Origin of the sequence: Halorubrum alkaliphilum (assembly GCF_017873815.1) — an archaeon.
Lineage (GTDB): Archaea > Halobacteriota > Halobacteria > Halobacteriales > Haloferacaceae > Halorubrum > Halorubrum alkaliphilum.
This window is the reverse complement of record NZ_JAGGKQ010000021.1, coordinates 1-47,362: the sequence shown is the minus strand read 5'-3', so window position 1 is coordinate 47,362 and position 47,362 is coordinate 1. Positions and strand designations below refer to the sequence as shown.

45 protein-coding genes and 3 pseudogenes are annotated in these 47,362 nt (G+C 57.6%); 24 read left to right on the top strand and 24 right to left on the bottom strand.

Annotation, left to right across the window (positions count from 1 at the left end; genetic code table 11):
- Positions 1–285: pseudogene (locus J2751_RS12115) on the top strand (ISH3 family transposase); the annotation flags it as partial.
- Positions 286–442: 157 nt separating this feature from the next.
- Here the strand turns inward: J2751_RS12115 and J2751_RS12110 are convergent.
- From J2751_RS12110 to J2751_RS12095, 4 genes are all read right to left on the bottom strand, one after another.
- Positions 443–598, bottom strand: coding sequence for a hypothetical protein (locus J2751_RS12110; RefSeq protein WP_209486351.1), 156 nt, complete (start codon positions 596–598; stop codon positions 443–445).
- A 169-nt stretch (positions 599–767) separates the two neighbouring features.
- Positions 768–2,069, bottom strand: a complete 1,302-nt coding sequence (gene gdhB, locus J2751_RS12105) for a glutamate dehydrogenase GdhB (protein ID WP_394357396.1) — start codon at positions 2,067–2,069, stop codon at positions 768–770.
- A 2-nt stretch (positions 2,070–2,071) separates the two neighbouring features.
- Positions 2,072–2,215, bottom strand: coding sequence for a rubrerythrin-like domain-containing protein (locus J2751_RS12100; RefSeq protein WP_143420708.1), 144 nt, complete (start codon positions 2,213–2,215; stop codon positions 2,072–2,074).
- Between the two features lie 113 nt (positions 2,216–2,328).
- The gene (locus tag J2751_RS12095) at positions 2,329–5,211 is read right to left on the bottom strand and encodes a bacterio-opsin activator domain-containing protein (RefSeq protein WP_209486344.1); all 2,883 of its coding nucleotides are present in this window, start codon (positions 5,209–5,211) and stop codon (positions 2,329–2,331) included.
- Positions 5,212–5,906: 695 nt separating this feature from the next.
- Here J2751_RS12095 and J2751_RS15590 point away from each other — a divergent pair.
- The 3 genes from J2751_RS15590 (at position 5,907) to J2751_RS12085 (ending at position 9,623) form a co-directional block, all read left to right on the top strand.
- Positions 5,907–6,656, top strand: a complete 750-nt coding sequence (locus J2751_RS15590; RefSeq protein WP_245202766.1) for a restriction endonuclease — start codon at positions 5,907–5,909, stop codon at positions 6,654–6,656.
- 29 nt (positions 6,657–6,685) lie between these two features.
- Complete coding sequence (locus tag J2751_RS15585) at positions 6,686–6,880, top strand: hypothetical protein (protein ID WP_245202765.1); 195 nt, start codon at positions 6,686–6,688, stop codon at positions 6,878–6,880.
- 1,417 nt (positions 6,881–8,297) lie between these two features.
- Positions 8,298–9,623 carry a Cdc6/Cdc18 family protein gene (locus tag J2751_RS12085; protein WP_209486343.1) on the top strand — a complete coding sequence of 442 codons (1,326 nt, stop codon included), beginning with the start codon at positions 8,298–8,300 and terminating at the stop codon, positions 9,621–9,623.
- A gap of 478 nt (positions 9,624–10,101) precedes the next feature.
- On the opposite strand, the gene J2751_RS12080 is transcribed toward J2751_RS12085, so the two are convergent.
- Positions 10,102–12,078: an SWIM zinc finger family protein gene (locus tag J2751_RS12080; protein WP_209486342.1), complete on the bottom strand. Its 1,977-nt coding sequence runs from the start codon at positions 12,076–12,078 to the stop codon at positions 10,102–10,104.
- A gap of 132 nt (positions 12,079–12,210) precedes the next feature.
- Between J2751_RS12080 and J2751_RS12075 the strand changes: the two genes are divergently transcribed.
- The 3 genes and pseudogenes from J2751_RS12075 to J2751_RS12065 all read left to right on the top strand — a co-directional run.
- On the top strand, positions 12,211–13,623 hold the full coding sequence (locus J2751_RS12075; protein WP_209486341.1) for a DEAD/DEAH box helicase: 1,413 nt from the start codon (positions 12,211–12,213) through the stop codon (positions 13,621–13,623).
- A pseudogene (locus J2751_RS12070) lies at positions 13,610–14,280 on the top strand (DUF790 family protein); the annotation flags it as partial. The gene J2751_RS12075 and the pseudogene J2751_RS12070, both read left to right, overlap by 14 nt.
- Before the next feature lie 369 nt (positions 14,281–14,649).
- Positions 14,650–15,333, top strand: a pseudogene (locus J2751_RS12065) (DUF790 family protein); the annotation flags it as partial.
- Positions 15,334–15,339: 6 nt separating this feature from the next.
- Here the strand turns inward: J2751_RS12065 and J2751_RS12060 are convergent.
- Genes J2751_RS12060 through J2751_RS12045 form a run of 4 tightly spaced genes read right to left on the bottom strand, consistent with a single transcriptional unit; the run spans position 15,340 to position 17,982 of the window.
- Entirely contained in the window at positions 15,340–15,708 is a 369-nt protein-coding gene (locus J2751_RS12060) for a calcium-binding protein (RefSeq protein ID WP_209486340.1), read from the bottom strand.
- Complete coding sequence (locus J2751_RS12055; protein WP_007997468.1) at positions 15,705–16,484, bottom strand: hypothetical protein; 780 nt, start codon at positions 16,482–16,484, stop codon at positions 15,705–15,707. The genes J2751_RS12060 and J2751_RS12055 overlap by 4 nt, the downstream gene beginning before the upstream one ends.
- Before the next feature lie 6 nt (positions 16,485–16,490).
- Entirely contained in the window at positions 16,491–17,123 is a 633-nt protein-coding gene (locus J2751_RS12050; RefSeq protein ID WP_007997466.1) for a hypothetical protein, read from the bottom strand.
- A 58-nt stretch (positions 17,124–17,181) separates the two neighbouring features.
- Positions 17,182–17,982 (bottom strand): SWIM zinc finger family protein, encoded by an 801-nt coding sequence (locus tag J2751_RS12045; RefSeq protein WP_209486339.1) that lies wholly within the window; start codon positions 17,980–17,982, stop codon positions 17,182–17,184.
- 399 nt (positions 17,983–18,381) lie between these two features.
- On the opposite strand from J2751_RS12045, the gene J2751_RS12040 reads away from it, so the two are divergent.
- The 4 genes from J2751_RS12040 to J2751_RS12025 all read left to right on the top strand — a co-directional run bounded on the left by J2751_RS12040 (position 18,382) and on the right by J2751_RS12025 (position 21,725).
- The gene (locus tag J2751_RS12040) at positions 18,382–19,479 is read left to right on the top strand and encodes a tetratricopeptide repeat protein (RefSeq protein ID WP_209486338.1); all 1,098 of its coding nucleotides are present in this window, start codon (positions 18,382–18,384) and stop codon (positions 19,477–19,479) included.
- 269 nt (positions 19,480–19,748) lie between these two features.
- Positions 19,749–20,732, top strand: coding sequence for a PD-(D/E)XK nuclease family protein (locus tag J2751_RS12035; RefSeq protein WP_209486337.1), 984 nt, complete (start codon positions 19,749–19,751; stop codon positions 20,730–20,732).
- Between the two features lie 158 nt (positions 20,733–20,890).
- Entirely contained in the window at positions 20,891–21,184 is a 294-nt protein-coding gene (locus tag J2751_RS12030; protein ID WP_127341344.1) for a hypothetical protein, read from the top strand.
- Between the two features lie 103 nt (positions 21,185–21,287).
- Positions 21,288–21,725: a TRAM domain-containing protein gene (locus J2751_RS12025; RefSeq protein ID WP_209486336.1), complete on the top strand. Its 438-nt coding sequence runs from the start codon at positions 21,288–21,290 to the stop codon at positions 21,723–21,725.
- 48 nt (positions 21,726–21,773) lie between these two features.
- Here J2751_RS12025 and J2751_RS12020 read toward each other — a convergent pair whose 3' ends face one another.
- The 5 genes from J2751_RS12020 to arsN2 all read right to left on the bottom strand — a co-directional run bounded on the left by J2751_RS12020 (position 21,774) and on the right by arsN2 (position 24,589).
- Entirely contained in the window at positions 21,774–22,121 is a 348-nt protein-coding gene (locus J2751_RS12020) for a DUF6788 family protein (protein ID WP_209486335.1), read from the bottom strand.
- 232 nt (positions 22,122–22,353) lie between these two features.
- On the bottom strand, positions 22,354–22,521 hold the full coding sequence (locus J2751_RS15930; RefSeq protein ID WP_449405240.1) for a DUF7837 family putative zinc-binding protein: 168 nt from the start codon (positions 22,519–22,521) through the stop codon (positions 22,354–22,356).
- A 221-nt stretch (positions 22,522–22,742) separates the two neighbouring features.
- Entirely contained in the window at positions 22,743–23,159 is a 417-nt protein-coding gene (locus J2751_RS12015; protein WP_008846835.1) for an HVO_A0114 family putative DNA-binding protein, read from the bottom strand.
- A gap of 27 nt (positions 23,160–23,186) precedes the next feature.
- On the bottom strand, positions 23,187–23,504 hold the full coding sequence (locus J2751_RS12010) for a toxin-antitoxin system TumE family protein (protein WP_209486334.1): 318 nt from the start codon (positions 23,502–23,504) through the stop codon (positions 23,187–23,189).
- A 650-nt stretch (positions 23,505–24,154) separates the two neighbouring features.
- On the bottom strand, positions 24,155–24,589 hold the full coding sequence (arsN2, locus tag J2751_RS12005) for an arsenic resistance N-acetyltransferase ArsN2 (RefSeq protein WP_209486332.1): 435 nt from the start codon (positions 24,587–24,589) through the stop codon (positions 24,155–24,157).
- A gap of 207 nt (positions 24,590–24,796) precedes the next feature.
- Between arsN2 and J2751_RS12000 the strand changes: the two genes are divergently transcribed.
- From J2751_RS12000 to J2751_RS11970, 7 genes are all read left to right on the top strand, one after another.
- A complete protein-coding gene (locus J2751_RS12000) occupies positions 24,797–26,191 on the top strand; it encodes a M28 family peptidase (protein WP_209486329.1) in 1,395 nt (464 codons plus the stop codon).
- Positions 26,192–26,402: 211 nt separating this feature from the next.
- Positions 26,403–26,636, top strand: coding sequence for a hypothetical protein (locus J2751_RS11995; RefSeq protein ID WP_209486327.1), 234 nt, complete (start codon positions 26,403–26,405; stop codon positions 26,634–26,636).
- A gap of 259 nt (positions 26,637–26,895) precedes the next feature.
- Complete coding sequence (locus J2751_RS11990) at positions 26,896–28,506, top strand: ABC transporter substrate-binding protein (protein ID WP_245202764.1); 1,611 nt, start codon at positions 26,896–26,898, stop codon at positions 28,504–28,506.
- A 62-nt stretch (positions 28,507–28,568) separates the two neighbouring features.
- Positions 28,569–29,543: an ABC transporter permease gene (locus tag J2751_RS11985; RefSeq protein WP_209486323.1), complete on the top strand. Its 975-nt coding sequence runs from the start codon at positions 28,569–28,571 to the stop codon at positions 29,541–29,543.
- A gap of 6 nt (positions 29,544–29,549) precedes the next feature.
- Positions 29,550–30,533, top strand: coding sequence for an ABC transporter permease (locus J2751_RS11980; protein ID WP_209486321.1), 984 nt, complete (start codon positions 29,550–29,552; stop codon positions 30,531–30,533).
- Positions 30,534–31,601: an ABC transporter ATP-binding protein gene (locus tag J2751_RS11975; RefSeq protein ID WP_209486319.1), complete on the top strand. Its 1,068-nt coding sequence runs from the start codon at positions 30,534–30,536 to the stop codon at positions 31,599–31,601.
- Position 31,602: 1 nt separating this feature from the next.
- Positions 31,603–32,709, top strand: coding sequence for an ABC transporter ATP-binding protein (locus J2751_RS11970; protein ID WP_209486317.1), 1,107 nt, complete (start codon positions 31,603–31,605; stop codon positions 32,707–32,709).
- Positions 32,710–32,742: 33 nt separating this feature from the next.
- Here the strand turns inward: J2751_RS11970 and J2751_RS11965 are convergent, their stop codons facing one another.
- Positions 32,743–34,197 carry a metallopeptidase TldD-related protein gene (locus J2751_RS11965; protein WP_209486316.1) on the bottom strand — a complete coding sequence of 485 codons (1,455 nt, stop codon included), beginning with the start codon at positions 34,195–34,197 and terminating at the stop codon, positions 32,743–32,745.
- A 149-nt stretch (positions 34,198–34,346) separates the two neighbouring features.
- Here J2751_RS11965 and J2751_RS11960 point away from each other — a divergent pair, with 149 nt between their 5' ends.
- Positions 34,347–35,615, top strand: a complete 1,269-nt coding sequence (locus J2751_RS11960) for an amidohydrolase (RefSeq protein WP_209486314.1) — start codon at positions 34,347–34,349, stop codon at positions 35,613–35,615.
- A 224-nt stretch (positions 35,616–35,839) separates the two neighbouring features.
- Positions 35,840–36,382, top strand: coding sequence for a hypothetical protein (locus tag J2751_RS11955; protein ID WP_209486312.1), 543 nt, complete (start codon positions 35,840–35,842; stop codon positions 36,380–36,382).
- Positions 36,383–36,415: 33 nt separating this feature from the next.
- On the opposite strand, the gene J2751_RS11950 is transcribed toward J2751_RS11955, so the two are convergent.
- From J2751_RS11950 to J2751_RS11935, 4 genes are all read right to left on the bottom strand, one after another.
- Positions 36,416–36,850: a hypothetical protein gene (locus J2751_RS11950; RefSeq protein WP_209486310.1), complete on the bottom strand. Its 435-nt coding sequence runs from the start codon at positions 36,848–36,850 to the stop codon at positions 36,416–36,418.
- Positions 36,843–37,649: a ParA family protein gene (locus J2751_RS11945; protein WP_209486308.1), complete on the bottom strand. Its 807-nt coding sequence runs from the start codon at positions 37,647–37,649 to the stop codon at positions 36,843–36,845. The genes J2751_RS11950 and J2751_RS11945 overlap by 8 nt, the downstream gene beginning before the upstream one ends.
- 274 nt (positions 37,650–37,923) lie before the next feature.
- Entirely contained in the window at positions 37,924–38,172 is a 249-nt protein-coding gene (locus J2751_RS11940) for a type II toxin-antitoxin system HicA family toxin (protein WP_007992740.1), read from the bottom strand.
- A gap of 5 nt (positions 38,173–38,177) precedes the next feature.
- Positions 38,178–38,480: a type II toxin-antitoxin system HicB family antitoxin gene (locus tag J2751_RS11935; protein WP_209486306.1), complete on the bottom strand. Its 303-nt coding sequence runs from the start codon at positions 38,478–38,480 to the stop codon at positions 38,178–38,180.
- Between the two features lie 288 nt (positions 38,481–38,768).
- Here J2751_RS11935 and J2751_RS11930 point away from each other — a divergent pair, with 288 nt between their 5' ends.
- The 3 genes from J2751_RS11930 to J2751_RS15575 all read left to right on the top strand — a co-directional run bounded on the left by J2751_RS11930 (position 38,769) and on the right by J2751_RS15575 (position 39,649).
- A complete protein-coding gene (locus tag J2751_RS11930; RefSeq protein ID WP_209486304.1) occupies positions 38,769–38,930 on the top strand; it encodes a hypothetical protein in 162 nt (53 codons plus the stop codon).
- Positions 38,931–39,022: 92 nt separating this feature from the next.
- Positions 39,023–39,184, top strand: coding sequence for a hypothetical protein (locus J2751_RS15580; protein WP_245202763.1), 162 nt, complete (start codon positions 39,023–39,025; stop codon positions 39,182–39,184).
- 303 nt (positions 39,185–39,487) lie between these two features.
- On the top strand, positions 39,488–39,649 hold the full coding sequence (locus J2751_RS15575; RefSeq protein ID WP_245202762.1) for a hypothetical protein: 162 nt from the start codon (positions 39,488–39,490) through the stop codon (positions 39,647–39,649).
- A gap of 206 nt (positions 39,650–39,855) precedes the next feature.
- Here the strand turns inward: J2751_RS15575 and J2751_RS11920 are convergent, their stop codons facing one another.
- The 5 genes from J2751_RS11920 to J2751_RS11900 form a co-directional block, all read right to left on the bottom strand.
- A complete protein-coding gene (locus tag J2751_RS11920; RefSeq protein ID WP_209486303.1) occupies positions 39,856–40,899 on the bottom strand; it encodes a restriction endonuclease in 1,044 nt (347 codons plus the stop codon).
- Entirely contained in the window at positions 40,896–41,582 is a 687-nt protein-coding gene (locus J2751_RS15570; RefSeq protein WP_245202761.1) for a hypothetical protein, read from the bottom strand. Before J2751_RS15570 ends, J2751_RS11920 begins: the two co-directional genes overlap by 4 nt.
- Positions 41,582–41,923: a DUF7344 domain-containing protein gene (locus J2751_RS11910; RefSeq protein WP_209486348.1), complete on the bottom strand. Its 342-nt coding sequence runs from the start codon at positions 41,921–41,923 to the stop codon at positions 41,582–41,584. The genes J2751_RS15570 and J2751_RS11910 overlap by 1 nt, the downstream gene beginning before the upstream one ends.
- 530 nt (positions 41,924–42,453) lie before the next feature.
- Complete coding sequence (locus J2751_RS11905) at positions 42,454–44,184, bottom strand: hypothetical protein (protein ID WP_209486302.1); 1,731 nt, start codon at positions 44,182–44,184, stop codon at positions 42,454–42,456.
- 676 nt (positions 44,185–44,860) lie between these two features.
- Entirely contained in the window at positions 44,861–45,745 is an 885-nt protein-coding gene (locus J2751_RS11900) for a hypothetical protein (protein ID WP_209486301.1), read from the bottom strand.
- 263 nt (positions 45,746–46,008) lie between these two features.
- Between J2751_RS11900 and J2751_RS11895 the strand changes: the two genes are divergently transcribed.
- Positions 46,009–47,362, top strand: a 1,354-nt coding sequence (locus tag J2751_RS11895) for a hypothetical protein (protein ID WP_209486300.1), incomplete at its 3' end; no start/stop codon positions are given.

Genomic DNA, 47,362 nt, shown 5'->3' with positions numbered 1-47,362 from the left:
GGCATCGAGTCGAGCTACCGATTAGCCAAGCAGAGCCTCGCATTCACCAGTTCTCAGGACGCTGGGCTACGGCTGGTGATGTTTGTGGTGAGCCTGCTGCTCCAGAATAGCTGGCGGTATCTACACTGGCGGTACGTGGCGGCGCCCCGCCGCGGGGGGCGCCGCCTCTGGAGATGGCCGTTCACGGAGTTCTGTGAGATGGTGCTGCGGGCCGCTTGGACAGCGCTTGGTGTGCGCAGGGCTGTTCCAGCGAATCAACCATTAGACGACCGGTTCTTCCGGTAGCTGTCCACCGATCCGGACAGGGATCGTGAGTGGCGACGCTGTCGCGTCGGCGGCGGTCCGCCGCCGACAGCGACGGTCCATCCCGGAGACCGGGCTCACCAGCGCTTCGGAGACGCTCCACGACCAGTTCGATCTGGTTCACCGCCATCAGACAAGATCACGCGCCTGTCGATGTGATCGACTGTTCCTTGTGCTCGGCTAGCACTTCAGCGTACGTGGCCACCTCTCGAAGATGGTCTGGAGTCGACTCGTTGAGCGCGTTGACGACCTCCGTCGGGAGGTTCGCCGGTGGGATCGGGGGTTCGTAGGACATCGGCTGCTCTTACGTTAACCAACACAGACCGCCTATCTATAGTTTTGTTGGTTAATTAGATATTGGCTCTGTCTGATTCTGAAGAGCATGAATAGTGAACTATTCATAAATAGGATGGGTGATTACGCGTTATCGGGCCTGGTTGTCTCACCGTCATGTCTAACTTGAGTTAGGGCCAGAGGCCTCGTGCCTCGTGGGCCTCAGCAATACGTGTGAGTGCCACGATGTAGGCTGCATCTCGCCAGGTGACGTCTCGGTGTTCGAACTCTGTCTGGACGGCCTGCCAGGCGGCCTGCATCTCCGTTTCGAGTTCGTTGTTCACCCGTTCGAGCGACCAGGACCGCCGATTGATGTCCTGGAGCCATTCGAAATAGCTCACTGTAACGCCGCCCGCATTGGCGAGAATATCGGGAATCACCGCGATATCTCGCTCTGCGAGGATCGAATCGGCCGTCGAGGTCGTCGGGCCATTAGCGCCTTCGACGACGATGTCTGTAGCGATCGCCTCCGCATTCTCTTCGGTGATCACATTCCCCAGTGCCGCTGGAATGAGTACGTCGACGTCGAGTGTGAGCAATTCGTCGTTCGAGATTACGGTGTCCGCATACGTGGTGACGGCTTCCGGTTCCTCATCGTGTGACGGGACAGAAGCTGTATCGATCCCCTCAGGATCGTACATCGCCCCATTCACGTCGCTGATCGCGACGACGGTCGCGCCCCACTCGTCCAGCAATCGTGCGGCATTCGCCCCGACGCTCCCGTAGCCCTGGACTGCGACAGTTGTGTCTGTGAGTTCCCGGTCGTAGTACTCGCAGACTAACTGCGTGATGATCGCGACACTTCGACCAGGGGCTTCTTCACGCCCTTTACTGCCGCCAACGATCGGCGGTTTGCCGGTGACAACACCCGGTGTTGTCTCACCTTCTTGCATCGAGTACGCGTCCATCAACCACGCCATAGTTTGTGGATCCGTTCCCATATCAGGCGCGGGAATATCCTGATTGGGGCCGATGGCATCACGAAGTTCCTGCGCGAACCGACGAGTGAGCCGCTCCTTTTCGTCCGAACTCAGGTCCTTTGGATTGACAGCGACGCCGCCTTTGGCCCCGCCGAAGGGCAGGTCCATAACGGCACACTTCCAGGTCATCCACATACCGAGTCCGACACACTCGTCTCGGGTGACGTGCGGGTGGTACCGAAGCCCACCCTTGTACGGACCTCTGACGCTGTCATGTTGGGCTCGATAGCCCGTGAACACTTCGACAGTTCCGTCGTCCCGCTCGATGGGGATCGTCACCTCGTGAACCTTTTTAGGGTGTTTAAGACGCTCGACGACGTTCGGATCAATGTCGAGGTGATCGGCAGCTTGGTACAGCTGGCGACGGGCCGTTTCGAGCGCAGATTCCGACTCGATCGATGATTCCGCCTCGTCGCCTGACTCGTCGCGGGTAGTATCGGCTTTGGAGGCCATAGTCATTCGAGCGGCATTTGACGGTTTCGCATCGATCCACTACAGTCGGGACACTGGCTGGGGCTGGTCTCTGCGATGATGATTTTTCCACACTCGAAGCACTCGTATGTGGTTTCTTCGTCTGTTTCAGGGTCGATATCTTTCATAGTGAGTTCACGAGTGCCAGCACACGGACCAGGGCACTCTACATATAGATAATAAGTGTATAAGGGAATATTGGGCTGTTGATTAACAAACCATCTTAATGATCCATAGTTTGTTATTCAACCGTCTTAACAGAAGCAGCGATAGGGAGGTTGTTCTCTTCAAAAATCGTCGCAAAAAGTTTGCGCTGGACGGTCCGAGCGTGTGTATAGAATGCGGGCGGAGAAATTCCTAACGTCGCTGCAACGTCTTCCCCGGTGCTCTCGCGTGGCGATTCGAAATACCCACTGTAGTATGCGGTTTGGATCACCTCGAGTTGTCGCTCGGTTAGCTTGTCGAGGAATTTCGAATAGAGATCGTGTGCAGCGGTCTGGTCGTGTGTCTGTTTGGAACGGAGTTCGACAGTGGAAAACGTCTCGCGAACGAGTTGCGTGATCGTTCGGACGTCGATACTGTCCGGGATATCGATGACGAGTGTCGTCGTGATCGGATCAGCCGTCGCTTCACGAAACACGGCGCCATGATCGGCCAGTTCTAAGGCGAGAAACGGCTGTGTAAGCCGGAGTCGTAGAACGCCGCCTTCATCCTCGGTGCTGATCGTCTGGACATCACCGATAGCAACCAACTGCGAGGCAGCTTCTACGACGTCTTCCAGCGATGCGTCTTCAACGGTGACGAACACATAACTCCCCTCTCTGGATTGCTGGACTCCCCCCTGGTACGAGAGAGTACACCCAGCGTCCTTCGCAAGTCGTGAGAGGACGAAGACCGGATCATCGATGGTGAACTCGACACGCGTCATCGATGTCGTAAGTAGCGCATTTTTCCGCTCGATCGCACTGAGAGCAGACGCAATTGTTTCGCCGAGTTCGGCTAGGACGGTCTTCGTCGTGTCGTCGAACGCATCTTGGGTCGGCGCGTAGACCGTCAGGACGCCGTGCGTGAGGTCGTTGTATACGAGGGGAATGCTCAATACAGATAGGTAGTCACGAGCGAGCGCGTCTTTACGCCATAGTTCATCACGGAGCCCGGCAGCGACGTTCGACACCATAGTCACGTCGCCAGTGGCCGCGGTTTGTCCAGCTGGCTCTGTATTTTCTATGTCGACGGCAAATGACTGACTATCCAGATATCCCTGTTCGGAGCCAGCCCAGGCCCGTGGCTCGATAGTGTCGGTCGTCGGGTCAACCGTACCTATCCAGGCGAATCTGAACCGATCATCGGCAGTCAACAGTTCACAGACGGTATGATCGATCTCATCCCGCGTTTCGGCTTGTACGACTGCTTGATCGATCTCACGAATCGTCTCGTTGATGCGGTTCAGAGCGGTGAGCTGTTCGTTTTGCTGCTGGAGTGTGCGATCCTGTTCACGGAGTCGGGACTCTCGTGTAATGCGGTCGAGGGCTGCCTCAGCGGTTGCGGCGAGTAGATCGGCCAGTTCCCGGGTTACGTCGTCGAAGACGCCAACGTGGTCTGAACCAGCGATGAATACCCCGTGATCGCCAAGTGGAATGTAGGCTACACTGCGAAGGTCAGTCGCCCGGTTTTCGAGTCGGTCAGTCTCGTGTACATCGTCGAAAAACAATGCTTCGTCCTCGACAAAACTGTAACTTGGAAGTGTTTCTCCGTCGGCATGAACAGTGGGGAGCGGTCCGTTGAGTTTTTTTATTGTGGCCGAGTGCGCTGCGGGTCGGAGATTGTTGGTATCGGCATCAAAGAGATAGACCGCACTCGCATTCAGGTTTAGTACACTAGGACTATCGTCGACGATATGCTGGGCAATCTCTTGGTGAGTCTCGGCGTAGAGGAAATCCCGGGCCGTCTCATGGAGCGTTGCGAGTGCTTCCTCACGCTGCTTGCGTTTCGTGATATCCCGACAGCTGAAGAGGAGGCTTCCGTCCTGAATTGAGACTTCGCGAACGTTGACCAAGAGCGTGTGTTCGCGACCAGCCTTGTCCGTGGCCGTGGTTTCGATGTTCTTGAGAACACCGTCTTTCGCGAGTTCGGCACGGTCGAAGAGATCCTCACCCAGGAGGTCGTCGATCGTTCCTTGCTCGTGAATCTCATCGGCCGTGTAGCCGAAGATGAAGTGGACGTTGGGACAGACATAGGTGTACCCGCCGTCTTCGTTCGTGATGAGAACCGTGTCGGTCATGTTGTTCAGCGTAACACGGTGGAGTTCCTCTGACTGACGGAGGCTACGTTCGAGGTCGACACGCTCGGTGATGTCGACGCCTTCAACGACAATTGAAACGACCTCGCCACGTTCGTTTTCGACTGGGCGCACAGAGAGATCGATCACGCGCGGGTCCTCGATATGTAGCGGCTGTGTGACGACCGCGTTGCCAAATTTGTTACCTAGTGCGTCCTCCACGATCTGTTGGATATCTGTGTTCGTTGTATCGGTCTGTGACCACCACGGAAGTGTCTCGAAGGGTTCGCCAACGACCGATTCGACGTCTGTATCGATCATCTCCCGTGCGGTTTCGTTCACACGGGTGAGTGCACCATCCTGGTCAAGCACCCACGTTGCGGTCCGCAAATCGTTAAATATCGCGTCAAACTGTCTGGCTCGCTCCCGTTGTGTGGCCGACCGCTGAGCAGATCGGAGGACACACTCAGTTCGCTCGATGAGTTCGTCGGCCATCTCCTCAACTGGTTCCACGAGTGCGATGTAATCGCTGACACCGGCTCCGATCGCCTCGCTGGCAATGGCCTCGTTCCCGGCAGTAGTACCCAGTAGTACTGGTAGCGCAGTCGTTTCCTCGCGGATCTCTCTAAGGAGATCGAGTCCGGTCATCTCTTTGAGTGCGTACTCACTAATGAGACAGTCAGCGGTCCCCTTTTCCACGATGTCAAGCGCCTCCGTTTTGCCCTCGGCTGTATGCACAGTCGCGTTAGTCCGTGCCTCGAGCGTCGTGGCGAATCGCGTGAGCCAGTCGTCTGTTCCGACGAGCAACACCGTCGACGAATCGATGACTGGGGAAGAAGCGATCATTATTCGACCACAGAGATACAGCAATTGGTCCTGTCGGTGCCGATTCGAACTCGCCACCAGTTCTGCTGCTGGCCCAAGCCGGAATAACGGTACATAGCTTATTTACTATCAAACAGTCCTAGAACAAAGATATTTGGTACCTAACCCTCAGAAGTATGCGGAGCGGTATGTAAGGTTGAAGTACCGAGCGGCTGATTCATCAATAGGAACGTGAAATAATTGGGGAAAATACTGGGCTCACCCTCTGTATCTCGCACACCAATTCTATCAGCTCCTTAGGATATTAACAGAGTCAATGAAGTTGTAGCCAATTACTTGTTTCCCACCAATGATTTTCACTCAAGCATGACCGGAATCGTGATCCTCCCCGCTGGTCGCGACGACGCGTTTGAGGACTACAAACAGTTCATCCGAGATGGGCACCCAATTGCGGATATTGAGTCTTATCTCAATAACGAGGACCTCGAACTATTTCGGACGACATCTGACGACATCTCGTCCACGTCTGGGGTACCTCAGTAGACGGGACGTGGCGAAACGTCGAACGCAACGATATCGCGCTCGTCTACCACGATGGCGCGTTCGTCGCGAGGGCACAAGTCCTCCAACTCCGACACGACCCCGACCTTGCGGAGTATCTCTGGAGAGAGAACGTTGAACACGGTCGCTGGAACGAGGAAAGCCCCTGGGAGTACATGACTTTCCTCACCGATATTGAGGAGGTTGACGTCGACATTGAGGAATTCAACGAACTCGTTGGCTACGACGAGACCTACCGCCCGCAGGGATTCACCCGGGTCGCTGACAAGCGCCTCAACCAACTCTCTGGCGAGGAATCAGTCGAGACTGCCATTGCCGACCTGACCGATGCCGGCGAACGTGTTCACCCCGTCGACGATGAAGACGACGGACCAACTCCCGACCTCGCCGACCAGCTCCGGGCGGCCAGCACGGACGGGAACGCCCACGAGGAGTTCGAGAAACTCGTTGCGAAGGCTTTCTCTCGGCTGGGCTGTGCCGCCGACTGGATCGAAGGAGGGGGTGATACCGACGTGGAGATCCGATCCCCCGAACACGTCGTTGTCGAAGTGAAGGCCCGAGGGAACGGGCGAGTCAACTTTCTAGAGGTCACCAACGTGGACAAACACCGGCGCCAGCGTGGGGCTGATCACGCCATCGTGGTCGCCCCAGGCTTTGCTCCGAAGGTGATCGATAACGCCGAAACGACCGAGCTAACGACCATCGCCGTTGACGACATCGTCGAGCTGCTCGATCGCCGGGACGAGTATGCCGTCCCACACGAGGAGATATTGGCCCTCTTGACACGCTCAGGAGCCTTCCAGGACGACAGACTCGACCTCCTCAGTACATCCAGGACCGGATCGATGCTGGAGAAACCCTGCTTGCGGTCATCCGAGCTCTCGAGCGTGCCGACGGAGCCGTAGAGACAGCGGAGGACGTCCGGTGGATCGTCGTGGGCATGGAGGACTCGAACGATATCCCAACCACCGAAGAGATTCGATCCGCCCTCCAACTGCTCGCGCATCCCAGCGTAGGGGCCGTTGAGCAGGATGAAGAAGGGTATCGGGTGACGACTAACTACGAGAACGGGATAGAGTTGGTTCGATCTCTTGGAGATATCGTCCAACCACCGGGAAGGGAGGAGTAGATTGGGGCGATCCGGCCTCATCCTGATTACGTCGCCTCTTTCGTAGTCCCCTTGTTCTCTCGTGAATAGCTTCGGAAATGGTGGTGTGCGGATTCCCGCGATCACTCGTCAACAAAAGCTGCGGAAACGGTGGAGAGTTAGACGCGATCTATACCAGTTATTGAGCCCACACACCACTGCTTCAAGTGAAACAACAGACTCCATTAGCGATGGGTCTTTCCAGCAGTTTTCCATGAGAGTGAGCGATCTTAACCAACATACTTCGGGTTTTGCTATCTTTGTTGGTTAATCACAGCATCCTGCTGTCTAACTACCGAACGTCGGATATTACCTCGATCATACACTTGTCGGGTACACGTTTCTCTTGGGCGGCGATCTGGTTTCACACTACAGAGTCGGTGCTGCCAGTCGCTGTGATTGGCAAGAGGAGTGCGGGTCGTAGTGGGTGTGCTGGAAGAGGTTGATCGCCTACGTCCCCACACCGGCACTTCGAGTATTTCAAACTGTACACCAGTAGATCGACGCTGAGATCCAGCCGCTCTCTCACACTATCCGTTCGAGTGTAACCACCGACGCGGTCGCGAACAAAACTGCTCTCAGCGTTTGGTAAGAGTCTGAGCAACCGCTATCGGAGACACACCCACCACTGTTTCACGAATTTAGCGAGAGTATCGGAGAATGAGAGTCATAAACATATCTGGAGAGAGTAGATTCACGAATTCGGTTCCGGGGCAAGAGATACGCTAACTCATATAAATCCGCCTGACACCCACCAGTGTTTCAGGAATTAATTCAGCTGGACGAACACTATTCCCTAGAGTTCGAGTGAGTGCGTTACTCAAAACAGTAAAGTAGTTAACACTCGATTTTGGAGACCTGAGAAACACTACCTCGGAAGAATAGAGACCACACACGTCTCTTAAGAACTCGTCGGAGGAAGTAAACATGACATTCCCGGATGAACAGTTAAATCGAAGTAACGGATGCCGTTGGGACCCCCACCACTGTTTCATCAATTCACCCGAATTAGATATCGGGTCGAATACGAAGACGAGTCCCGCCAGAGTTATTTCTCTTATAAACCCTTCAAATGTAGGTTGTTATACTTGTTGTAACTGCTCTATCTACTCTCTTACTACTACACTTACTACTACTAAAGGAAAAGAATATATAATATAATAAGAGTCGCTGTGTCTTTAATCCGACTAAAATAGAGGTAACAGTGGTTGAGAACCGTGTCTTCGTAGTATAACGTGTGTTTCCGTCAGGATTGATCGTTCCTACTCTTTCGCACGAGAATTGCTGAAACGGTGGTGGGGGTGTGGTCTGTCTATTTCGTTTAGAGCCTCTAGTTGACGACATTCTAGACATTGCTGTAACCGGGGTTTTATTATCTCTTGCTCAGATGATTCCGCATATGACCCAGTTCTCGAATACCTCGCCTATTTTCCAACGAGAAGAGGTCCTTCGTGAGGAATACCATCCCGACAATCTCCCCGAACGAACTGACGAGATGGAAGATCTTCATATGTCACTAGCTCCCGCGGCTCGCGGAGTCGGTGCCAACAACGTGTTCCTCCACGGGAAGGCCGGTCAAGGAAAAACTGCCGCTGCGAAAGCCAAACTCTCCGAACTGCAGGCTCATGCCGAGGAAGAATCCGATCATCTGGACCTCACGACGGCATATGTCTCCTGTGAATCACATGATCTCTCAACGTCATACAAGGCCGCTTCCCGTATCTACCAGGAACTCACCGGCAACAGCCGGCCGACTGGTTACGCAACCGACGTCGTGATGGACATGATGTTCGAGGCGATGAACGAGATCGGTGGCACGATCATCATCGTCCTCGACGAAATCGATACGCTCGGAGACGACGACCGGATTCTCTACAGTCTCCCCCGAGCTCGAGCGCAGGATTACGTTGAGGACCACGTCTTCCCCAGCATCATCGGCATCAGTAACGACCTCCAGTGGCGGGATAATCTCAGTCCGAAAGTGAAGAGTTCGCTCTACGACGATTCCGTCCTATTCTCACCGTATGATGCGACGCAGCTCCAGCAGATCCTCCGCCGGCGCGCAGCGAAGGCGTTCCGCGATACCGAACTGACTCCGATCAACGAAGTCGACGCCGATGGAGTTTCGGAGGGAACTGTCGTCGAAATCGACCAATCCGGGCAGGAGTATCTGTTTCGGAGTGGTGTACTGACGGATGATGTGATCCCACTCGTCGCTGCACTTTCGGCACAAGATACGGGCGACGCTCGCCAAGCAATCAAATATCTCCGCAAAGCCGGCGAATTGGCGGATAAACACGGTGACAACCAAGTTAGTGCAGAGCACGCTCGTGAAGCTCAGGCGCTCGTTGAACGAGAAGCCGTCGTCGAGGCTATGCGTGAAATGACGACACAAGCTCATCTTGCCCTTGCCGCGCTCACTGCCCTGGAAATTTCCGGGGATGCTCCTGTCCGAGCTCAACCGATCTACGGCGTGTACAAGAGTGTCGCCTCACGAATTGATGCCGACAAACTCGGTCAGCGACGCTTCAAAGACCATCTCCGTGAACTCGACATGCAAGGTATCGCCGAAGGCGAAAAGGTGACCGCGGGTTCGATCGGTGGTCCTGCTTGGGAGTACCAGCTCCAGGTCGATACCGAGATCGCTGTCGAAGTTCTCAAGGATACGGCTCGGTTCGCAGATATCGATTTCGAACATATCAGTGCTGATCGACCGAACGCGTAGTCTTGTTGTTGGGGTGATTTTCGACTCCGTGTTCATCTCTCTACAACACCCCCCACCGTTTCAGCAATTTCAGGATACCCAGCGACCTCCTCTGCTCTTCTGAGGACACCCCACCATTTCGTGAATTCTTCCTGATAACACGTGTGGCGTGGGACTGTCTGCCTCGCGTGAAATCTCCGAAAGTGCTGAGCGTATTTCCATCTCAATCGTGCGGTGAGGAAGTCCTGCCCGGACTTGCATTCGACCGCGAACTGTGGCTGATGGGTGTTTACCATTATGTGTATAATCGGCCGGGATGGCGTAGTCTCCGGTCGAGAGTGTCACGTCCCGCGTCTCGACCGAGAGGGTATCGTCCACGGGCGCTGTTCGCGCGTATCCCGAAAGATCGTTGTTGGAATCCTGTCTCTCTGATTTTGACTATCGATCAGGGCTGGGCTCAGTATCACGGGTGAACGTTCAGCGAACAGCACGGAATTGCTCAAAACCCGGCCTTCTTCAGTTCGTCGAGAAACGCTGGCCGGTTCGAGTGCTTGTCTTTCAGGAAACCGACGAACTCCTCGAACCGCGCTTTGGGGACCAACCCCTGCATCTCCTCTAAGTGGTCGGCGATGTCTCGGTAGTGTCGTCGACCGGTGTCGCCGGCGGCAAACGGGACGAGCAGTTCCCGGTAGAGCTCGAAATACTCGGCCGGCGCAGTGGTCGCGACTGGATCACGGTACTGGCGAACTGACGAGAGGTCTGCGTTCTCTTTCAGTTCGACGAACGCCTTTTCGAGGTCGTCGTCGTGGACGTACAGTGCGACGAGGTCCTTCCTATCGTCCCGTTCGAAATGCCGTTCGAATTCCTCGTAGATCGACTGCCACTCCTGATCGTCACAGACCGAGTTCAGGTCATCGTACGCTGCCCACTCCATATGATCGAGAAACAACTGTTTCAGCGTGGTACGGTACTCGTCCATATCCCGGTCCTCGTAGAGGTCGGCAGCGAGCCAGCGAAGGTTACGAGGCGATCGGAACGTATGGATACCACCTTCGACGACTTCGATCGCACGGTCTTCGTTGCCCTCGTCGATCAGTCGTCGGGCGTACTCTTTGCAGAATCGTTTGCTCTCAAGGTGGATTTCCTCGTAGAGTTGCGAGAGGGCGTCTTCGTCGCCGAGTTCTTCGAGGATGTAAACGTAGGTCGAAAATATCCGACGCTTCTGGAGTGACGACGACATCTTCGTGTCGGTCGTTCCTGATTCGGTCGGTTCAACGCTAGCGGTGTGTCTCTCGACGGTCGTCGGTTCATCGATGCGTAACTTCTCGAACGCGTCACCGACGAAGTACTCGAGTTCCAGTGTCCCGACGGCCAAGTGTTCGACATCTATTGCTCCACCGGTGAACTCGTCGGTACTGAGCGGTCCGTCAGTAAAATCGGATACGTAGAGAACGTCGTCCGTCCGCTCGGGATTGTCTGTGAAATCGTCGTCTCTCGCTGATCCGTCGGATGTATCGACGCTGTCTTCAGTTTCATCTCGTCGGTCGTCCGCTTTCGAGAGTGACTTTCCCGACAGTACTGCGTCGAGCGTGACACCGGACACGTGTGCATCGAGTTGCTCCAGCCAGTATTCGAGATCGTCGTCCGTCGTGCAGAGCGTTCGGAGTGCGTCGTCGTAGTAGTCGCTGGCGAACCCGTGGTCTGCCCCGATGAACTCCGCACAGATATACTGGATATACGGCTGCTTTCGCTCGTGGTCGAACTCCTGTTCCGCGAGCGTCTCTGTATATGACTCGATAGCGCGTTCCAACTCGCGGCCGTAGTACCCGCTGCTGTCGTCGACCCGGTCCAGATTCTCCCGTATTGCCTCGGCAATCGCTCGGTAGACATCTGTCGCCGTATCGACGTGGCCTCGCTCTCTATGTGTCTCCGCGAGGTCGGTGTATTGCGAGAAGTCGATGTGCGTGTCGTGTTCGACCATTCCCCGGCGGCTGACAGCGTCGTCGAACAGACGATCGATCTCCTGTTTGTAGTCGTAGACAGTCTTGTCCGGGTCTTCGCCGACGAACGCGACGAATCGATCGCGGATATCTTGATCCTCCCCAACGATGTCACGCAGAAACGCTCGGAGGTCCTCGACGGTCGTCTGTTCGATCAGCGATTCGACATCGACCGTCTCGTCCCATTCGGGATCGCTCACCGTCTCGGTGTCTCGGTCGTCTACGGTGAGCAAGACCGCGACGACGTGTTTGCAGTCGCCCGCGTAGTTGTACGGACAACTGCAACGAGACCGGACCGCATCGTCCACGAGATCGATAGTGACATCGTAGTAGTTGGATCCCCGAACAGTTGCTCTGATCTCGTCGCCATCGATATCCAGCTCCTGCACCCGATCTTGGTGGTGATAATTGACACCGCGCTCGAAGGACTGTTCGGTACAGAGCGATCGTATTTCATCCCGAGTCGGGTAGTCCATGTTTTGTGTCTGTATACTATGGTACGTCCCCAAAACGTGACGCTGTGCTATCACTGACGTGAGTTGGTGCTTTGTCACTCAGCTAGCGCCCGACAGATTGAATCGTCCGACAGTCGTGCGTTCACGTACCAAATGCGGATCGAATTCGACGAGGGAACGCTCTTGCTCTACGACGCGCCTGAGGGGGTTCCACACGCAGAGTGGGACGATCGCGTCGATACGTATCGCGCCCAGGCGTATCGGTACCGGGCACTCCTCGAGTGGGCCGGACAGTGGAACGATGGCGGTGGACAGGCTACCATCAATAGTGGATTCAGTCACGATGTCGAAGACGCTGCCAGAGCGTACCCGGACCTCGCACTGACACCTGCACTCCAGATCGAACCGCGTGAGTATCAGCAGGCCGCACTCGACTCGTGGCGTACACACGACCGGAAGGGGACGGTCGTCCTCCCGACCGGCAGCGGGAAGACGTTCCTCGGATTGCAGGCCATCGCCGACGCCGGTGTCAGCGCACTCGTCGTTACCCCGACCATCGATCTGATGAACCAGTGGCACGCCACGCTCACCAACGCGTTCGGTGAGCAACTCACCGATGAGGTCGGCGTCCTCGGTGGAGGGAGTCACGATATCGGCGCGCTCACAGTCACTACCTACGACAGCGCCTATCGCTATATCGACGAGTACGGCGACCGGTTCGGCTTGCTCATCACCGACGAAACCCACCATTTGGCGGCCGAGACGTACCTCCAGATTCCCGAAATGACGCTTGCACCCTATCGCCTCGGGTTGACTGCGACCTACGAACGCGCCGACGGACGAGAGACGCTACTCGAAGACCGTATGGGGCCGGTCGTCCACGAGGAAGATGTCGACGCCCTCGCCGGTGAGTTCCTCAGCGAGTACGAAACCATCCAGATGTCTGTCGACCTCACACCTGAGGACCGGACTGAATACGACGATGAGTACCAGATCTACCGAGATTATGTCGACAGTCACGACTTCGATCTCTGGAAAGAACAGGGGTACGCCGAGTTTCTTAAACGCACGTCCTACGACCCACAGGGACGACGCGCGCTCGTCGCAAAGCAGCGGGCAGAGCGTATCGCGCGGACAGCGACAAAGAAACTCGATACACTCGATAATCTTCTCAAACGCCACCATGACGACCGCGTCATCATCTTCACTGCGAACAACGACTTCGCCTATGATATCTCCCAAGAGTTCATCCTCCCGTGTATCACACACCAGACCGGCACCGACGAACGCACCGAGATTCTCGAACGATTCCGGAGCGGCGAGTACTCGATGCTGGCCACCTCACAGGTGCTCGACGAGGGGATCGACGTGCCAGCGGCCAACGTGGGCATCATCCTTTCCGGGAGCGCATCGAAACGACAGTACGCCCAACGACTCGGCCGCATCCTCCGCCCGACCGACGACCGCCAGCCAGCACGGCTCTACGAGATTATCGCGACCAATACGATGGAGACGTACGTCTCACAGCGACGACGTGAGGGAGTGAGTAGTAGTGCTGACAGCTGACCTCGCCCGGTCGCGAACACGCGATGGCGAAGTCCGCCCGCTGTTTATCGATATCTCCGACGAGCGGTATCGAGAGACAGCAGCCACGTTGATCGCGCTGTTTGAGGACCATCTCGGTGAACCAAAAGGCGAACTCGACGATGCGATCGACGAACTGACCGTGGCCGATACCGACTACAAGATCGTCCAGGGGTTGGCGAAACTCCTCAGAGACGAGTGTGAGTTCGAGCAACAGGCGGCTGCCAATCCGCGTGAGATCCGGAAGCGACTGTTCGAGCGAGCCAACGATCGCTACCCGATCGTTCGCCAGCCAACGCTCGGCGAAGACACACAGAAGCTGGAGATCTACAGTACGGTCGCCGACGAGTTTGGAATCTCACTCGAGGAGTGTTACCGGGGTATGTACGCGGATCTGGAGGACAACAAGCGGCTGGTTCGGTTCGGCGACCAGTCGATAGTCGAAGACGCCGACGAGAGCGAGAGTACAGCGACCACGAAACTAACGGGGAATAGCAAGCAGACGTCGACCAGCACGAGCAGACAGTCGATTGGCTGCTAGCTCGCTACAATCTGGCACTGGCACAGGCCGTGCTCTACGACGCCCCAAAGATGTACATCCGGGTGTGGGACAACTTCGGAACGGTGTTCAGCTATCTTTCTACGAGGAGAGAATCCCGGCGTTTACGCCGGGAGTGAATCCGACAAGTCTTCCACAGACCACGTTCTGACGCTGATGGGGATATTTATTTAGCGTCACATCGTAACATAACATACACCGAGGCGGTTTCACCGCCCACCCAACTGCGCAATATCGGGACTCCGAGATCCAGAACGTTCGAGACACCCTCTCGAACCGCTGTGGTGTCTCGGTCAAGATAACTCTGAGTCCCCCTGTCGGGGGATAGGAGTAACGGCGGTGTGGCCCCGCCATCGGCTCGTCACGCCGACGAGTCGTCAACCAGCAAATATCCCAACCCAGCGGTGCGGTGCCGTGGGAAGCCTCGCCGTTTACGGCGAGGAGGAGGTCACATGAAGCTGTTCGGGTTGATGCACCGGATCTATCCCATCGACCAGGACGGGACCCGCGTCGCGAGCACTGATCTGGCAGCGGGCTACGAGGTGGAACTCGACGGGCCAGTCTCGCTGTTTCGCAAATCACAGAAGTACGGCATCCGGATGGCGAACTTCCTGCCCGCGCTCCCTCTGTGCGACCGCTGGGAGATGCGCGCAGAGATTCTCGACGAGGGGTCGGCCGGTGACACCAAACAGTTCACACTCGATCACACTGATGGTCTCGTCTCTCATTACAGCACCGGTCAGCGGTTCGACAGCGACGTCGAGCGAACGCTTACACGGAAGTGGGAACGGGCGACTACCGAATGGGACCTCCAGCGCGAAGACGATGTCTTCGACCTCGGTTCCGAAGTGATGATCCCCGATTTCGCCATCGAACATCCCGATGGGCGGCGAGCAATCATGGAGATCATCGGATTCTGGACGCCGGAGTATCTGACATCCAAACTGGCGAAGATTCGGCAGATTGAGGCCGATAACTTCGTGTTAGCCGTCTCGGAGCGACTAGACTGTTCCGACGAGGACTTCGGAGACTCCGCGGATCGCGTGCTATGGTTCAAAACCGGAATGCACGTCTACGACGTGGTCGAACTGGCCGAGGAGTACGCCTCGCCCGTCGAAACAGGGCGCGACTGATCGCACTCAGCCCAATCGGTCGCCGTCGCCGTTCCAGTAGTGCCAGTCGTCGACTGCGTCCCGAGTGTCCTGATCGACGTCGAGCACTTCGAGTTGTGATAACAGGACACCGAACTCTCTGTCCATCCACTCAACGAGGACGAACATCTCACGACTACTGACGACTTCGTCCGTCATCCCAACGACAGGCACTTTTTCGACCTCGCGTAGCGGTGAGATCCCTCTCTCTTCGACACACCGCGCCTGGAAGGGGAACGTCATCTCGCATTCGAGGTAGTAGCACCAGCTAATCGCCCGCTCACTCGCGGTGTAGGCGTCGGTCAGTATCTCCCTCCGAATGCGTTTGTTCCGCTCTTTGTTTGTCTCCTGTGTCACGGTCGCTTCTCCGTGACGATCGCAGCCGTACCGGTCGACGTGATCGCGTTGTCGCCGTCGAGCACCTCGTCAAGTCTGTCTGGTTCGTAGACCTCCTTGACGATGCAGTAGTAGTGCGAGGGCGTCCCGAAGTCATAGACCAGACTGAGTCTGTCGCCCTCACCGAGTCGGGCCCGTTCGGCGACGTCCGTAATCGTCATTTCGCTCGCTCTCGTATACGTCCGGTCACCCGCTTCCTCGTACTGGTGGTTGGGAAGCACTCTGAGGCTGGAGTCTAGGTACTCGCCTTCGAGCCCGTACATCCGGAGGTGGAAGTCATCGAGCGTGGTGAACCGACACACGAGTCTGTCCAGGTCTGCCATCGTCGTCTCGGGTCTGACGACGATATCGTACCACTCGTCTCGCGCTCGACCCTTCTGCTTCCACCGGAGCCGATACCCGACAGATCCGATCTTCTCGGAGACGTTGTTGTCAGCCCGCTCCTGTTTGTCCGCCAGTGCGCCGCGTGTATTCGACCAGCAATACGAGCAGATTTCGTCCGGTGCGTCGCCCTCGAAGTCCGTTTTATTGATATCGTGGTGGGAGGCAAACTCCGCAAATGTGACTCGTTTGTCTCCTGGATAGCGGTTCCCTCGACTACACATCTTCTCGCCGGGACCACTGACCCCGAGTGAGAAGCGAGAGTCCGTTCCGTCTTGGCCGGCGTCCATATCGATGATATGCGCGACCGTTCCGATTCCGATCTCGATGACGAATCGGTCTGCTGGCTCGCTCATTGTTGATCACCGGTACTGAATGTGGATGCCGTGGTCACGATACAAGTCGTGGAACGTGACGAACCGCTGCCGGGAAACCGATTTCGACGCGTCAGGATCTATCTTGCGGCCGTGCTCGTCCAGCAGTTGGCCCTTCTCCTCGCCGGGGAACGGAAACGAGACACCCGAGGTCGTTGTGAACTCGTCGTAGCGAACGGGTCTGAAAAACAGCACGACCCCCGGCTCTGCGGTTCGGCTGAGGTTGACGTCCAAAAGCGTGAGTTCTTCGCGGTCGTTCAACAAGTCGGTTACCGTCAAACGGGGCTCTGACTCCCTGATGGATTCGACCTCGAACAGGGAGAGGTCAGCGTCGACTGTGGCTTCGAGAATGTCCCGTTCGGTTTCACTCTCCCAGCGCTCCGCTTCGAGGTAGCGTTCCGCCGTGGTGGTCTTGTCCCGGCGGTATTCGTACAGTGCGAACTCGAAGTGAGCCACCATCTGGGACTCGAACTCGTAGGCCAGGTTCAGTCCGTCAAATCCGATGTCCAGTTCCGATGCGGATTCGACGATCAGCTCGCGGTCGGAGTACGCCTCCATGATGTCGCTGTTCAATTGCGTCCCGACTTCCCGATAGGTCTTGTACTGGTCGATGTCAGTCATTACGAGACGGTATATCAGGGCGATATCAATATTTTCCGATGCCGAGAGTTCGACGCCATCACTGTTCGTATCGTTCCTCCAGATCGTCGAGTGCACGCCAGAACTGCTCGTCGTTGATCGGTGGCTCTGTCGTCGCTCGCCTCTCCAGCACGCCAGCGTACGTGTCGAACTCTTCGGGAGTCGGATCGGTCGCGAGGACGCAGTCGGCGTATCCGTCGAGTGCGGTCTGGATGGTTTTCGCGTAGTGGTTGTAGGCCCCGTCGATCCAGTTCGATTTCTCATCGACTTCCTCGAATATGGCCTGATACACCGTCGCAGCGGCCAGATTCCGGTCCCGATCGCGGTACTGCTCGGCGATATCGAAAAACCGGGAGAAATCGATTGCCTCGAACACGACCGGGTCAGCATGTTGTTCGAACAGTTGTGCTATCTCCTCACGATACTTCTCAACTGACTTATGGTCGTCGCCGAACTGTGCGAGAAACCGCTCGCGCAACTCTGCGTGTTCGGCGAGTACGTCACGGACGAACCCACGTAAGTCGTCGGCCGACACATCGTCGAGAACTTCCTCGACGCCTTTGCTCTCGTCTTCCGGCGGACCAGCAGCGATATCCAGCAACACGGCGACAACGTGTTTGCAGTCGCCGCTCCCGTCGTACGGACAGGTGCACTTCGTATCGAGACTGCGCCCACCGAACTTTATCGTCACGTCGTACAGTTTCGACCCGCTGACAGCCGCGGTAACGAGGTTTTCGAACCGGTCAAGCTGTTGGATACGTCCCTCCTTGCGGTACGTTTCACCCCGATCGAACACGGCGTCCGTGCTCCGATTTCGGATGGTTTCCTCGTCGACCCTCATGTTCCATCGTTCGCAGACGAGTCTAATCTAATTTCGGCTAGGTAAACAGCACATCAGCCAAACGTGTATCTGACTCTCGGTGACCCTTTAGGGCCGACTTTGCTCAATAGAGGTGCGATATGACATAACCGAAAGCGAATATCGTTGAGAATGCGGCGCACAAGATCGTCTACCCCCAAGACTAGCGCCGGCGTCCTCCTTCGAGATACACGACGAATTCTGTGTTGCGATCTTGTACTATGTTCCTTGGCTTACCAAGCGATTAGCGCGAAAGTGTTCGAATCACTTGGTAAGGTCGGCCCTTTGATGGAGCCGACAGCTCAAGTTATCTGGTTGTTCGTCACGAATATCCTGTTGAGACCTGGTACTTTTTCCACCCGTATGTATAGCTCTCGATTAATGAGCGACTGTCACTACTGCGAACAAACCTTCGAGGAAGAGGCTGCGCTCCGTGAACATCTCTATGAGGCCCACGAACGTGACGAACTGAGCCGGATTGACCGGAAACGTGTCGAGCAATACGGTGAGGAACACGGCGTAGATGAGAGTGGCAACGACACAGACGCGGATGCCAGCCAACCCATCCAACGTGAGCAACAAACAGACGATACATCAAACGGTATCTATCCTGCTGATGCGTGGGAACTCAGCGACGTCAAAGCCCTCTCTACGGACGAGATCACCGTGAAACTCGCAGACCACGGTATCGAAACGAACGAGACTGCGTTTCAGAAGCGGGTGGAAAACCACAATTCGGCGACTGCGCTCTCTGAGCAGTGGGAAGCCGAATACGAGGTTGATGCCACAGGCTACGATCAAGACTTTATTTGGATGGCGGCACAGGTACTCTGGAAGCGCTGGATACCGGATATCCCAAACACAGAACGGATCTACGACTTCATAGAGGAGGGACGCGACCTCCGAGAGAAGGGAAACGATGTTGAGGCCTGTGACCGATGGCTTACTGCTTGGGAGTACACAGTCGCTGTAACGCCAGACGATCTCACAACTATCGAAGCAGCAGATCAACGCCTCCCGGCATTTCTCTCTCTTGAGGCCTTCATTCGCTCGCTTGATAGCGATCTTGCCAGCGTGGCTGAGGATAATTCGGCGTATCATGAGAAACGCCTCGAATTCTGTCAGGAGGTCTGCGAGCAGTTCCCGGACGCTGATGACGAGTTCCTGCTTGACTTTCACCACTTTGTCGCCGATTCATTCGTGGAACTGGATAGAATAGCCGACAGCAGGGCCGAGCTCGAAGCACTCATCGAAGCGTACCCGGAGGATCCCTATGCGTACAAGAAACTCGCAGATAGCTACTGGCTTGATGACACGGCACAGCTAACGACTGAAGAGCTAGAACTGACTGTAGAATTATACCGAACGGCGCTTGAAGTTGATACTCCTCTCGAAGGAGCGCCGATGGTGACTGAACGCCTCAAGGAAGTCGAGAGCCGACTCGCTGACTGGGGCGCAGTCGATAAGCAGGAGGACTGAAGCGTCATGAAACTCACATACTACGCCGATATTCCAAACTTCTACGATCATGAGCAGATCGTCGATCTCCTATACACCATTTCAGAAAAGTACGTTGTGAGAGATCATAGTGGCGGGCTGCCCACTCCGTACTTATCGTCGGCTGTGACACTAGGCTCGAAAGATCTTAACCAACAGACTGGCGCTTCTGTTGCTTTCTGTTGGTTAATCACGGTGAGCTCCATCACGTACGCCCGTATGCTTTTGTCTCGCAGTACTGAATCGCCAGTATGTCGTTTCGAGTGACGTGGGACAACCTCCTCGACAACGTGGAGGAACTTTCAGCAGACGCCACACTCCTCACCCCGGTCTCTCAGAAGCCGTTTCACATCACCGACGTCCAGCAACACCGAGTACTGATCGAGTATCAGGCCGACAGTGAGACCGTCCCGCTCCAGCGAGAGCAGTTTGAGACGCTGTTTGAGCGTGTCGCCGATGCGACTGGGTCGTTCGATCTCGATCGCCTCCCACCCGGAGCTGAACCGTATGCCACCGTCATGAGTCTCCATCCGCGATTCACTATCGATGACCGGGACGGCACCCTCTCTGAAAGCGAGACGCCAACAGCGTCGCCACTTGTCGATGCGCACACGGTCGAACACGACGATGGCCCACGAGAAGAGCCCGATATCCCGGTGTACGCAGACGCGCTCCTGTTGATCGATGCGCTCGAGCAGCACGACATGACGTCACTCACCGAATTAGACGTGCCGACGCTTGTGAACCTCTATACGCTGCTGTCAGATGTCCAGCGCAATGCCAACGACCTTCGGCAAGAGGTTCGTGGCGTCTTGCTTGACCGCCTCCATCACGATCAACCCGTGAGTGGTCAATACGGCTCCGTTCAGCGGACTGTCCGCCAAAATCGAACACTCAAAGATGACGACACGGTCGTTGAGCTACTGGAGGCGGAGGGGATCGACCCCGAGCGGGTGATGAGCGTCGATACGAGCAAACTCGACGATGCGTTGGAGGTAACGTCACTCTCTGAATCCGATGTGTACGATATCGAGGAAAGCGAGTATGTTCGGAAAGCAGACGTCGACGAAGAGATGAAAGAAACACGTCTCCAAGGGCTCAAAGACCAGTTGGCTGGTGCCGACGAAGACACAACCGAGCTCCAAGCTGAAATCGAAGAACTGGAGCAGCGTATTACCGAGCTCACTAGCTTTGACTCCGGGACATCCTTCCATACTCGTTCAACTGGTGGGTAGCCGGCGTCTGGGCGGATACTGTCACGGCCGAGACTGCGGGAGGACTGTTCTATCGTACTCGTTGGGAGACGACAGACCGGCCACGGCAACTGGCCAGATGGTGTATCCGGATCGTACTCAAGTTGGGTTTTATCAGTAGAATAGACCTAGGACCTGGTATGACCGACTCGCCGTCTCCAAGCGTCTCTGTCTCGTTATCTGAGCCTACTAATGTTTCAACAGTCCTGGACCGGGCCGGAATCGATTACGTCACCGTTCATGAGCAGCGACTGCTGGCGATCTATCATACCGGGATTTTCAATGTGACAACCGAACCGGAGTCGGTGTCGAATGCGCGCACGCTCGAGATCGAATGCTGGGAAGCTCCACTCCCGTCTCGTAGTGATGAGCGATCGCCACAGGAGCTCCTCGAAGACTTTGCGGCCGTGTTTGATGCTGGCGATGAGTCCTGAAGTGGTCTCTCGGGAACCTTGATCAGACCGACGGTATTCAGTTGAGAGCACTAGAAACGCTAGAAACAAGTCAGCTGGCACGAATCAACACAATACGCGATTTATGGACATTTCTGAGACGCTCCAAACACTGTATACTGCGACTGTTGAGGAGGACGATGGCACCTACCAGATACCTGTGCCAGACCGTGAGATAGCCACCGGGACACTCTCTGAGGATAAAACATACCGTGTTGCGCTCATATCGACATCGACGTCCGATACCGAAGCCACCGACACGACTGAGGTCACTCAGTCAGCTGACCACGCTGCTCAGCAACACGAATACGACGGCCCGCCTGTCGAGGAAGGTGAACAGCGAGACGTTGAAATCGAGAATCTCGGTGACCAAGGTGACGGGATCGCGAAAGTTGAGCACGGTTACGTCGTGATCGTTCCCGAAACGAGTGTCGGAGACCGCGTCACCGTCGAGATGCAACAGGTGCGTGAGAACGTTGCGTTCGCTGATGTCGTTGATGACACCCTTCGCGGGAAAGTCTAGGACCGCAGGTTGGCACGAACGGGTGGTTATGGCAAACTTCTCACACCACTACTCGCTTCCCGGCTTCCCGATGTACTCCGATTTCATCGTCCCGTTTTCACGATAGTAGCGATAGAGATACGGACCGTGCATATCCGCAGGATTCCCACTTGCGCATTTACAGCTGTCGTCGCCACAGGTGACTTTCTCTTTGACGACGGTCCCGCTTTCTGCGCTCTCGGACTCGTCGACGGGCTCGGCAGCCTCGGGAAGCTCGTCAGTGTCGACCGACTGGTCGCGATACTCAATGAGCACCTCGACGTAGTTCTGTATCTCATGGAGTGTCTCCGCATCCTGTTTCGGGAGCCCCTCTGCGAGATACTTCGGGAGCGAGGCGGGTGGTGACGGCTGCTTCATACCTTATGTAACAATCGGAGCCATATTAGCGTTCGGGTGATACATAAGGTATAGAACCTTCTCTACCAACCGTGAACACCTCAGCGATTACTCAAGATCGTAGGCCGCAATCTCGTGAGAGCCACACTGTGGACATTCATCGACTTCTTTCTCCACGCTGTACCCACACTGACGGCACTCGTGGTGCGTTGTCGATGACGGCTTGAGCCTAACAATCTGCTGGATGAACTGTTTACTGAGCATGGGTGGGGTCAACGATCTCACCACAGCTTGGACATTCGGCCCACACGCCAGGGCCACCGCCAGCGGTCTCATAGTGGATGATTGCGTGCCGACCGGTGACTGTCTCGCCACAGAACGAGCAGTCGCCACGGACCGTCTCTGGGTCATTAGGACTCATTCTCACGAGTTCACGGGCTACTTCGAGGGGAGAGGGAGCGTGTGACACTGTTTTAGAGCTGATCTGGTTGTTAAAACCGACTCAGCGGTGCTCCCTCTCCTCAAAATTTGAGACTCTGTGACTTATAGTTCGGGCGAGCGGAGTGAAAGTACTGTTCGAGGACAGCAGCGTGATTGTGAATCGTGAGTAACCATCACACGAGGACACTCCGAGAGTGGTGACTACGCGCTTGCGGGAGTCCCATCGGCGTCGCCGCTATCGATGAGCGGGTAGTCGATGTGGACCTCGATGCGGTCGAACGGGACGACGGGTTGAATTGCACCGCTGGGCCCGCCCTCCTCGAGCGTGAGGATGCCCAGTACTTCCAGCTGCTTCAGGTCCGAGTGGACGTCGGACACGTCACGCTCGACGAGACGCGCTGCCTCGCGCATGCTCTCAGGCGCCTCTTCTGCGATCGCCCGGATGAGCTCAAGGCGCAGCGGCGTGAGACTGTCGACGAAGTCGTCGTAGGTGCCGAACTGGAGCGTTGCCTTTCCATCCTGATCGTCGAGATCGTCGGCCTCGACGTCTTGGACGAACTGGAGCGCGTCCTCACGGAGCTGTTCTCGGTCGCCGACGGTGATGTGGAGTGTAGTCATGGTTGGGTATCGTGTGTCGGTATTCGATCAGTGCGGCCGGGGCGGGTCGCCGCCGACAGCGTCCCAGTACTCGTCCGCGCTCGCCCAGAACTCGACAAGCCGGTCCTCCATTCCAGGGAACTCGACGTCGTCAAGATCGCCGGCTGCGGTGTGGTGTTCGTGGCCTTTCGTGTCCTCGTGGGAGTTGTCGTATCGAACGAGCGTGAGGTCGTCGAGAGTGCCCAGATGGAGCGTGTACTTCCAGCCCGAGGGGTACGTCTCGGTGTCGTCGGTCGGCCGAAGCACGACGTTCTCGACGAGACCGGCCTCGACGTTTGTGTACTGGAACAGCGGTTCCTGGGCCATCTCTCACCTGTTGAGACATCGGCCAACAGTATAAGCGTTGGGTAGAAGTCCAACACTGAACACAAAACCGCCTGCCGTTCGCCAGCAGCGGTCCGATCGACGCTACGAGCCATCTCATTAATGAGCAGGGAGCGGCGAGCCTTCAACTGCTCCCGAAACCCAACCTTCTCAGAGGGGCTCCCATAGTGTCATTCGTTGCCAAGATATAGTAATGCTACTTCGACTGCGTGAAACCAGCTGTTCGGGCGTAAGCCAGACTCGGGCTTGCCTGCTTTGAGCTTCCGAATTCGGTGACTCGCTCATCTTTTTAAGTAGCTTGTAGCCCTAATTGTGCCGCTTAGCCGTTTGAGTTTCCGATTTTCTTAACAAAATCGGAAACTCAATTCAGCACGGGCAGATCTATCTTCTCCCTCAAAAGAAGAGAGTGCGAACTGTTCGGTGATAAAACTGCTAGCTAAGAATAATATCTGTACTGGCTTATTCAGCCGCGATGTCGGGTTAACGGTCGACCGGCGAGAACCGCGAACCGCTAGCTCGGATTCCTACCAACCCTATGTGGTGTTCTGCGTATCCTGTAATATGTAGTGCGTATCTCGTCTATCGGTCAGACCGGCCCGTCTGACTCAATCGAAACAGCGACGCGGTGAGAGTCACAGTGTTTTTCGCATACACACTGCCGTCGACGGACAGAGTTCACCGAACTCGGTCGTGTTTTGAACGGCGTCCGGAGCGATCGATCGCTCAACTGTCGTGTACCCCTCTGAAGCAAAGAAATCCGATGCAGTTGTCGTGAGGAGGTACAGTGTTTCGACGCCACGGTCTCGTGCGATGGTCTCTAACGACTCACAGAGCATCGATCCGTACCCCTGACCTCGTTTTGAGGGCTCAACGACGACCGATCGCAGCAGTCCGACATCGCCGTACTCCTCGAGGCCGCCGATCCCGATCCGTTCGGCTGCGGCCGTCGCGTAGTACATCTCCACGGGGGACGCCGTGATGTCCTCGACAGGCAAATCACTCCGACTGAGGAGCCTCTCGGCGTAGTCGAGGTCTCCTTCAGCGAGGTGTAGCGTCACCGATCCCATACTACCCGTACATTAGTTACGGTATTTAGTGTGTGGATTTTCAGTTTTACCGAGACGTTAGACCATCATTGAAAATTCACAGGGTGAAATGCACTGCGAGGGGACGATCTCCCCCGTTGTGTCGAGTGTTCCGTAGCGGAACCGAACGGTGTCACGTCGAACGCCGGCTCCCAAACGCTCATGTTCCCGTCGTTTATTTGTGGTGACATGACATCGCTCCATCCGACGGTGATCGGTGACGCGTACACGGACGCGACGGCATGGAACCTCCTCGCTGATCTCTCAGATCTCGGTGACCGAATGCCCGGCCACGAGGGGGAAGCCATCGGTGCGGGGCTGGTCGCCGACGCCTTCGAAAAAATCGGTCTTGACAACATCACGGAGGAGCCGTTCCCGATCCCCGGATGGTGGCGCGGAGACGCGTCGTTGACGGTTCATCACGGGGAGCGAGATGTCGTTTTCGACGGCTCACACGAGCTCGTCGAGCTTCCGGGGACGCCGTCCGGGACGGTCAGCGGCGAGGTCGTCGACATGGGGTACGGCCTTCCAGCGGACTTCGAGGGGGTCGATCTCTCTGGATCGATCGCGATGGCGTCGAGTCTCACGCCGGACGACTACGGCCGATGGGTACATCGGAGCGAAAAGTACGGCTACGCGGCCGAGTCCGGTGCAGAAGGGTTTCTTTTTTATAATCATATCGAGGGTGCGCTACCGCCGACAGGCGACGTTGGACACACGAATGAACCGGGACCGATCCCGGCGGTAGGGCTCAGCAAGGAGGTCGGCGCACGCCTCGCCCGCCACTGTAAAGACGCCGGAAGCGACGACGGGATTGCGGCGACACTGTCCGTAGAAGCCCGAAACGAACCGGCGACATCCGCGAACGTCGAGGCGGTCGTCGGCCCCGACACCGACGAAGAGGTGCTGTTCACCGCTCACGTCGACGCACATGACGTCGGGACCGGAGCGAACGACAACGGGTTCGGCTCCGCGCTCGTCGTCGGCGTGGCCCGGATCCTCGCCGCGATGGAAGCGGAGCTCGAGACCCGTGTCCGATTCGTCGTCTTCGGCGCGGAGGAGACCGGACTGTACGGGTCCTACTACTGGACGCATTCTCACGATCTCGATCGCGTCAAGTGCGTGGTCAACGCCGATGGCGCGGGATACTCGCGGGACCTCGAAATCCACACGCACGGGATCGAGGCGATCGGAGAGGCGTTCGAGGAGGTGAGCGAAGCGTTCGACGCGCCGATCGAAATTGAAGACGGGCTCCGGCCTCACAGCGATCACTGGCCGTTCGTGCAGCGCGGTGTCGCCGCCTCTCAGGCCCGTTCGAGTTCTCACGGGAGCGGTCGGGGGTGGGGCCACACGCACGGTGACACGCTCGACAAGCTCGACTCCCGTGACCTGCGTGACCTATCGGTGTTGTGTGCCGCAGGGGTCGCGAAGCTCGCGGAAGCGGATCGGTCGATCGACGGGCGGGCGGCCGAGGATATTAAATCCGAGGCGATAACCGAAGGGTTCGATGTCGGAATGAAAGCAACGGGTACGTGGCCGTGGGGTGAGCCGCGTCCGTGGCCGTGGAGCGATCGGTCCGCGTGAGTCCGCCACGACCGGGATAACAGCCCCACTGGAGCTGCGAGGGTGTCGAAGTCCGTGTGGATTTATTGAGGCTCGTTCAGTACGGGCAATCAATGGAGCGGACCAGAATCGCATCGGATCGGCGGTCAAGGGATACCGGGAACCGTCTGAAAAAAGGCGAATCGGGGAGGGAAGAAGCGAAGACTGAGTCAGGGAGAGGCGCACCGAAAGGATGGTAGACGTTGCACGGAGCAGAGGGCGTGCACGGATCGCGCTCGGTCTCTCGGCGTTGGCCGCGGCGGTCGGAATCGCTTGGTTCTGGTATCGTGGCGATCCCGTTACCGGCATTGGACTGGGAGCGCTGCTGGTCGGGAGCGGCTACTGGGAGTACCGCCGGCGGCTCGCGGACGCGAGACGCGCAGCACGGGCGGAAAGCGACGTTGAGAACAGTCACGATCGCAAGTAATCAACTATCGGTCTGGAGAGTATCGGCAACATATGCTGTTACGCATGAAAGCGACATTCACCAATAAAACAAACTAAATCAGACCTTTTTCGATTTGCGTTGTCCAGATCCAGTCGATCGTGTTCGAACTATCTATAATACCAATAGATTTATCACTTTCATTTTGTTACTCAGTGGTATGTCATCCGAACACACAGCAAATCGGAGAGCGTTTCTGAACAAAGCGGGTTCGACAGCGGGTCTTGTTGGACTCACCGCAATGGCGGGTTGCGCCGATGACGAGGATGATCCCGGAGGCGACGATGACGGTGGTGCTGACGTCGACGCAACCGACCCGGACGACCTCGGCGAGCAGCTACCGACCTACACATACCTCAATAACGCACAGAGCTACAACCCGCCGCGCCACGACGCGGTCAACCTCATTTCGGATCGATTAGAGAATATCGGGCTCGACATGGAGGTCGAGGTGCTGGAGTGGGGGACGCTGTTCAACCGCGTCGACGTGGAGTACGACTACGACTTCTCGACGTGGCACACGTTCTTTACGATCGACCCGGTGCTGGAGTTCAGTTCCACGATGTACTCCGAGAACACGTCGCCCGGCGACGGGAACTTCGCGGGCTACGAGAACCCCGACGCCGACGACCTGATGGATCAGTACCTCGTCGAACCCGACGCGGATAGGCGGATCGAGCTGGTCCACGACCTGCAGCAGACCCTGATGGAGGATCTGCCGCAGATGCCGATCGTCGACATGCCGTTCCTGGCCGTCTTCAACAACGAGAAGGTCACCAACTGGGAGCCAGACCTGCCGCTCGGGTTCAACTCCTACTGGACGATGATCAACCTGGAGATGCTGGACGGCGAGGAGACGTTGGTCGGATACTGGCCGGAGGCGCTCGACACGATGAACCCCCTCGGCCACAACGACGAGAACAAGCACACGTACAACTTCGACATCATGTACGACAGCGTCGTCCGGCTCGACAACGAGGGCGAGATCAACACCGACGTCAGCCTCGCCACCGACTTCGAACGGGTCGACGAGGACACGATGGAGTACACGATCCGCGACCACACCTTCCACGACGGCGAGCCCCTCACCGTCGATGACGTCGTCTTCTCGTACAACTACATCGCCGATAACGAGGTCCCGCTGTACTCGGTGCAGGCGAACTTCATCGACGAGGCAGAGGCCGTCGACGATGAAACGGTCCGGATCCACATGGAAGAGCCGCTCGGACCGTTCAACCTGCTGGTCGGCACGCAGATCCCGATCCTGCCGGAGCATCGCTGGGCGGACCGCGACGAGCCGAGCCAGGTCAACATCGAGGAACCGGTCGGCTCCGGGCCGCTCCAGTTCAACTACTGGGACCGGGGCGCCGAGTTCGGCCTCGAACGATTCGACGACCACTTCGCGCCGGTCGACTTCGAGGAGCGGATCTGGCGGATCATTCCCGAGGCGTCGACCGTGTGGGAGGGCCTGCGCGAGGGCGACATCACCTACGAGACGTTCGGCCGGATCGACCGGCAGCTCGACGAGAACCGAGACCTGGACCAGATCACCGTCCTGACGGAGCCCGCCACGTCGTACTGGCACTGCACGCCCAACGCGCGAACCGAGGGGCTCGACGATCCCGAGGTCCGGAAGGCGGCGTTCAACGCCGTCCCGCGGACCCCGATCGTCGAACAGATCCTCTTCGACGTGCCAGAGCCCGGCTTCAACGTCGTCAGCGCGGCGTTCGGCCCGCTCCACACCGACGATGTCACCAGGTACGACGAGGACATCGATGCCGGCATCCAGCGGCTCCGGGACGCCGGATACGTCTTCGACGAGGACGGCATGGTCCACTTCCCGGCCGAGTAACGGCCATTCAACCCATCCCCGCCGCGACCGCGGCTCCAGAATGATACCCACTTCAACCGAACATGAGTAAAGCGAGTTTCGTCGTCAGACGGGTGCTGCAACTCGGCGTGACCTTTTGGGCAGTCGGTACCGTACTGTTCTTCCTGTTTCGTCTGATGCCCGGCGATCCGACATCGTTCGTCGTTTCCGCACAGATGACGCCGGAGGCGAGACAGCGGATAATCGAGAGCTTCGGCCTCAACGATCCGCTCCACGTCCAGTACATCGCGTTCCTCCGGAACGCGCTCACCCTCGACTTCGGACAGTCGTTCCACACGAACGAACCGGTGCGGGACGTGATCTGGACGTTCCTGCCGAACACGCTGGTGTTGATGTTGACCGCGTTCGTGATCGCGTACATCCTCGGGATCACGCTCGGCGTGTTCACCGGCTGGTACCGAGGGACCAACTTCGAGAAGGGAACCGTGGTGACCGCGCTCACCGCACGGAGCGTGCCCACGTTCTACGTCGGCCTCATCGTGTTGTGGATCTTCGGCGCGGGACTCGGTGTGATCCCGATGAGCGGGATGGGTACCTCCGGGATGGATGGGGGGTGGTGGAGCCGCATCTTCACGACGACCTTCCTGCATCACCTGCTTGCACCCGCCGCGGTGCTCGCGTTCTACTACATGGGCTATCCGCTCCTCATCATGCGATCAAGCATGATGGAGGTGCTCTCACAGGACTTCATCGACGTCTGCCGGGCGAAGGGGCTGAGAGAGCGGACGATCATGTTCAAACACGCCGCACGCAACGCGATGTTGCCGATCCTCACCGCGGCTGCGATCGCGCTCGGCTACGCAGTCGGCGGCAGCGTGCTCATCGAGACTGTGTTCGGGTGGCCGGGTATCGGACGGGAGATGGTTCGAGCGGTGTTGCGGCGGGACTTCCCAGTCGCACAGGGCACGTTCATGGTGCTCGCCGCGACGATCATCATCCTGAACTTCGTCGCGGACCTGCTGTACGGCTACCTGGACCCGCGGGTGACGTACGACTAACCAACCATGGCAACACAAGACGAACCCTCGATATTCGCGGACCTCGACGACAGCACAGTCGACGAGAGCGAAGAGCAGGTGAACCGATGGAAGCGTAACCTGCGGCTCTGGCGTGAGACGCTCGGGGAACAGTGGCGGATGCTCACGAACGACCTGCTGGTGAAGCTCGCGATGGTCACGATGGCGTTCTTCATGGCCGTGGCGATCTTCGCGCCGTTCATTGCGCCACACCAGCCGCTGAACCGCCAGTACGAGACGGACGCGGAGCTCATCATCGCCGACTGGGTCGATCCGATGTTCATCGACTCGGAGTCGGTGTACGTCCTCGGAACGACGGCGGAGGGGTTCGACATCTTCAGTCAGCTGATCTACGGCTCGCGGGCTGCGCTGCTCGTCGGGCTGCTCGCAGCGGTGTTCACCGCGGGGATCGGAACGCTGGTCGGGCTGACCGCCGGCTACTACGGCGGGAAGATCGACGACACGCTGATGCGAATCGTCGACTTCCTCTACGGGATGCCGCTTCTGCCGACGGTGATAATCCTCGTCGCCCTGCTCGGCCCGAGCCTGTGGAACATCATCTTCGCGATCATCGTGCTCCAGTGGCGCTCGACGGCGCGTGTCATCCGCTCACAGGCGCTCTCGTTGCGGGAGCGACCGTTCGTGAAGGCGGCACAGGTCGCGGGCGCCAGCGACTGGCACATCATCTCCAGACATCTCGCGCCGAACGTGCTTCCCATGTCGTTCCTCTACGGCGCGTTCGCGATCGCGTGGGCGATCCTCGCGGAGGCCGGCGTCTCGTTCATCGGCCTCGGTGACCCCAACCGCGTCTCCTGGGGAACCATGCTGCAGTCCTCGCGTGCGTACGCGGCGCTTGACTTCGGTGTCTGGTGGTGGTTCGTGCCGCCTGGCATCTGTATCGGCCTCGTGGTGATCAGCGGGTTCCTGATCGGCCGTGGCTACGAGGAAATCACGAATCCCGAACTCAGATAAATGACAGTACTCAACGTCTCAGACCTCGAAGTCTACTACGAAACGGAGACCGGCCCGGCACAGGCGGTCGACGGGGTCTCCTTCTCCATTGAGGAGGGGGAGAACCTCGGGATCGTCGGCGAGTCGGGCTGTGGGAAAACCACCCTCGCGAAGGCGATCATCGGCATCCTTCCCGACGCGGGGTACATAAACAACGGCTCGATCGAGTTCAAAGGCGAGGACCTCACTGAACTCTCGGAGAAGCAGCGTCGCCGATATAAATGGGAGGAGATCTCGATGATCGCTCAGTCGGCGATGAACGCGCTCGACCCCGTCTACACGATCCGCGAACAGATCGTGGAGGCGATCGAGACGCATCGACCCGGCACCGGACGCGTCGAGGCGAACGAGATCGTCCAAGAAATGTTCGAGCTCGTCGGGCTCGATCAGAAACGGGCCGACGAATATCCCCACCAGTTCTCCGGTGGCATGCGGCAGCGGGCGATGATCGCGATGGCGCTCGCGTTGGAGCCGTCGCTCGTGCTGGCCGACGAGCCGACGACGGCGCTCGACGTGATCATGCAGGACCAGATCTTAAAACGGATCGGCCAGATCCAGAAGGAGATCAACTCCTCGATGATGGTGATCACCCACGACGTCAGCGTCGTGGCGGAGACCTGTGACAGGGTGGTCGTGATGTACGCGGGACAGATCGCCGAGGAGGGGCCCGTCGAAGAGATATTTGGGAAGCCGTATCACCCGTACACGATGGGATTGAAGCGGGCGTTCCCGAACATCCGCGAGTCCGACCAAAACCTGCTGTCGATCTCCGGCTATCCACCGGAGCTGATCGACCCGCCCTCGGGCTGTCGGTTCGCCGAGCGCTGCCCGCTTGCGACCGAGAAATGTCGCGAGATCGAACCGGAGGCACACTACAACAACGGTCTCCGATCGTACTGTCACTACGCGGACGCGATCGACGACGGCTTTCGAGCGCGCGCGGACGACCCGGCGACCTGGGCCGACACTGAGGCGGCGCGAGCGATCAGGACGATGAAGGAAGGAACGATGATGGAGGGGAACGACTGAGATGAGCCTGAACGACCCTGTCGACGACGAGACGCTGTTGGAGGTCCGTGATCTTCAGAAACATTTCAAGGTGGACGAGGGGCTCATCTCCAGTCTGCTGCGGGCCATGACCGGAAGCGAATCCGACTACGTCCACGCCGTCGACGGCGTGACCTTCGACCTAAAGCGCGGCGAGACGCTTGGGCTCGCGGGCGAGTCCGGCTGCGGGAAGACGACGACGGGCATGTCGCTCGTGAAGCTCCACGAAGCGACCGACGGTTCCATCCGATTCAGAGGGACTGACCTCACGGACGCAAACGAGGAGGAGATGGTGCAGTTCAGACAGAACGCCCAGATGATCTTCCAGGACCCCTTCGAGTCGCTGAACCCGCGGATGACGGTCTACGACACCATTGCGGAGCCGCTGCGGATCCACGACATCCGCAACGAGACGGCCCGGGTTCGCCGCGCGCTGGAGTTCGCGGAGCTGCAGCCGCCGGACCAGTACTTCGATCAGTATCCACACGAGCTCTCCGGCGGCCAGCGCCAGCGCGTCGCCATCGCCCGGGCGCTCGTGTTGGACCCAGACTTCATCGTCGCCGACGAGCCGGTGAGCATGCTCGACGTCTCGCTACGGGCGGGCGTGCTCTCGCTGATGGAGCGGATGACCGAGGAGTTCGACCTCTCGGTCGTCTACATCAGCCACGACCTATCGCTTCTCAGACACATGTGCGACCGACTCGCGATCATGTACATGGGAAAGATCGTCGAGAAGGGACCGACCGAGGATGTGATCGAGCACCCTCAGCACCCGTACACGAGATCGCTCATCAACGCGGTCCCGGTCCCCGATCCGGGCGTCGGTCGGGAGCGGGTCGAACTCGCCGGCGAGGTGGGCGACGCCATCGACGTGCCCTCGGGCTGTCGGTTCCACGGTCGCTGTTCGGAGTACATCGGCGACATCTGCGAGACGGAGGACCCCCCCTTGGAGGCGAAAGCCGACTTCGATGGCAGCCAGAAGGTCGCCTGTCACCTCTACGAGCCCGCGGAGGGCGTCGACTCGACGCGCGTCGACGACGTCACGGACACGACCGCGCCAGACGACTCCGCGGCGTCCGCGAACGACTGACGCCGCTCACCGCTTCGCGCTCGGACTTCACGCTCAGCTCGACTCCTCGAGCGGGAGCGTCAGCCGCATCGCCGGCGCCGTGACCGCGTACGGAATCCGTGACTTGTGTTTCGAGTCGACCCCTGTGACCGTCTCCCGCTCCCGTCCGATCCCATTGATCGTCTCCAGGGTTGCGGGCGTCCAGACGGCCGTCCCCGAGACGGTCGCGCCGAGCTTCTCTCCCTCGATCCGGAAGCCTTCGGCGATCGACAGCTCGACCGTACCGCGGTCGGCGGATCCCTCCAGCCGCTCGGCGACATCGTGTGCGTAGGGGGCGCTCGGCGGCATCTCGCCGCTCCGCTGGGTGCGCTCGAAGGGATCGGAGTAGTGGCCCGGAGCGAACCGGCGGACGTAGACGTCGGCGTCGGCGAGAAGCGACTCCCGGCTCGCGTCGCCGGCCGCGACGTCGAGGTGTCGATGGTGGATCCGGGGCGCCTGCTCGTAGCCGAGCGCGGGAACGGCGTTGCCGGCGGGGACGGCGTTCGCCTCCACGGCGGTCTGTGTGTCATGAAGGAACGACTCGACGCGACCGTCCTCGACGAGCCGAACGGGCGTCGTCGGCCGGCCCTCGGCATCGTATGCGCGGGCGGCCCAGGAGCCGGCGGCGACGCCGTCGTCAATCGTGAGGGGCGCCTCGGTGAGCCGGTCGCCGCGGTCGAAGGGAGTGAACCCGAACGCCTTCAGATCGGCGGCAAGGTAGCCCGCAAGCTCGTGACACAGCTGGGCGGCCGCCTCGGGACCGAGCACGACGGTCGTGTCCCCGGTCGTCGCCGTCGTCGTCCCGGCTGCCGCGAGGTCGGCCGCGTCGCGGGCGGCGGAGTCGAGGACGTCGGACACGCGCTCGAGAAACGCGCCGCCGCGGGTGCTGCCCGCGTGGCGGCGAACCTTCGAATCGGCGTCGGTCGGAACGAGCGTGGCGTCCAGACTCGCGCGGTCGAGGGTGGTTCGGACGACGCTGCCGGCGGTCGTCGCGACCACCGAGGCGACCCGTCGGTCCTCGTAGGTGACTCGTGCTCGGTCGAGCGACAGGTCCAGGTCCGTGACCGCGTCGGCGATCCGCTCGCGTTTCGTGTCGAGATCGATCGCCGTGGTCGGCTCCCGTGCCCAGCCGTCATGGACCCCGCGGTGGAGCGAGGCGAGGTCGACTCGGGCGGGCGTCGACTGGCCCAGTTGTTTGCCGGCTGTCGCCGCCCGGTCCGCGAGTTCCTCGAGCCCGTCGGCCGAAAGATCCGTCGAGAAGCGGTAGGCGGCCGAGCCATCGGCGAAGACGCGACACCAGACGCCGGCGGTTGCGTGTTCGATATCGCTCCGCACCTCGCGTTCGGTGACGACAACCTCGGAGGTTTCCCTGTGGACGCCACCGGCCTCCGCGAACGCGATCCGGTCGTCCGCCTCCAGCGTCGAGAGCAACTTGTCCACCGCGGTCGCAGCCCGTTCGTGATCCGTCATCGACGTTGGTTGCCGCTCGGGGGAGTTGAAACCACCCAAGTTCGTTCGATCACTCCGCGTTCGGCCCGCCGAGTCGAACGAGGCGGTCAAACGCCGGTCCGGCTCGCCGGCGTGTCAACCCTTTTTATATCCCGTCCCGTCAGCCCGGTATGGACACACTCACCGCGTTTTCGGACGCGTCTTTACACGAGATCCGTCGCGACCTCCACGCCCATGCGGAGGCCGGCTGGAAGGAGTTCCGGACGACCGCGCTACTCGCGGCCGAACTCGAGGAGCTGGGCTACGGGGTGCACCTCGGTGCGGACAGCGTGAATCCGGACGAACGGATGGGCGTACCGCCCGAAAACGAGGTCGCCGCCGCCCGGGAACGGGCCCTCGAAGCGGGCGCTCCGACGGAGTACATCGACCGGATGAGCGACATCACGGGACTCGTCGCTGTCCGGAAGTTCGGTGACGGGCCGACGATCGGAGTCCGAACAGATATCGACGCCTTGGAGCGACAGGAGGCGATGGACGACGACCACCGGCCGGCTCGCGAGGGATTCGCGAGCGTTCATCCCGGCGAGATGCACGCCTGCGGCCACGACGCACACGCCGCGATCGGACTCGGCGTGGCCCGCGAGTTCGCCGACGGCGAGTTCGACGGCACGCTGAAGCTCTTTTTCCAAGCTGCCGAGGAGGGGGGTCGCGGTGGGAAGCCGATGGCCGAGTCCGGTTACCTCGATGACGTCGACCATCTGCTCGCGGTTCACGTTGGACTCGACGAGCCCGTCGGAACCGTCGTTTCCAGCTACGACGCGCCGCTCGCGAACGCCAAGCTCGATGTCACGTTCGAAGGAGAGCCCGCACACGCAGGCGGTGAGCCGAACGCTGGACGGAACGCGCTTCAGGCCGCAACGGCGGCGATCGGAAACCTGTACGGAATTGCTCGGCACGGAGGCGGCCAGACCCGAGTTAACGTCGGACGGGTCAACGCCGACAACGCACAGAACGTTATCTGTGAGGAGGCCACGATGCGCGTCGAGGTTCGCGGTGGAACCCACGATCTCAACGAGTACATGCTCGGCCGGACACGCGAGGTGATAGACGGTGCGGCGACGATGCACGATGTCGACTACGAGACGGGACTCTACGGAAAGACGACCACCTTCGAGAACGACGAGTCCGTGATCGAGACGGTCGAGGTGGCGGCGGACGCAACCAGTGCAGTCGACCGCATAATACGAAAGGAATTCGGCGGGAGTGAGGACGCTTCGTATCTCATCCGGCGCGTTCAACGACGGGGCGGCACGGCGGCGTATCTCGGTATCGGTGCGAACAATCCCGCAGGACATCACACGGCGTACTTCGACATCGACGAGACAGCCATTGACATCGGTGTTGACGTGATCGGTACTGCGGTCAGACAACTAAGCTGATCCGGAGAGGGAGCGATCAGTCCCAGCAAAACGCAGTCAAGCGGTTACGATCGCCTACGTTAGTACTTCTGACAAGCTGTATCGATCACTTTCACGGACAGTTTATAACCGTCAGCCAGATGCTCCGTGTGTGGTGGCCATGACGACGTGTTACCCAGAACGAGGAGTGGGTCACAATTCTCGATCGTATTCGGGAACTACGGGAAGCTCGGTCGACGTTGGAGGTGGAAAAAGATGAACTGGCTGCTGAGGTTGCGAATCTCTTTGCTGAACGTGTCTCAGAGAAACTTGCGTCACCAGCAGAATCGCAGGCAAAGGAGATGATCGACCGGCTCATCCAAGACATTGAAAGCGAGATCGATGACGGTGGTAGTACCGATTCACTCACACCTGATGTCTCGGAGTCTGTAACCGCTCAAGAACGTGGCGACGACAACTTGTATCGGATTCAACTCTCTGACGGCGAGACGGTCCTTACTGAGTTTGAGGAGACACAACAGGCCAGCGCGTTCATTGGGGTGGTAGATTATCTCGTACGAAACTACGACCTCATCTCAAAGCTGGAACCTCTTCCGTATATCCCGGGCCGAACGCGACCGATCATCCACAAGCAAACGAGTTCTGGTGAGAAAGAAATGAAGCAACCCCGAGAGTTGACTGGCGGACACTATGTTGAGGTGAATCTGAGTTCAGGGCAGAAGCAGCGAGAACTCGCCCGTCTCGTGGAACGATGTGGCCTTCTTGTGGAATTTGATGGCCCTTGGTGAATTGCCTCGGGTGAATCGTCTCTCTTGTCTTCCTTACTCCTCAATTCCAAGTCTGTCCGCTAGCTCGTCTTCATGATCAACCGCAAGCTCCACGAGAGCCTCCATAAAATCGGCGTGCTTTTCGATCCCACCCTCACCCGCTATCTTGGATTGTCCATCGAGACGATCGTAGAGATTGTTAAGCTGTTCCGCCTTCGATTCTGGAAGGTACATCGCCAGTTGCCGGCGATTCCGCGTTGAGTCTGGGTCTGGATTCGGTCCCGGCTTACTTGCATTACCTGCACTACTCGTGTTACCCGTATTATACGAGTTATCTGTAGTATCTGTATTATTCGGGTTATCCGTCGTATCCGAGTGGCTCATATTATCACCTGCCTCGTCATCGCCGCTCTCGTCTGATTCGTTATCACCTGAATCGGCCCGACGGTCATCGAATCGTGCGCCGAGTTCGTCTTTTGGATCAGTCATTGTTGAGAGATTCAACTTGTGCCGCGATGGCGTTGTACTTGGTCCGTAGCTGGTCTGTCTTGTCTGCGTCCCACGGGTAACCCGCATCATCCGGGTTATACGCGAAGACCGACGTCCGGTATTCGATTGCGTGCTCGACAGCTGCCCAGTCCGGGATTTCGAATACGTACTCTTCGCCAAACGTCTCGACAAACCATGTCCGCATCTCGTTGCTGACACCATCTTGCCCCACCTCGTTCAGCACGGCGGCTACTGTCGAAATCTGCACGTCGTCGAACTTGTCCTCGAGCGTGTCGATCTCATCGAAGAGTATCTCAAGCGAATCCTTCGCGATCGTGTTTGCATTGCTCGGGAACAACACGTTCTCAGCAGCCAGCAGAGCCCCATCAGCGAGCGGCCCAAGGTTTGGTGGTGAGTCAATCACCACGTAATCGTACTCTGCTGTAAGCCGGTCGAGAGCGATCTTCAGCGCTTCTACCCCACGGGCTTCTGAATACAGATGCTTCTCTAATCGGAAATTCCGTATATGCGATGGCACTATATCGAACTCGTCACCGGAGACGATCAGGTCGTCAAGATCATCCAGTGAGAGACGACCCATCTCGGACAGCACGTCATAGAGTGCATACTCTCCCTCGCGGTACTGCTCTCGGTATCCAAGTTTGAGCGTGAGCCCACCTTGTGGATCCGCGTCGACAGCCAGTACATCATGACCTCTGTCAGCGAGCGCGCCAGCTAAGTTGATACTCGTTGTTGTCTTGCCGACGCCGCCTTTCTGCATCCCGACATCGATTCGCATTACTGTCTCACCTGTATATTTCGCATAATACGGGTTCTACACATCATACATGTTATTGATGATACCTCTATCACATAAATCTACGTCAGACAGGCGATCGACGAGCGCCTACTTACATCGATAGCGTGTCTGTCCTTCTAATGATTGATATTGAATTCCGATAGTCATGCCTGATCGACTGTAGTACCACGTTTCAGGGTAACTCACGCTATCCCAAAATATACACCCACACAACGATATCCGAGCTAGTGGCAATTGTAAATTGAATAACCGATCAGCACTGCTGGTCGATCCACTGACACCACTTCTCGAAGTCTTCTGCTCCGGACTGGTCTGCGATGTTACGTAGTGTTCCAGTTCGGATCCGAGCGTGTTGCGGGACGGAGACAACACGGATATCGTCGTCGTTCGTCGGGTGCTCGTATCGAAGCTTGACGTGGCTGCCGGTCCGATCAACGATGACAAAGCGATTTTTCGAGAGTGCTTTGACGACATCGCGTCCGGAAAAATCAGGCGCACCCATCCGACTTACTGCATGAACTCGGGGAGGCCATCGTGCTCGTCGCGAGCCTGCTGTACTTCATCAGGATCGATACCGAGTTCATCAAGGACTTCTTTTTCCTCCTCCCAATTGTCGACCGAATCACCGGTTTCTCCCTTGTGAAGTGCGACTGCCTCGTCAAGATTGTCGAGGGCATCTTGCCGCGTCTCACCCTGGCTTGCGACACTGGTCGACTCGTCACGGGCGACCCACCAGCCGTCGTCCGCCTGAGTGAGCGTAATCGTTCGCCCACTCCGGACATCGTCGTTCGTACTCGTTTCGGTGCTCATTATCACCATGTTACCAGAGCGGCATCATAAGCATTCGGCCGCTAATCGAACATACCGTACAAAATCGACTCAACAACCGAGATACATGCGTACCCTGTAGTTGATGGCAATCAGTCGATCGCGTTCGCAGAGGCCATCTGAAACAGATTAGCCTGGCTATCTAGAACACTGACCCACCACCCTCACCGTCCTGCGGTTTCAGTCTTAACCAACAGACGGCAGTTCTACCACCGACCGTTGGTTAAGACTGAGCAGAGCGGCTTTCCCGGACCACATGGATCGGTGTGTATGGGCGATATCTTCCGCGTCAACTGTCCGGGCTGTGGAGAGGAGAAGGGCCCGATCACGACGCACCCCGGCACCGTCGGCATCCATTGTTCGTGCGGGATCACCGCAACCGTCGACATCGGCGCGCAAGAAATCGATGAATGGTGGGAGCGGGAGAACTGACCTATTACAACTCTAGCGAGGCCCGGATGGTGCCCCGACCTCGAGGGCAAAAGTGAAAGCAACACCGTACCGGGTGATGATGGCTCGAACGAATGAGTGCCCCGTCACTCCCGACCGGCTACGACGTCTCCAAGCACGTCCCAGCTGGCCGTCGTGACTGCCTGCTCACGGTCGGGTTCGACCAGCACCAGCAACACATCTCACGCTTTCTCGTTCAGCTTCACTATCGCGTCGCTCCCGACCCAATCGAATGAACGGCGATCGCCCGGGTGGACCACAACGAGACGTCGGCACTTGGGCATGACGTGTACCGCGAGGGACTCCATGTCGACATCGCCCGCCGTTCGCAGCCGACTGTTCACCTCCAACTCGCGCATGCGCCGCTGCCGATAAGTCGAGGAGCAGTTATCCGTGGCTGTGCCAATTACCTCAAACGCGAGGCTGAGTACTTCGTCGATGTCTTCGAAGAGCGTCGGTCGCCGGGCCGCCCGCCGTCGTGGTCAGATGGTGGTGAACCGACACCCACGTTTATCCCTTCGCGCCGGGTAGAAGGGGGTATGAGTCGTGAAGCCCCGGCCGACGCCGATATGGTCTCGGACGAGGAGCTCACCGAGCTGCTCGCTGACGCTGAGGGGATGACGCCCGAGGAAATCGAGCGCAGCGCTGCCGAACTCGATATCGCACCGCCTGAAGAGGCGACCGTCGTTGACGACGAGTAGACTACGGTTTTGACGTGGTTTCAGTGCCGCCGAGCAGCAGCTACGAGTGATCTACTGACTGACAGTCTTGTTCTCGTACAATTACAAAATGGTATAGAGGGTAGTGTCAGCAAACGAAAACTGATCGACAGCATATTCCAACAGCAGGGACTTATCAAACCTATTCCCTCGCTACCATATCGCACTTGGTCGCTAGACGTGATTCGTCAGTGGCCTGCTGCGGGATGCGTATCGTCGTCTCGATCGGTATCAATCGGTTCATAGTCGTAGTCCATCCCCACGGGAGTGAATCCAGGAACGTAGCTGAACCGTTTGCCAGGCTCTCCGTAGAACATGACGGGGAGAGTGCCCCGATCGTCACGAGCGTTGTACTGTGGAGGCCACTCGTTGAGTTCAGCAGACGGCTTGTACACTTGGGGTGCAGGAAGCGCACCTCGTTCAAGATCCCGCAGATCGAGGATCCGAACTTCGAACTGACGGGCGAGTTCCTCAGCCCGAGGTGTGATCTCGGTTGTGTGGCAGAGGACCGGCATTGCCCGGCAGGCAAACGCGATCGTACACAGCCGGAAGATCGTCGACGGCGTGATCGTGTCGCTCGTCCAGTCTTTACACTGAGCGACAATCCAATCAGTCGGCTGCCGTTGTTTTGGCTTCCGGTTGGCGACGACGTCGACCTCGAGACCGAACAGGTGCTGGCGCGTCTCTGCTCGATACCCCCACCGCATCAACGCGCGTTGGAGTTGATACTCAAGCCATCGCCCATCGCCAACCCCACGCCCAGCCACGTCTGCATAGACAGATCGGTGACTGGAGAGTTTCTCAAGCTGCGTGGAGTTGTCCGTCGACCCCTCAGAAAGTGCGTCCTGAAGAATGACGATGTGGTCTTGAATCGTTTCGAGTGTTTGCTCGATCGAATACTCTTGTGAGGAGTGGTCGTACCCCTGAATGGAGAGATCCTCAAGCAGCCGATCGAGACGTAGTTCGATATGATACAGTGCCTGAGCAGGGCCATCCCACGTCATCACCTCATGATCGCCTTGGGATGGGGAATGCTCTGTATCCGCAAGCTGTTGGCGGATCGTCTTAAGCGGGTAGAGCGCGAGGAACAACCGCCGCCGTGTGGTGACAGCTTGGACGGTCGTAAGTGTCTCCTCGTCTGAGAGAGCGTCCCGGAGCGTCTCGATCGCGTCGATAAGCTGGGTGAGTCCACGATCGAATCCCGGTGGAAGCGAGAGTGGTTCGTCCGTCATTGAGAGAGCGGGCTGGGAGTGAAGTCATGGCGAGTCAGTGCGGTTTCTGAGAGCGGTAGGAGCGTTGGCTGTCCGTGAGTGCGAAGGTGGTGGTAGAACTCGTCTGTCGTCGCAGGATACCACTGTGGGCTATCGCGCTCCCGGTAGCGGAGCTCGCCGTCGACGGAAACGACCACGCCCTGTTCGGTTGTGGCCGTCTTCGCGAACACGAGCGCAGGCGGGTCTGGACGCGCCCAGCCGTCACGGATCCACTCAACCATCGTTTCGAGCGGTGGCGGGTCGACAGGATCAGGATACCGGGCGGCTGCTGGGGCGCGGATCGCGACGTCCTCGACACGGTCGCTACCACAGGAGCGCCACTCTGCGCCAGTCCACTCGAATTCACGGCGTGTCCAGGACTCGCCAGTGTTATCGGGTTCAAACCGGAGGCGACGCGGTGGCGCACTCGGTGGGTCCCACTGGAGTAGACAGGTCCCGTCATCAGCGAGCGTGGCGTCCTCAGTTCGGCGACGGTACGCGAACAGTGCGGTGTCGATCTTTGCCCGTGCCCGCCGCAGAGTTGCGAGTGGATCGCCACCCGGTATCGAAACGACGTCGTCACCATCGTTGACTTCTTCGAACAGTCGGTGGAAGTTGGAGTCGATCTTTCTGAGCGTCTCCAATTCACGCTGGTACTCAGTCATTAGGCGCCCTCCGAGTCCGGCTTGTAGCACGCGGTTTGAAGCCGGCGGATGTGTTCGGCGAGGGGTTCGGTCGCGTCTGTCGGAGAGACGGACTTCGATCGGTCATCAAACGCGATTGCGCCGCACTCATCGAGCGTCTCGAGATGCGATTGGGTCAGCGAGATGTAGACTGAGGTGCGTTCGTTGCTCCTGATTTTACTGGGGTCAATCGCATTCTCGATGGCGGCGATTTCGACGGCCAGATCACCTGCGGTAGTTGCTCCATGCGACTGTGAGAGTGAGAGCAAGACGCGCCGGCGACGACTGTTTGCGATTGCGTTGAACGCACGGTCTGGATCCATCGGGATGGCAAACGAGGTCGGATCGTCGGTGGCTTCGGTCACTTAGACCGACCCCACGATGATTGTTCGACCGGCGTTTCGCTGGCGATGGTTCGGCGGGATTTTAGAACTGGACTGTGCGACGCGGTGTGTCTGTAGGTCAGTGTCGAGTGAGGTACTCTGGAGACCAGAGTTATCACTCCTGACCCTGTTTGGGTTGATTGCTGTCATTGGGTGGCAGCACGACTCCTCCGGCGCTAGGACGCCGGAGGGTTCCGTCAGGAATCGTGCGTGAGTCGAAGAGAGTCGGTTGTGACTTTTATATGAGTGTCACAAACCGTGGGTTGGTTATTTTGGCTTTTAAGCGCCTCTACAGCTGGAATTAGCTTCTGTTCTTAATTACATCTTAAATCACGCCTCACCACAACCGGTGGGTAAAAATAACTCCTTATGACGGCGAACGTCTCCAAAATAACATTGGCATCAAAGTTGGATCTGCGGACAGTTTTCACGTGGAAGAAGGACGGTCCCGTAGTTGTGGGGGCAGTGGCTTATCCCAGTGCTTCGACCGCATCATCGGGGTCGGGCAACTGCCGGTCAAACAGCCAGACTGCGTAGATGACTGCGAAGACCAGAGGAACCCACGCTGTCAACTCTCCCGAGGCCAATTTCTCGAACGTACCGTTCACGTGCCACGAACCGAGGAATGCCGTGAGAAGAGTTCCGAGAACCAGTCCGAGCCCTGTCTGGCGCTGGACACTCATGTTGGGGTAGTGCTCTAACTCCGGATGCATCGACATCCCACGGTGTTTGACCCACACCCACGTTGACGCTGTGTGGCCAGCAGCGATGCCCACGTAGCTCGTGAGGTAGATGGCGGCCCCGGCTGGGAACAACGCCTTCGCATCTTCCCAGCCCTCCAGTGTGGCCTGTCTGACTGTCTCAACGAGGTCGAACGCCGCGTCACCATCGATATCGCCGATGTCGATGCTGCCGATCTCGTCGGCAGGCTCGAGGTCAGCGACCGGGATAGATAGCTTAGAGTGGGCAAACTGTTCGAACGTGTCGAACCAACTGCCATAGCGGGGATCGTTGTACGACGTACTCGGGATTCGGGCAGACTGCGACCCCTGTGCCGAGGCTGCGAAGTCGTTGTCTCGACGGAACTCTGCGTAGGCCGTCGTGTACTCAGTGTACCAGAAATTGCGGAAGTGCCTCGGGGTGGGCTTCTCACCGTTACGAAGCGTCTCGTCGACGCGCTCTCCGATCGCTGTGACGGTATCTCGAACCCACTGCTTCGACCGTGCTCCGTCGTCGGAAGCGTCAGATGGGAACAGCGCTGTGTCGTTGCCCGGTACCGTCTCGACGAGTCGCACCCACTGCTCAATGAAGTCCTGACACAGGATGATGGGGACGAGACTGGGGCCATTCTTCCGGTCATCCGTGAACTCGACGTACGGGCGCTCTCCATCGAAGTGGATGTCCCGAATCGCTGCTGGGTCACAGAAGTCAGCTGGCCGCCATCCCATCACGGCCAGACAGATCATCACCATCTGCTCGGTCCGTGTCTCGCAGGCGTCGAAGTACGCCTTCACGAGCGATGTGGAGGGCGCAATCGTGACAGGTGTCGAATCTCCAGCCCAGTCAGAATCTCTGACCAGGGGTGTTAGGGGGTCATGGTCGACGACATTTTTGTCCTCCATCCGCGCGAGGAGGTCCCGCAGGGTCGTCACGTAGTTGTACCGGCTCTGACCACTTTCGAACTCACTTTTGAATCCTTCCATCAACTGTTCCGCGCGATTGAAGCAGACCTCACGCTCGCCGCGGCCGAGCTCAAAGATGTCGCTTGTCCCGGTCGTCTCCTTCGAGATCTCCATCGAGCGCCGGAGGTGGGTCCGCGCTGACGAGAGGCTTGTCCCGTTGAGCCGTTCGCCGACGTTGTCCTCGTACTCAAGCCAGCCTTCGACACGCCGGACCGTTTCGGGGTTGCTACACGGGTAGTCTTTTCTCGGCTGCTCGAACCCACATTCCTCGAAGAGCCATTCATCAGGACGGATGCCAAGTTCCCGGACACGTTGGAGGAAGTATCCGAATCCATTCTCCCGCAACCACTTGTGGGTCGGCTTCTCGTTCGTGTTACATCCCTGCTCTGCTCGCTGTTGCTTCACCTCGTCGACGAACCCGTTCCGGAGATACTCCAGAGTCCATTTTTGCGACATGATTAGTACTGCCCACCCGAGGGTGATATTCGTTACTGGGGTATCTCTTGTTAGCCGGTCCAAACTGACTACAAATCTTGATCGTCGTTGTTTGAGACTCCAAAGCTCAAAACCGCAGGACGTGAGTCAGAGCTTGTGTGGACAGAAACATCTCATAGAGTGTTTGGAAGCGGAACAAATCGCACGACTCAGCAGCCACCTAGTGGTGGAATAAACTATTGTGCGTTGGCTGTCGGAAGTTGAACAACCAACACACAAGTTAACCACACAACGGGAGCAGTCATCACAAAACCGATTGTGTACTTTATTTGGCCGATACTGAGGTCGGATATCCGCCGTATGCCGTCGACGGTCTACCGCGTCCTCCGTCAGCTCGAGGCTGACGATTGGATTGAGCAGCGAGGCAACAGCTGGCACCCCGATATGAAACCAAGAATGCTCGGGAACGTCGGCGGCGGCGAAAGCAGCGGTCGGAACATCGAACTGGATTGGTAGGACGTCGCTCAGAACAAGTCATCGGTTGTGTTACTCCCGCTGAAACCCGTTCGATCCCATTTGTTCAGTAATATCCTGTAGTGTCGTGGTGCGGTAATGCTTATCAGCACAAGTTTTATATCTTCACTATATCATGGTTATAGTGAGGACGCAGACTGAGCCCTTGCCTTTGGGGCGGGGCTTAGTCTGGCTAGCATGTGCGGTCACAGCGCACGTGTGTTGACGTCCGGCGGTTCTTTCCACTCTATAATTCGGTCAGTAGATAGTTGCGCACGACATCAGAACTCAAACGATCGACAATCGCCTCTAGTGGCCGATCTCCCCACGCATCAGTCGTTGGCGGGCGGCGTCCTTCGATCCAAGCTGCCGCCCGATCTTGACGTTTTGGCTCTCTTTGGTGGTTTCGAGCTCGAATTTCGTATTGAGGTTCTGGAGAAGCGTCTTTTGGCGTTGACCAAGAGTTAGAGATACGGTCAATCATTGGAATATCAACTGCCTCAATGCTCCCTTCATTATGTATTTCTGACCTGATTAACCCAGCAATATAGTCGGCTGCGGTTATCTCTGGATAAATTCTATCACCAGATTCTAGCATTGAAATGAATACAGGAGTTTCCCGGTCACCAAATCCCTCAAACTGTGTTCGCCCAGCTCGGCGAAGCTTGATATATCCATTACCGAAGTTGTCGCCCTTACCATCGTGTAGCAGAGCTGCATTTCCTTCATACCCGCCTTGGGAGTCGCGATGCCTAGTGAGAGATTTAGTTGAAATTATACACGCTGTCATCGCCTGCTTATCAACCGGGCAATTCCCCCAGCATGCAGCGGCGTGCCAAGTGATCGGCTCATCGCGAATTTGTCGAATCAACTCTATTACGGTGTCTGTGAGCCCACTGTCTGTGAGAGTAGATGGGGCAGAAGAAGACTTACTCACCCATGGATCAAGGTCTAACTCGATGAGCAACTCGGCTAGTCGCTCACCAGAACTACGCGGGCACTGAACAGCAGCGAGAACAAAGGCTCCGTCAGCAGAGTTTCCAGATTCGTCAATACCAACAACATGAGCCGCACGCTTGCTATCGCCCGAAGAAGATTCTTGAAGTGCTAATGGACGCAGACCAGATGACATCAGTTCGATTATAAGGTTGTTTACAGGCCTATATAAATGTCAAACTTGGCTAGTCGCTGCGCGTGTATTTCTTGACTTTTGGCTTTGTTGAAATCCTCTTCTTCATATACAGTATCGACTGAAACAGCCGGTCGGTAAGAGTTGCTTCCTGGCCGGTTAATTCAATCGACCACCGGTGAAATATCGTGAGGCGTTGCTGTGACACGCTCTCAGAACTGGGTTTATGTACAAGCCCGGGAGTATCCACGTAGCAACCAATACTCATGTTCAACGACGCTATCACGGCCGAATCCGTGCTTCTCGACAATGACACGGACGGTGAGAGTGGTGTTGTTGACCTGTCGCTGACCGAGTCCGGTGACATTACTGGTGACGTGACCGGTGATGTGGAGCCGTTAGAGACAGTGGAAGAATCCATCGGGCAGGTAACCGGTTCTCAACCCCCCCAATTCGATGAATTCCATGGAGAGACTCGTGACGGCGTCCCGGTAACGTTGGAAAAAGTAATTACATCGACGGAATTCGATGGGAGGGACGGGACTGCCCGAGTAACAGGGATCACGCCGTCTGTTGTTGTGTTCGATTCAGCTCCGGACAACGCGTTTGTCGGTGAAGATGCCACGATCGAGTTTGATGTGCTGAATTTCCGTGTTCCAAATACGTGGTTCCCGCAACCGGACGACACACCGCTTTTGGAACGTGATGAGTTCGCGATTCAATCACATCAAGTGGACGGGTTCGAAGAGCGAATACAGCAAATCAAAGAATACAGGCGGTCACTTCGCACCGCGACGGTTACGCTAACACACTCGGTAAACGGTCCGGTAGACATTCAATTCGATCACGCATCGTGTACTCTTCAACCCGCGATATGGTTGATAGCGTTCGTTCAAGGAGTATTCCCCGCGCCGGTTCGAGCTCGAATCACTGCGGTTGACGGTGACACAGTGTCGTGGACATACGAGCGGTGGATGACAACGTGGCGTGATGATATCGGTCATGCTTTCTCTGGTGGTCGGATTGACGGTGCGAACGACGTGCGAGTGTTTCTCGATCACGGATATGACCGATTTGTTGAGAGAGCGGAACAGTACCGGTACCAACGGTGTATTTCGTGGTATCTCGATGCGATGCTGAGTGATCGGACTGTGAATGCTCGGATTGCGTCGATTGCGGCCGGGATGGAAGTTCTGGCTGAACGGTACGCAGCGCACGACGAGACTGTGGGGAGCGCCACGGCTGACAAGATCCGGAATTTAGTCACGTCGCTTAATGTTGATGTGGATGATCTTGCTGCGTTCTCTGAAACGTTCGAGGATACGTCAGATGGGACGAAAGAGTACTTCTACTCTAACTCACGGAATTTCGTGTTACACAACGAACGAGACGACATGCCGTTTGATAATGTCTTCACGGATTACGAGGCAGCGATTACACTATTCAGGCGGGTGCTTGCCAACGAATTCGTTCTCGACGAGGAACGCGATCGGTACACGTCGTTACTCAACCTCTCCCCGACAGATGCCTTGTTGAACGCAAGACTGCGTCGGGGTGGGGTCGATAATTCACGGTTTTACCGCGTCAGAGACCGGTTCTTGGAGTCAGAAGATGCGATAG

Excerpts from the sequence above, each read along its gene's own strand:
- J2751_RS12110 (WP_209486351.1), bottom strand. The coding sequence starts at position 598 with ATGTCCTACGAACCCCCGATCCCACCGGCGAACCTCCCGACGGAGGTC.
- gdhB (WP_394357396.1), bottom strand. The coding sequence starts at position 2,069 with ATGGCCTCCAAAGCCGATACTACCCGCGACGAGTCAGGCGACGAGGCG.
- J2751_RS12100 (WP_143420708.1), bottom strand. The coding sequence starts at position 2,215 with ATGAAAGATATCGACCCTGAAACAGACGAAGAAACCACATACGAGTGC.
- J2751_RS12095 (WP_209486344.1), bottom strand. The coding sequence starts at position 5,211 with ATGATCGCTTCTTCCCCAGTCATCGATTCGTCGACGGTGTTGCTCGTC.
- J2751_RS15590 (WP_245202766.1), top strand. The coding sequence starts at position 5,907 with ATGACTTTCCTCACCGATATTGAGGAGGTTGACGTCGACATTGAGGAA.
- J2751_RS12085 (WP_209486343.1), top strand. The coding sequence starts at position 8,298 with ATGACCCAGTTCTCGAATACCTCGCCTATTTTCCAACGAGAAGAGGTC.
- J2751_RS12080 (WP_209486342.1), bottom strand. The coding sequence starts at position 12,078 with ATGGACTACCCGACTCGGGATGAAATACGATCGCTCTGTACCGAACAG.
- J2751_RS12075 (WP_209486341.1), top strand. The coding sequence starts at position 12,211 with ATGCGGATCGAATTCGACGAGGGAACGCTCTTGCTCTACGACGCGCCT.
- J2751_RS12055 (WP_007997468.1), bottom strand. The coding sequence starts at position 16,484 with ATGAGCGAGCCAGCAGACCGATTCGTCATCGAGATCGGAATCGGAACG.
- J2751_RS12050 (WP_007997466.1), bottom strand. The coding sequence starts at position 17,123 with ATGACTGACATCGACCAGTACAAGACCTATCGGGAAGTCGGGACGCAA.
- J2751_RS12045 (WP_209486339.1), bottom strand. The coding sequence starts at position 17,982 with ATGAGGGTCGACGAGGAAACCATCCGAAATCGGAGCACGGACGCCGTG.
- J2751_RS12040 (WP_209486338.1), top strand. The coding sequence starts at position 18,382 with ATGAGCGACTGTCACTACTGCGAACAAACCTTCGAGGAAGAGGCTGCG.
- J2751_RS12035 (WP_209486337.1), top strand. The coding sequence starts at position 19,749 with ATGTCGTTTCGAGTGACGTGGGACAACCTCCTCGACAACGTGGAGGAA.
- J2751_RS12030 (WP_127341344.1), top strand. The coding sequence starts at position 20,891 with ATGACCGACTCGCCGTCTCCAAGCGTCTCTGTCTCGTTATCTGAGCCT.
- J2751_RS12025 (WP_209486336.1), top strand. The coding sequence starts at position 21,288 with ATGGACATTTCTGAGACGCTCCAAACACTGTATACTGCGACTGTTGAG.
- J2751_RS12020 (WP_209486335.1), bottom strand. The coding sequence starts at position 22,121 with ATGAAGCAGCCGTCACCACCCGCCTCGCTCCCGAAGTATCTCGCAGAG.
- J2751_RS15930 (WP_449405240.1), bottom strand. The coding sequence starts at position 22,521 with ATGAGTCCTAATGACCCAGAGACGGTCCGTGGCGACTGCTCGTTCTGT.
- J2751_RS12015 (WP_008846835.1), bottom strand. The coding sequence starts at position 23,159 with ATGACTACACTCCACATCACCGTCGGCGACCGAGAACAGCTCCGTGAG.
- J2751_RS12010 (WP_209486334.1), bottom strand. The coding sequence starts at position 23,504 with ATGGCCCAGGAACCGCTGTTCCAGTACACAAACGTCGAGGCCGGTCTC.
- arsN2 (WP_209486332.1), bottom strand. The coding sequence starts at position 24,589 with ATGGGATCGGTGACGCTACACCTCGCTGAAGGAGACCTCGACTACGCC.
- J2751_RS12000 (WP_209486329.1), top strand. The coding sequence starts at position 24,797 with ATGACATCGCTCCATCCGACGGTGATCGGTGACGCGTACACGGACGCG.
- J2751_RS11995 (WP_209486327.1), top strand. The coding sequence starts at position 26,403 with ATGGTAGACGTTGCACGGAGCAGAGGGCGTGCACGGATCGCGCTCGGT.
- J2751_RS11990 (WP_245202764.1), top strand. The coding sequence starts at position 26,896 with ATGGCGGGTTGCGCCGATGACGAGGATGATCCCGGAGGCGACGATGAC.
- J2751_RS11985 (WP_209486323.1), top strand. The coding sequence starts at position 28,569 with ATGAGTAAAGCGAGTTTCGTCGTCAGACGGGTGCTGCAACTCGGCGTG.
- J2751_RS11980 (WP_209486321.1), top strand. The coding sequence starts at position 29,550 with ATGGCAACACAAGACGAACCCTCGATATTCGCGGACCTCGACGACAGC.
- J2751_RS11975 (WP_209486319.1), top strand. The coding sequence starts at position 30,534 with ATGACAGTACTCAACGTCTCAGACCTCGAAGTCTACTACGAAACGGAG.
- J2751_RS11970 (WP_209486317.1), top strand. The coding sequence starts at position 31,603 with ATGAGCCTGAACGACCCTGTCGACGACGAGACGCTGTTGGAGGTCCGT.
- J2751_RS11965 (WP_209486316.1), bottom strand. The coding sequence starts at position 34,197 with ATGACGGATCACGAACGGGCTGCGACCGCGGTGGACAAGTTGCTCTCG.
- J2751_RS11960 (WP_209486314.1), top strand. The coding sequence starts at position 34,347 with ATGGACACACTCACCGCGTTTTCGGACGCGTCTTTACACGAGATCCGT.
- J2751_RS11950 (WP_209486310.1), bottom strand. The coding sequence starts at position 36,850 with ATGACTGATCCAAAAGACGAACTCGGCGCACGATTCGATGACCGTCGG.
- J2751_RS11945 (WP_209486308.1), bottom strand. The coding sequence starts at position 37,649 with ATGCGAATCGATGTCGGGATGCAGAAAGGCGGCGTCGGCAAGACAACA.
- J2751_RS11940 (WP_007992740.1), bottom strand. The coding sequence starts at position 38,172 with ATGGGTGCGCCTGATTTTTCCGGACGCGATGTCGTCAAAGCACTCTCG.
- J2751_RS11935 (WP_209486306.1), bottom strand. The coding sequence starts at position 38,480 with ATGAGCACCGAAACGAGTACGAACGACGATGTCCGGAGTGGGCGAACG.
- J2751_RS11930 (WP_209486304.1), top strand. The coding sequence starts at position 38,769 with ATGGGCGATATCTTCCGCGTCAACTGTCCGGGCTGTGGAGAGGAGAAG.
- J2751_RS15580 (WP_245202763.1), top strand. The coding sequence starts at position 39,023 with ATGAGTGCCCCGTCACTCCCGACCGGCTACGACGTCTCCAAGCACGTC.
- J2751_RS15575 (WP_245202762.1), top strand. The coding sequence starts at position 39,488 with ATGAGTCGTGAAGCCCCGGCCGACGCCGATATGGTCTCGGACGAGGAG.
- J2751_RS11920 (WP_209486303.1), bottom strand. The coding sequence starts at position 40,899 with ATGACGGACGAACCACTCTCGCTTCCACCGGGATTCGATCGTGGACTC.
- J2751_RS15570 (WP_245202761.1), bottom strand. The coding sequence starts at position 41,582 with ATGACTGAGTACCAGCGTGAATTGGAGACGCTCAGAAAGATCGACTCC.
- J2751_RS11910 (WP_209486348.1), bottom strand. The coding sequence starts at position 41,923 with ATGGATCCAGACCGTGCGTTCAACGCAATCGCAAACAGTCGTCGCCGG.
- J2751_RS11900 (WP_209486301.1), bottom strand. The coding sequence starts at position 45,745 with ATGTCATCTGGTCTGCGTCCATTAGCACTTCAAGAATCTTCTTCGGGC.